At 73.4% G+C, this 57,671-nt stretch carries 44 protein-coding genes, 1 tRNA gene and 1 riboswitch (1 of these 46 cut by a window edge); of the genes, 18 read left to right on the top strand and 27 right to left on the bottom strand.

The features are described from left to right. Positions 1-1,247 carry the 5' portion of a S8 family serine peptidase gene (locus tag E0F75_RS04630; protein ID WP_187621173.1) on the bottom strand. It extends 541 nt beyond the left edge of the window, so only the first 1,247 of its 1,788 coding nucleotides appear in the window; it begins with the start codon at positions 1,245-1,247; its stop codon lies beyond the left edge, outside the window. Positions 1,248-1,511: 264 nt separating this feature from the next. Between E0F75_RS04630 and E0F75_RS04625 the strand changes: the two genes are divergently transcribed. Further along, positions 1,512-1,874 (top strand): DUF1304 domain-containing protein, encoded by a 363-nt coding sequence (locus tag E0F75_RS04625; protein ID WP_187621577.1) that lies wholly within the window; start codon positions 1,512-1,514, stop codon positions 1,872-1,874. Between the two features lie 7 nt (positions 1,875-1,881). After that, positions 1,882-2,448, top strand: coding sequence for a TetR/AcrR family transcriptional regulator (locus E0F75_RS04620; protein WP_187621172.1), 567 nt, complete (start codon positions 1,882-1,884; stop codon positions 2,446-2,448). Positions 2,449-2,477: 29 nt separating this feature from the next. Here E0F75_RS04620 and E0F75_RS04615 read toward each other — a convergent pair whose 3' ends face one another. After that, positions 2,478-2,864, bottom strand: a complete 387-nt coding sequence (locus E0F75_RS04615) for a hypothetical protein (protein ID WP_187621171.1) — start codon at positions 2,862-2,864, stop codon at positions 2,478-2,480. 47 nt (positions 2,865-2,911) lie between these two features. Then, the gene (locus tag E0F75_RS04610) at positions 2,912-5,932 is read right to left on the bottom strand and encodes a carbohydrate binding domain-containing protein (RefSeq protein ID WP_187621170.1); all 3,021 of its coding nucleotides are present in this window, start codon (positions 5,930-5,932) and stop codon (positions 2,912-2,914) included. Positions 5,933-6,168: 236 nt separating this feature from the next. Between E0F75_RS04610 and E0F75_RS04605 the strand changes: the two genes are divergently transcribed. Next, on the top strand, positions 6,169-6,531 hold the full coding sequence (locus tag E0F75_RS04605; protein WP_187621169.1) for a YrdB family protein: 363 nt from the start codon (positions 6,169-6,171) through the stop codon (positions 6,529-6,531). Positions 6,532-6,604: 73 nt separating this feature from the next. Here E0F75_RS04605 and E0F75_RS04600 read toward each other — a convergent pair whose 3' ends face one another. Beyond that, on the bottom strand, positions 6,605-7,072 hold the full coding sequence (locus tag E0F75_RS04600; protein ID WP_187621168.1) for a MarR family winged helix-turn-helix transcriptional regulator: 468 nt from the start codon (positions 7,070-7,072) through the stop codon (positions 6,605-6,607). Positions 7,073-7,196: 124 nt separating this feature from the next. Here E0F75_RS04600 and E0F75_RS04595 point away from each other — a divergent pair, with 124 nt between their 5' ends. Continuing rightward, a complete protein-coding gene (locus tag E0F75_RS04595) occupies positions 7,197-8,663 on the top strand; it encodes an MFS transporter (protein ID WP_187621167.1) in 1,467 nt (488 codons plus the stop codon). Positions 8,664-8,745: 82 nt separating this feature from the next. On the opposite strand, the gene E0F75_RS04590 is transcribed toward E0F75_RS04595, so the two are convergent. Beyond that, the gene (locus E0F75_RS04590; RefSeq protein WP_229312502.1) at positions 8,746-9,579 is read right to left on the bottom strand and encodes a VOC family protein; all 834 of its coding nucleotides are present in this window, start codon (positions 9,577-9,579) and stop codon (positions 8,746-8,748) included. 142 nt (positions 9,580-9,721) lie between these two features. Between E0F75_RS04590 and E0F75_RS04585 the strand changes: the two genes are divergently transcribed. Further along, a complete protein-coding gene (locus tag E0F75_RS04585; protein WP_187621165.1) occupies positions 9,722-10,330 on the top strand; it encodes a GNAT family N-acetyltransferase in 609 nt (202 codons plus the stop codon). Here the strand turns inward: E0F75_RS04585 and E0F75_RS04580 are convergent. The 7 genes from E0F75_RS04580 to E0F75_RS04550 all read right to left on the bottom strand — a co-directional run bounded on the left by E0F75_RS04580 (position 10,306) and on the right by E0F75_RS04550 (position 18,366). Further along, positions 10,306-13,020 (bottom strand): fumarate reductase/succinate dehydrogenase flavoprotein subunit, encoded by a 2,715-nt coding sequence (locus E0F75_RS04580; protein ID WP_187621576.1) that lies wholly within the window; start codon positions 13,018-13,020, stop codon positions 10,306-10,308. The genes E0F75_RS04585 and E0F75_RS04580 overlap by 25 nt on opposite strands. A gap of 87 nt (positions 13,021-13,107) precedes the next feature. Beyond that, positions 13,108-13,893 carry an ABC transporter ATP-binding protein gene (locus tag E0F75_RS04575; protein WP_187621164.1) on the bottom strand — a complete coding sequence of 262 codons (786 nt, stop codon included), beginning with the start codon at positions 13,891-13,893 and terminating at the stop codon, positions 13,108-13,110. Next, on the bottom strand, positions 13,890-14,798 hold the full coding sequence (locus tag E0F75_RS04570) for an ABC transporter permease (protein ID WP_187621163.1): 909 nt from the start codon (positions 14,796-14,798) through the stop codon (positions 13,890-13,892). The genes E0F75_RS04575 and E0F75_RS04570 overlap by 4 nt, the downstream gene beginning before the upstream one ends. Next, entirely contained in the window at positions 14,795-16,165 is a 1,371-nt protein-coding gene (locus tag E0F75_RS04565; protein ID WP_187621162.1) for an ABC transporter substrate-binding protein, read from the bottom strand. Before E0F75_RS04565 ends, E0F75_RS04570 begins: the two co-directional genes overlap by 4 nt. A 14-nt stretch (positions 16,166-16,179) precedes the next feature. Continuing rightward, entirely contained in the window at positions 16,180-16,407 is a 228-nt protein-coding gene (locus tag E0F75_RS04560; RefSeq protein ID WP_030313017.1) for a ferredoxin family protein, read from the bottom strand. 103 nt (positions 16,408-16,510) lie between these two features. Then, positions 16,511-17,278: a GntR family transcriptional regulator gene (locus E0F75_RS04555; protein ID WP_187621161.1), complete on the bottom strand. Its 768-nt coding sequence runs from the start codon at positions 17,276-17,278 to the stop codon at positions 16,511-16,513. A gap of 167 nt (positions 17,279-17,445) precedes the next feature. Next, complete coding sequence (locus tag E0F75_RS04550) at positions 17,446-18,366, bottom strand: MerR family transcriptional regulator (RefSeq protein WP_187621575.1); 921 nt, start codon at positions 18,364-18,366, stop codon at positions 17,446-17,448. A gap of 168 nt (positions 18,367-18,534) precedes the next feature. On the opposite strand from E0F75_RS04550, the gene E0F75_RS04545 reads away from it, so the two are divergent. Beyond that, on the top strand, positions 18,535-20,121 hold the full coding sequence (locus E0F75_RS04545) for an alpha/beta fold hydrolase (RefSeq protein WP_187621160.1): 1,587 nt from the start codon (positions 18,535-18,537) through the stop codon (positions 20,119-20,121). A gap of 64 nt (positions 20,122-20,185) precedes the next feature. Here the strand turns inward: E0F75_RS04545 and E0F75_RS04540 are convergent, their stop codons facing one another. Beyond that, positions 20,186-21,820 (bottom strand): amidohydrolase, encoded by a 1,635-nt coding sequence (locus E0F75_RS04540; protein WP_187621159.1) that lies wholly within the window; start codon positions 21,818-21,820, stop codon positions 20,186-20,188. 94 nt (positions 21,821-21,914) lie between these two features. Here E0F75_RS04540 and E0F75_RS04535 point away from each other — a divergent pair, with 94 nt between their 5' ends. From E0F75_RS04535 to E0F75_RS04525, 3 genes are all read left to right on the top strand, one after another. Further along, positions 21,915-22,637: a TetR/AcrR family transcriptional regulator gene (locus E0F75_RS04535; protein ID WP_187621158.1), complete on the top strand. Its 723-nt coding sequence runs from the start codon at positions 21,915-21,917 to the stop codon at positions 22,635-22,637. 221 nt (positions 22,638-22,858) lie between these two features. Beyond that, the gene (locus E0F75_RS04530; RefSeq protein WP_187621157.1) at positions 22,859-23,341 is read left to right on the top strand and encodes a MarR family winged helix-turn-helix transcriptional regulator; all 483 of its coding nucleotides are present in this window, start codon (positions 22,859-22,861) and stop codon (positions 23,339-23,341) included. Then, positions 23,338-23,790 (top strand): MarR family winged helix-turn-helix transcriptional regulator, encoded by a 453-nt coding sequence (locus E0F75_RS04525; RefSeq protein ID WP_187621156.1) that lies wholly within the window; start codon positions 23,338-23,340, stop codon positions 23,788-23,790. Before E0F75_RS04530 ends, E0F75_RS04525 begins: the two co-directional genes overlap by 4 nt. A 211-nt stretch (positions 23,791-24,001) precedes the next feature. On the opposite strand, the gene E0F75_RS04520 is transcribed toward E0F75_RS04525, so the two are convergent. Next, complete coding sequence (locus E0F75_RS04520; RefSeq protein WP_229312500.1) at positions 24,002-24,496, bottom strand: hypothetical protein; 495 nt, start codon at positions 24,494-24,496, stop codon at positions 24,002-24,004. 167 nt (positions 24,497-24,663) lie between these two features. Between E0F75_RS04520 and E0F75_RS04515 the strand changes: the two genes are divergently transcribed. Continuing rightward, positions 24,664-25,569: a DUF4232 domain-containing protein gene (locus E0F75_RS04515; protein WP_229312499.1), complete on the top strand. Its 906-nt coding sequence runs from the start codon at positions 24,664-24,666 to the stop codon at positions 25,567-25,569. Positions 25,570-25,629: 60 nt separating this feature from the next. On the opposite strand, the gene E0F75_RS04510 is transcribed toward E0F75_RS04515, so the two are convergent. Both E0F75_RS04510 and E0F75_RS04505 read right to left on the bottom strand, forming a co-directional pair. After that, a complete protein-coding gene (locus E0F75_RS04510; protein ID WP_187621154.1) occupies positions 25,630-26,967 on the bottom strand; it encodes a hypothetical protein in 1,338 nt (445 codons plus the stop codon). Positions 26,968-27,271: 304 nt separating this feature from the next. Next, positions 27,272-27,937 (bottom strand): GPP34 family phosphoprotein, encoded by a 666-nt coding sequence (locus E0F75_RS04505; protein ID WP_187621153.1) that lies wholly within the window; start codon positions 27,935-27,937, stop codon positions 27,272-27,274. A 230-nt stretch (positions 27,938-28,167) separates the two neighbouring features. Between E0F75_RS04505 and E0F75_RS04500 the strand changes: the two genes are divergently transcribed. From E0F75_RS04500 to E0F75_RS04490, 3 genes are all read left to right on the top strand, one after another. Beyond that, entirely contained in the window at positions 28,168-29,106 is a 939-nt protein-coding gene (locus tag E0F75_RS04500; protein ID WP_187621152.1) for a LysR family transcriptional regulator, read from the top strand. 135 nt (positions 29,107-29,241) lie between these two features. Beyond that, positions 29,242-30,612 carry a carbohydrate-binding protein gene (locus E0F75_RS04495; RefSeq protein WP_187621151.1) on the top strand — a complete coding sequence of 457 codons (1,371 nt, stop codon included), beginning with the start codon at positions 29,242-29,244 and terminating at the stop codon, positions 30,610-30,612. Positions 30,613-30,785: 173 nt separating this feature from the next. Further along, the gene (locus tag E0F75_RS04490) at positions 30,786-31,568 is read left to right on the top strand and encodes a hypothetical protein (protein ID WP_187621150.1); all 783 of its coding nucleotides are present in this window, start codon (positions 30,786-30,788) and stop codon (positions 31,566-31,568) included. 27 nt (positions 31,569-31,595) lie between these two features. Here the strand turns inward: E0F75_RS04490 and E0F75_RS04485 are convergent, their stop codons facing one another. The 4 genes from E0F75_RS04485 to E0F75_RS04470 all read right to left on the bottom strand — a co-directional run bounded on the left by E0F75_RS04485 (position 31,596) and on the right by E0F75_RS04470 (position 36,341). Then, the gene (locus tag E0F75_RS04485) at positions 31,596-32,999 is read right to left on the bottom strand and encodes a GH1 family beta-glucosidase (protein ID WP_187621149.1); all 1,404 of its coding nucleotides are present in this window, start codon (positions 32,997-32,999) and stop codon (positions 31,596-31,598) included. 90 nt (positions 33,000-33,089) lie between these two features. Further along, the gene (locus tag E0F75_RS04480; RefSeq protein ID WP_229312498.1) at positions 33,090-34,001 is read right to left on the bottom strand and encodes a carbohydrate ABC transporter permease; all 912 of its coding nucleotides are present in this window, start codon (positions 33,999-34,001) and stop codon (positions 33,090-33,092) included. Next, complete coding sequence (locus E0F75_RS04475) at positions 33,998-34,963, bottom strand: ABC transporter permease subunit (RefSeq protein WP_187621148.1); 966 nt, start codon at positions 34,961-34,963, stop codon at positions 33,998-34,000. The genes E0F75_RS04480 and E0F75_RS04475 overlap by 4 nt, the downstream gene beginning before the upstream one ends. Before the next feature lie 58 nt (positions 34,964-35,021). Further along, entirely contained in the window at positions 35,022-36,341 is a 1,320-nt protein-coding gene (locus tag E0F75_RS04470; RefSeq protein WP_187621147.1) for an extracellular solute-binding protein, read from the bottom strand. A 363-nt stretch (positions 36,342-36,704) separates the two neighbouring features. Between E0F75_RS04470 and E0F75_RS04465 the strand changes: the two genes are divergently transcribed. Continuing rightward, a complete protein-coding gene (locus tag E0F75_RS04465; protein ID WP_187621146.1) occupies positions 36,705-39,482 on the top strand; it encodes a glycosyl hydrolase in 2,778 nt (925 codons plus the stop codon). 95 nt (positions 39,483-39,577) lie between these two features. On the opposite strand, the gene E0F75_RS04460 is transcribed toward E0F75_RS04465, so the two are convergent. Continuing rightward, positions 39,578-40,603: a LacI family DNA-binding transcriptional regulator gene (locus E0F75_RS04460; protein WP_187621145.1), complete on the bottom strand. Its 1,026-nt coding sequence runs from the start codon at positions 40,601-40,603 to the stop codon at positions 39,578-39,580. 217 nt (positions 40,604-40,820) lie between these two features. Here E0F75_RS04460 and E0F75_RS04455 point away from each other — a divergent pair. From E0F75_RS04455 to E0F75_RS04445, 3 genes are all read left to right on the top strand, one after another. Next, positions 40,821-40,892, top strand: a tRNA-Pro gene (locus E0F75_RS04455). A 3-nt stretch (positions 40,893-40,895) separates the two neighbouring features. Then, the gene (locus E0F75_RS04450) at positions 40,896-43,220 is read left to right on the top strand and encodes a hypothetical protein (RefSeq protein ID WP_187621144.1); all 2,325 of its coding nucleotides are present in this window, start codon (positions 40,896-40,898) and stop codon (positions 43,218-43,220) included. Positions 43,221-43,360: 140 nt separating this feature from the next. Beyond that, positions 43,361-48,259, top strand: a complete 4,899-nt coding sequence (locus E0F75_RS04445; RefSeq protein ID WP_187621143.1) for a hypothetical protein — start codon at positions 43,361-43,363, stop codon at positions 48,257-48,259. A gap of 87 nt (positions 48,260-48,346) precedes the next feature. Here the strand turns inward: E0F75_RS04445 and E0F75_RS04440 are convergent, their stop codons facing one another. From E0F75_RS04440 to E0F75_RS04425, 4 genes are all read right to left on the bottom strand, one after another. Further along, a complete protein-coding gene (locus E0F75_RS04440) occupies positions 48,347-49,051 on the bottom strand; it encodes a hypothetical protein (RefSeq protein ID WP_187621142.1) in 705 nt (234 codons plus the stop codon). Beyond that, positions 49,048-53,373, bottom strand: a complete 4,326-nt coding sequence (locus E0F75_RS04435) for a DEAD/DEAH box helicase (protein WP_187621141.1) — start codon at positions 53,371-53,373, stop codon at positions 49,048-49,050. Before E0F75_RS04435 ends, E0F75_RS04440 begins: the two co-directional genes overlap by 4 nt. A gap of 181 nt (positions 53,374-53,554) precedes the next feature. Further along, positions 53,555-54,382: a CbtA family protein gene (locus tag E0F75_RS04430; RefSeq protein WP_187621140.1), complete on the bottom strand. Its 828-nt coding sequence runs from the start codon at positions 54,380-54,382 to the stop codon at positions 53,555-53,557. A gap of 14 nt (positions 54,383-54,396) precedes the next feature. Next, positions 54,397-54,624 carry a CbtB-domain containing protein gene (locus E0F75_RS04425; RefSeq protein ID WP_187621139.1) on the bottom strand — a complete coding sequence of 76 codons (228 nt, stop codon included), beginning with the start codon at positions 54,622-54,624 and terminating at the stop codon, positions 54,397-54,399. 60 nt (positions 54,625-54,684) lie between these two features. Beyond that, positions 54,685-54,768: riboswitch (cobalamin riboswitch) on the bottom strand. A gap of 193 nt (positions 54,769-54,961) precedes the next feature. Between E0F75_RS04425 and E0F75_RS04420 the strand changes: the two genes are divergently transcribed. Then, the gene (locus tag E0F75_RS04420; RefSeq protein ID WP_187621138.1) at positions 54,962-55,534 is read left to right on the top strand and encodes a histidine phosphatase family protein; all 573 of its coding nucleotides are present in this window, start codon (positions 54,962-54,964) and stop codon (positions 55,532-55,534) included. A 24-nt stretch (positions 55,535-55,558) separates the two neighbouring features. Here the strand turns inward: E0F75_RS04420 and E0F75_RS04415 are convergent, their stop codons facing one another. Further along, positions 55,559-56,659 carry an iron chelate uptake ABC transporter family permease subunit gene (locus E0F75_RS04415; RefSeq protein ID WP_229312497.1) on the bottom strand — a complete coding sequence of 367 codons (1,101 nt, stop codon included), beginning with the start codon at positions 56,657-56,659 and terminating at the stop codon, positions 55,559-55,561. Continuing rightward, a complete protein-coding gene (locus tag E0F75_RS04410; RefSeq protein ID WP_194480178.1) occupies positions 56,656-57,624 on the bottom strand; it encodes an iron ABC transporter permease in 969 nt (322 codons plus the stop codon). The genes E0F75_RS04415 and E0F75_RS04410 overlap by 4 nt, the downstream gene beginning before the upstream one ends. Positions 57,625-57,671: the final 47 nt, after the last annotated feature.

The following is a 57,671-nucleotide window of genomic DNA, read 5'->3' as shown; positions in this document are numbered from 1 at the left end:
ACGTGCGGGGAGGCCATCGAGGTGCCGCTCATGTTGCCGTACTTGCCGCCCGGCAGCGTCGAGTACACCTGGGTGGAACCGTCACCGCCCGGCGCGGCGATGTCGATCACGCCGTTGCCGAAGTTCGAGTACGAGGCCTTGGCGCCGCCGCTGGCCTGCGAGGCGACCGTCACGACGCCCGGCAGCTCCGTCGGGATGTCGATGCAGGCGTTGGTGATGGTGCGGGTGACCGGGGTCGAGTCGTTGGGGCTCTCGGAGTCGGTCGTCTTGTTCGCCAGGTCGTAGTTGGAGTTGCCGGCGGCGGCCACCTGGAGCGAACCCTTGCCCTCGGCGTACACCTGCGCCCGGCGGACACCCTCGATGATGGCGGCCTGGTCCAGGTTGTCCGGGCAGTTGAACTGCCACGGGTCCGTGTAGTAGCTGTTGTTGGTGACCTTGAAGCCGTGGTCACCGGCCCACATGAAGCCGCAGATCGTGTTCTCCGCGAAGAACAGGCTGCTGGTCGGCTCCGCGATGCGGACGGAGGAGACCTTCACGCCCGGCGCGACGCCGATGACGCCCTTGCCGTTCTTGGCGGCCGCGATCGTGCCCGCGACGTGCGTGCCGTGGGTGCCGACGTCACGCCAGGCACCCGCGCGCGTGTCCGCCTTGCCGTAGGCGCAGGAGGCCGAGTCGGCGGCGTTGAAGTTGGGCGCGATGTCCTGGTGCTGGTCGTCGACGCCGGTGTCGAGGACACCGACCTTCACCGTCGCCGAGCCGGTGGTGACCGCCCAGGCCTGCTCGGCCTTGATCTGCGTCATGTCCCAGCGGTTCGACTCCGTGAGCGTGGTCGTCGACTGCGACGGGTTGGCCGGGAGCGCCGGGTTGTAGGCGTCGGCCGGGACGTCCGAGGTGCGGGTCGCCCCGACCTGCTGGACTCCGCCGACGGTGCGCATCGCCGAGGCGAACGACGCGGACGTCGAGTGCGCCACGATCACGCCGATCGCGTCATAGGCGGCGAAGACCGAACCGCCGTTGCTCGTGACCGCGCCGCTGACCGCCGAGGTGCCGCCGGGGGCGGTGATCACCAGGTACGCGCGGGTGCCCGCGGCCCAGGCGGCCGGAGCCGCTGCCGGTGTCGTCGTGGCGGTGCTCTGCGTCGCCCCCGCCGAACGGGCCGCGACGGGCTCCGTGTCGGTCGGTGCTGCCTGGGCGAATCCCGCGGGAGCGGCGAGCGCCACGGTCGTACCGAGCGCCGCGGCGGCCATGGCCGACGTTCTCAACCGGCTGGATATGAGGGAAAACAATGCGTCCTCCGATGACCCGGTGGCGCGGGTGGCGCCCGCCGGGCCCTGTGATGTGTGGGGTGGACGCAAGATCCCAGAGTCGCGAGGCGGAAGGAAGCGTTCAGTCCGAGAAGCCCGTTCGTGTTACGCACTGTTGACCGATCGAGGGGACTTACTGGACAGCTGTCCATGTATAGTGGACATCTGTCCAGGAAATCCGGGCAGGTGAACGCGGAGGAGACGACGGTGGAGACGACGGCGAACGTGCTGGTGGGCCTGGTGGCCGCCCTGCACACGTACATCCTGGTTCTGGAGATGTTCCTGTGGGAGAAGAAGCCGGGGCGCGGCCTCTCCGGCTTCGACGCCGAGATGGCCCGCGCCACCGCGCCGCTCGCCGCGAACCAGGGCCTCTACAACGGCTTCCTCGCCGCCGGACTCGTCTGGGGCCTGATCGCCGACGACCCGACCGGCTTCCGGGTCCAGGTCTTCTTCCTCGGCTGCGTCGTCATCGCCGGTCTGTACGGCGGTGTCACCGCCAACCGCCGCATCCTGGTCGCCCAGGCGCTCCCGGGAGCGCTCGCCCTCGGCGCCGTCCTGCTGAGCCGGTGACCCGGGCGTGACCGCGACAGCGGGAGACCCCCGGGCGGCCAGGACCCGGGCCAAGCTGCGCCGGGCCCTCTTCGACGAGTGCGCCGAGCGCCCGCTGGCCGATGTCGCCATCGCCACGCTCGTACGCCGGGCCGGTGTCGGCCGTGCCACCTTCTACGTCCACTACGGCGATCTGGAGGCGCTCGCCGTCGACGCCTGCGCCGACGTGGTCCGCGACGCGGTGGACGCCCTGCACGCCTGGCGGGGCACCCCCGACCCGGCGTCCCCGCCGCCCGCGCTGCTCGCCTTCCTCGCCGAACTCGCCCCGCACGCGGGCCTCTACCGCGCCCTGCTGCGGCCGGGCGGCGGCGGACCGCTCGGCCTCGTGCTCCACGCGGACCTGCGGGCCCGCAGCCTCCACGAGCGCAGCCTGGCCGGGGCCCCCGAACCGGAACTGATCGCCTCGGCCGTGGCCGCGACCTTCGCCGGTGTGCTCGCCGACTGGCTGCACGGCCTCGTGGAGGGCGACTCCGACCGGATCGCCCACCAGATCTGGCGCCTGCTCGTCACCCTGCACCGCACGCCGCTGGGGTAGAACGGGCCGGCCGCGGGGAAGACGCCGGCTCAGATGGGGTGGTGGCGTCCCCAGAGCCGGTTGGCGACCGGGGACGCGATCCCGACCGCCGCCATGACCGCGACGGCGACCCAGTACCGCGTCCCCTGCCCCAGGGTCAGCACCGTGATGATGCCGATCCCGGTGCCGAAGCTCAGGCTCAGCGAGGGCCACCAGGCCGTGCGGCGCAGCAGCCCGGGTGCGGAGTAGATCGTCACGATGAACCCGACGAACCAGGCGAACTCGTACCAGCCACCGCCCTCGGGCAGCCCCCAGCTGTTCCCGCCTCGGGCGCGGCTGTGCATTTCGAGACCCAGATGGACTCCGCCCGCCACGCCCCAGCAGAACGCGCTCGCCCCCACGGAGCCGATCGCGGCCCGCCACCCCTCGCTGATCATGTGCCGGATGCTACAGCCCGGACTCGTTCAGACGTTCGGACGCCGGGCTACTTCAGGTACGGCCCCGCCAGGCCGATCCTTCCGGGACCGTTCAGGACGTACACCCGCAGGTTGCCCTTGCCCGGTGCGCCGACCGAGAGCGTGCCGTTGGAGACGGTCTTCACGTCGCCGGTGACCGCGTCGGTGTACGTGCCGTTCGGGATGCCCGTGTACGTGGCGCCGCCCGAGACGGTGACCAGGGCGAAGCTGTCCGTACTCCCGCTGGTGTAGCGGCGCTTGAACGCCATGCCCCCCGAGATGCCCTCCGTGGAGTACTGGCCCGTCTGGAGCGCGGGGATCGCCCGGCGGATCTGGTTCAGCCGCTGCACGTGCTTCACCAGGGGCTGTTCGAGCGTCGTGGCGACCGCTCCGGAGGCCGCGGAGACCTGGGAGAAGTCCGAGGCCGTGACGGAGCCGGCGACATGGTCGCCGAAGTACGCGCGGCCGGTGGTGGCCAGCGGGCAGGAAGGCCCGCAGTCGATCTTCCTGCCCTTCTGGAACTCGATCTCGGATCCGTAGTACAGCGTCGGGATGCCGCGGAAGGTCCACATCAGGGACATGTTCTCGGCCCAGGCGTCGGTGCCGCCGGTGTACCGCTCGCTCGACTTGTTGGGGCCGTAGTCGTGGCTGTCGACATAGACGACGTTGTAGGTGGCGTCGTTGTAACTGTCGTCCGAGTCCTTGCCGTTGGAGAACGCGTTGTACGCGTCACCGAAGTTCATGTGCATGCGCATGTCGATGACGTTCATGCCCGAGAAGCGGCTGTGGTCGGGGGTGTGGTAGCTGTTCCCGTTCAGGAAGGCGTTGGTGGAGGTGGGCTGGCTGCCCGTGCCCTGCTGCTGCTCGTAGTCGTACATCTCCAGCGCGGCCTTCGTGTCGTCCGCGTCGTACTCCTTGCGCTCCTTCCAGGTGAAGAACTGCGCCGAGTGGTTCACCGAGCCGCGGTTCCACTTGTCGTTCACGAAGGCGGCGACCTCACCGAAGACGAAGAAGTTCTTCGCGGCCTCGGCGCCGTGGCTCCGTGTCACCCGCTCCTGGATGGCGGGCAGGAAGCGGCGGTTCCAGGTGGTGCGCGGGATGTGCACGGCCGTGTCGACGCGGAAGCCGTCGACGCCCATGTCGATGTACTTGTTGTACGCGCCGATCAGATGATTCTGGACAACCGGGTTCTCGGTGTTGAAGTCGGCCAGGTCCTCGTGCAGCCAGCACGAACGGGAGTCCTCGCCCTCCCAGTTGCCTATCCAGCACTGGTGGAAGAGCGCCTTCGGGAACATCCCCGACGTCGGGCTCGGCCACTGGCAGTTGTAGACCGTGTAGCCCTCGGCACTCTTGCCGCCGGTGGGCCTGCCCCAGTTGAGGCAGGTGTTGCCGGTCGGCTCGGCCGTCGACCACAGGTCACCGTTGTAGTACGACTTGCCGGTCTTCGCGTCGATCGTCAGGCCGTCGTACTCGAAGCCGGGCTGCTTCTCGTCGTAGTACCAGCTCCACTGGCTGTCCCGCACGCCGTACACGGTGGGCGTGAACAGACCCTTGGCGCCCCAGCGCGACGAGTGGTTGTAGACGACGTCCTGGTAGATCTTCATGCCCTTGGCGTGGGCGGCGTCGATCAGGTCCTGGTAGGAGGCGCCGGCCGACTCCAGACGGGGGTCGACCTTGTAGAAGTCGTAGCCGTGGTACCCGTGGTAGTCGTAGTCGGACCGGTTGAGGACCACCGGGGTCACCCAGATCGCCGAGAAGCCGAGGCCCTTGACGTAGTCCAGCTTCTGGATGAGGCCCTTGAAGTCGCCCCGGAACATGGGGTCGTCGTTGGCCGCGTTGCCCGACTTGACGTGCTGGCTGCCGCCGCGGTTGTTCGACGGATCGCCGTCGTTGAAGCGGGCCGTGAGCACGAAGTAGATCGGGTCCTTGCGCGGGTCGGTGCCGAGCGGCTTCCCGGTGGCGGGGTCGGCCGGCCTGTCCCCGGTGGTGGCCGTCGCGGGCGCCGACGCGGCGGACACGTTCCCCGCCGCGTCCACGGCCTTCACCGTGTAGGTGTACGCGGTCCGTTCGGCGAGGCCCGTGTCGGAGAACACGGTGGAGCCGACATCGGTGACGACCGTCCCGCCGCTGCCGCCGGCCCGCGTGACCTGGTACTTCGTCACGCCCTTGTCGTCGGTGGCGGGGTCCCAGGCGAGCAGGACCGAGATGCCGTCCGCGGCGGCGGTGACCTTCGTGGGGACGGTCGGGGCCTGGGTGTCGGGGACCTCGGCGGCGCACGGGTCGGCCGCGTTCGCCGTCACCGCGTTGTTCCGTACGGTGCTGACGCCCGTGCCGATCGTGTAGTCGGCACCGCCGTTGTTGTCCCAGGTGCCGTTGCCGTTGTTGAAGGCGGCCTTGAGGGCGGTGGCCGTGCCGAGGTCGACCTCCCGCTTCCACCAGCCGGCGCAGGCGGACTGCATGCCGACCCCGGGGACCGTGGTCCAGGCGCCACCGGCAGGCTGGTAGTGGATGTTGGCGGTCGACCAGCCCAGTGCCTCGGTCGAGTAGTACACGGTGGCCTTCGCGCCCGGCGTCGGGGTCGGCTCGGGCTCGGTTCCGGCGCAGGGGTCGGAGTGGGCGATCACCCCGTCCTTGACGGTGACGGCACCGGTGCCGAGGGCGTAGTTCCTGCCGCCGTTGTTGTCCCAGGTGCCGCTGCCGTTGTTGAAGGTCGCCTGGAGGCCGGTGGCCGTACCGAGGGCGACGGTCTTCTTCACCCAGTCCGTGCAGGCCGCCTCCATGGCCATGCCGGGGACGGTGGTCCAGGAGCCGCCGTCCGGGGCCCAATGGAGGTTGTACAGCGCCCAGTTCCTGGTCTTCGTCCAGTAGAAGACCGTCGCGGTGTTCTCGGCGGTGGCGGCGACCGGGGCCGTGCGCGGTCCGGCGCCGGGGGAGGGCTCGCCGGACGGCGCGGCCACCAGGCCGAGGACGCCGGCGGCGACCGCCAGGGCGGCCGTCGGCCTGAGGGGCAGGCGTCTGTGCGTACGTGTCAGTCCGCGGGTGCGTGTCATCCGGATCTCCAGGCAGGACCGCGCGTCACCGGGCAGAGCTCTGGCCCGGACGGGGGTCGAAGCCCTCTGGAAACGCTGTCGGAAACTTGCAGAAACATCTTGCGTGGCCGGAACGTATCGCCACCCGTCTGTCTCGTAAAGGTTTCTGACGGAAGAACAGGGTGCGGAAGTGTGGAAGTCTGGGCGCCTCTGTTGATCGCGCCCGTGCCGGTACGGGCGAGGGAGGAAGGACCCCGATGAAGCTCCCCGGACCCCTGTACGTGGTCAACGAGGGGCTGGCGTTCCTCCTGGAGGTCGCAGCCCTCGCCGTCCTCGCGTGGTGGGGATGGGAGAGCGCGGAGTCGATCGCTCCGCGCCTCCTGCTCGCTGTCGCGGCGCCCACGGCGGCCGCCGTCCTGTGGGGGCTCTTCGCCGCCCCGAAGGCCCGATTCCGGGTGCCGTTGGCGGCTGTTCTGGCCGTGAAGGCCCTGGTGTTCGGTGCCGCGGCGGCGGCCCTCCTTGCCCTGGAGCGCCCCGGCTGGGCGACCGCCTTCGCCGTTGTCGTCGTGGTCAACACGGCCCTCGCGACGCTCGATCGCCGGGCGCGCGCGGCGCTCTGACGGGGAGTCACGGACGGTCCGTCAGGGGTGCGGCCGGCGTCGCCCCGTCAGGATGACGGCCAGGGCCGGCCCGTCAGGGGCGCGGCCAGGGGCGTCCCTCCAGTCGCTCGATGTCTCGGTTGAAGCGTTCGAGGAACGCCGCGAAGCGGGCCACGTCCTCCGGCGACCAGTTCTCCATGACCCGGTCGAGCCCCTCGATGTTCGAGTTCCGGTCGGCCTCCAGGCGCCGTTCGCCCTCCTCCGTGATGCGGAACTTGCGGGCGATCCCGCCGTCCGGGTCGGGGATGCGCTCCACGACCCCGGCGCGCAGCATCGCCGCGGTCTGCCGGTTGAGCGTGGAGGCGTCGAGCCCGAAGGCCTCGCTGAGCTGCCCGATGGACATCGGCCCGTGCATGCGGATGCGGCTCAGCAGGACGTATGCGCTGCGGTCCAGATGGCCGCCGGCGGCCCGGGAGCGGGGCGCGTACAGATGGGCGTGCCGACCGAGCAGCATGGTCTCGAACTCGACCAGGTGAAGGGGTTTGTCCTCGGGCTTGTCCATGAGGCCATTGTCTCTCGCCGTGATCGAATGTGCATCATGCATGACTTGTGTAGGACACCATTAATGTGCACTATGCATATTGAGCCATGGTGGACGACCGCCGTGGACGATCGAGGGAGAACACGTGGACGGCACCAAGCCCGACGCCCGACCCGGAGGCGTCGTCGGCGTCCTCGCGCTCGCGGGCATCGTGGCCGCACTCATGCAGACCCTGGTGGTGCCGCTCATCGGCGACCTCCCCAAGCTGCTCGACACCAGCGCGTCCAACGCCTCCTGGGTGATCACCGCCACTCTGCTCGCGGGTGCCGTCGCCACCCCGGTGGCCGGCCGGCTCGGCGACACCCTCGGCAAGCGCCGGGTCCTCCTCGTCTCCGTGATCCCGCTGATCGTCGGCTCGGTGGTCTGCGCGCTCGCCTCCTCCGTCGTCCCGATGATCGTCGGACGCGGTCTCCAGGGCCTCGGCATGGGTGTCGTCCCGCTCGGCATCAGCCTGCTGCGCGACATCCTCCCGCCCGAGAGGCTGGGCGGCTCCATCGCCCTGATGAGCGCCTCCATGGGCGTCGGCGGCGCCCTCGGCCTGCCGTTCTCCGCGGCCGTCGCCGAGAACGCCAGCTGGCGTGTCCTCTTCTGGGTCGCCGCCGCACTCAGCGTCGTGGTCGGCCTCCTGATCTGGCGCGTCGCCCCCGCGGGACGCCGCGCCGCCGCACCCGGCCGTTTCGACGTACCCGGAGCGCTCGGCCTCGGCGTCGGGCTCGTCGCCCTGCTGCTCGCCGTCTCCAAGGGCGCGACCTGGGGCTGGGGCAGCGGCACCACCCTCGGCCTCTTCGCCGTCGCCGTGGTCGTCCTGCTCGCCTGGGGCCGGTGGGAGCTGCGGACCCGTGATCCCCTCGTCGACCTGCGGGTCACCGCCCGCCCGGTCGTCCTGATGACCAACCTGGCGTCGATCCTGGTCGGATTCGCGATGTACGCGCAGTCCCTGGTCGTTCCGCAGCTCTTCCAGTTGCCCGAGGCGACCGGTTACGGTCTGGGCCAGTCGATGATGGCCATGGGCCTCTGGATGGCCCCGGCGGGCCTGATGATGATGGTCCTCGCACCCCTCGGCGCCAAGCTCTCGGCCGCCCGCGGCCCCAAGGTCACGCTCTCCGTCGGCGCCCTCGTCATCGCCGCCGGATACGGATCCTCACCGGCCCTGATGGGCACCACGGTCGGCCTGCTCGTCGTGACCCTCATCTGCAACACCGGTGTGGGACTCGCCTACGGGGCCATGCCGGCGCTCATCATGGGCGCCGTCCCGCAGGAGGAGACCGCCTCCGCCAACAGCTTCAACACCCTGATGCGGTCCATCGGCACCTCCGTCTCCGCCGCCGTGATCGCTGTCGTCCTCGCCCAGCTGACCACCACCCTGGGTGGCCACGCGCTGCCGTCCGAGGACGGCTTCCGCGTCGCCATGCTCATCGGCTGCGGTGTCGGCCTGGTGGCCGCGGTCGTCGCCGCGCTCATCCCGAGCAGGCCCGCCGCCGCGCCGGCCGGCGACCCGGCGGGTACGGAACCGGGGGCCGCGCCGCGCGCCGCCACCGAGGCCGCCGCCTGAGCCACCCGACCGGACAGCGGGCGGTGCGGGCCCGGGAAGCGACCCGGGCCCGCACCGCCCACCGGTCTCGGCGGACCACCGGTCAGCCCTTGTCGTCCCCCGCCGCCTCCAGGCCGAAGAGCGCGCCCTCCGGGTCGCGGACCACCACCACCCGGCGCCCGTCGGCCTCCTCGGGACCGCGCACCCCGCCCCAGTCGCCGCCGGGCACGACGGTCCCGCCGTAGGCCACCACCGCCACCGCGGCCGCCTCCGGATCCGGCACCCGGAACCGCACCAGCCAGCGCGGACGCAGCTGCGGCCGCGGCGAGCCGGACTCGACCGGCCCGCTGTTCAGCCGGGCCACCGCCTCGCCGTCCCGGCGCAGCACCACCTTGTCCTGCTCGTACGAGACCTCGAAACCGGCGGGTGCCTCGTCCGCCCAGCGCAGTACCTCCCCGTAGAACACCGCCGCCTCGAACGCGTCCCGGGTGTGCAGTTCCAGCCAGGCCGGCGCCGAGTGCATGCCGATGTGCAGACGGTTCTCCGTCCGCCCCTCCCAGACACCGAACGCCGCACCCTCACGGTCGGCGGCGAGCGCCGCCCGACCGTGCGGCGGGTAGCCGACCGGCCCCACGCCGACCGTGCCGCCACGCTCCCGGATCCGCGCCACCGCCTGGTCCACGTCGTCCACCGTGAAGAACGCCGTCCAGGCCACCCGCACGGACAGCTCGGCCGCCACCGCGGCGATCACGGCGACGGGCTGGTCGCCGAGCCGGCCCACCGCGTACTCCCGGCCTCCGCCGTCGTCCCGCCGGAACGTCCAGCCCAGCACGGCACCGTAGAAGCGCTCCGCCGCGTCGAGATCCCGCGCGGTCAGACTCAGCCAGCACGGCGCTCCCACCACCTCTCCGGTCGTCGGCCCCGACACCGGCACCACCTCCTGTTCCGTCCTGCTCCCTGCGTGCGTCGTGCGCCCCTTCCCCGGTCCACTGCCCCGCATGCGCGCACTCACCCGAGTGCCGCCGAACATCACACGCCCGGGTGCGCCGACCGCAGACAGCGGGGGATACCGTCCGGTCATGAGCAGCCCGCAGCCCTCACTCCGTGAGACCCCCGGGAACGGAACGGCCCCGTCCGCCCCATCGCTCCTGCTGCGTCCCTGGACGTACGAGGACACCGCGCCGCTCGTACGCCATCACCGTGACCCGCAGCTGCGCGCCTGGCTCGCCACCCACCTGGACACCACCCGGCAGGCACGCGCGTGGGTGGACGCCCAGAACGCGGGCTGGGCCGCCGGGACCCGGGCGGCCTTCGCGATCGTCGAGGACACGGCGGCGGGCGGCACGGCGCCGCTCGGCCACATCGCCGTCACCGGTGAGGGCACGGCAGCCGTACGCGTCGGCTACTGGACCGCGCCGCGGGCACGCGGGCGCGGGATCGCCTCCCGGGCGCTGACCCGCGTCGTCCGCTGGGTCACGGACGAGGACAGCCCCTTCGCCGGACGCACCCCGGAACTCGTGCACGCCGTCGGCAACGAGGGATCGTGCCGGACCGCCCTCGCCTGCGGCTTTCCCCTCACCGCAACGCTTCCCGCCTCCCCGCCCGCCCGGCCCGCCGCCCAGCACCTCCACACGGCGGCCGTCCCCCGGACCCCGCCCGGGGCTCAGCGCGCCGCGCGGGCCGCGTAGGCGCGTACGTCCGCGTCGGCGTCGTCCGACGCCCCGGCGAGTGCCGTACGCGCCTCGGGATCGGCCCGGTGGACGAGGAGCGAGAGGACGGCGGCCTTCCGGACGTCCGCGTTCGCGTCGGCGAGCGCCTTCGCGAGCACGGGGACGGCCGGGTCGGCCGGGGCGGCCCGCAGCGCGGTCGCGGCGCCCGAGCGGACCTGCCAGGCCGGATCGCCGAGAGCGGCTTCGACGCGTGCGGCGTAGTCGGCCGGGCAGCCGGTTCCGGCCAGGGCGGCGAGCGCCGCGCCCCGGACCAGCGGGTCGGGGTCGTCGAGCAGCGGCCCGAGCGGCTCCGGGGCCGGATTCCGCACGGCTGCCAGACCCCGGGCCACCGCGACCCGGACCTCACGGGCCGGATCGGCGGCCGCCGCCGTCAGTTCCGCGACGGCGTCCACCGAGACCAGGGCCCGGACCGCCTGAACGCGTACCTCGACGGTCGCGTCGGCGAGCGCCCCGCCGTACAGGCCGGCGTCCCCGAGCCGCAGGGCCCGCAGGACCTCCAGCGCGGCGGACCGCACGGCCGTGTCCGGCACGGCGAGCGCCTCCCGCAGACCGGCGCCGAGTTCCGGCTCGGCGGGCAGCACCTCGACCAGCTCGCGCAGGGCGGCCGAGGCGGCCGCCCGGACGAGCGGCGAGTCGTCCCGCAGCCGGGCGGCGAGCACGGGGCCCGTACCGGTCGGCGCGGTCTCACCGAGAGCCGTGACGGCGGCAGCCCGTACGGCCGGATCCCGGTCGTCCAGGTAGGGGCCGAGCGCGTCGAGATCGGGCGACTCCTCGACGAGGGAGAGGAGCTGAAGCAGCCGGGGGTGAGGTGACGCGACCGCCGGGACCTCGACCGGGGCCGGGGCGTCCGTGTGCGTACGGGCCGCCGGAGCCGTGTCCCGGGGACCGGCCGTGGCGACCGGGACCAGCTCCACCTCGCCGAGGTGCCGCTCGGGACCACCCGGCGGCGCGAACTCGGGCACCGGCACCAGGTACGGCTCCACCGGCCGCGCCGTGAACTCCATCGCCCCCGAGCGGGACTTGCGCAGATCGAGGTGGTGCAGCCAGCCGGCGTCGTCCCGCTCCGGGTGGTCGAGCCGCTCGTGGTAGAGACCCCAGCGCGACTCGGTGCGGGCGAGCGAGGCCCGCGCGGCCATCTCGGCGCAGTCCCGGATGAACGACACCTCCGCGCACCGCATCAGCTCATGGGCCGTACGCGCCCCCATCCCGGCGATCTCCTCCGACATCCGGTCGAACGCCTCGACGGCCAGGGAGAGTTTCGCGCCCGTCTTCGGCGGCGCCACGTAGTCGTTGACGAACCGCCGCAGCTTGTACTCGACCTGGGGCTGCGGCGGACCCTCCGGATGACGCAGCGGCCGGTAGACGAGCTCATGCGCGGCCGTGAGCTGATCGCGGTCCAACTCACCCTCGTACGCCGCGTACCGGGAGGCGTCCTCACCCGCCAGATCACCGAAGACGAACGCGCCGATCATGTAGTTGTGCGGTACGGAGGCCAGGTCGCCGGCCGCGTACAGGCGCGGCACGGTCGTCCGGGCGTGGGAGTCCACCCGTACCCCCGACGCCGAATGACCGCCGCACAGGCCGATCTCCGAGATGTGCATCTCGATGTCGTGGGTCCGGTAGTCGTGCCCGCGGCCCTCGTGGAAGGTGCCGCGGGTGGGCCGCTCCGTGGTGTGCAGGATCGACTCGACGGCGCCGATGGTCTCCTCGGGGAGATGGCTCAGCTTCAGGTACACCGGGGCCCGGTCCGAGGCGAGTTCGGCCGCGAACTCGGCCATCATCTGCCCCGACCAGTAGTCGGACTCCACGAACCGCTCGCCGTGCCGGTTCACCTGGTAGCCGCCGAAGGGATTGGCGACGTAGGCGCAGGCGGGGCCGTTGTAGTCCTTGATCAGGGGGTTGATCTGGAAGCACTCGATCCCGGTCAGCGCCGCACCCGCGTGGTACGCCATGGCGTACCCGTCACCGGCGTTCGTCGGGTTCTCGTACGTGCCGTACAGATAGCCGGAGGCGGGCAGGCCGAGGCGACCGCAGGGGCCGGTGGCGAGGATCACGGCTCCCGCCCGGACGACCACGAACTCGCCCGTGCGGGTGTTGAACCCGGCCGCTCCGACCGCCCGGCCGTCCTCGGGGTGGGTGAGGACACGCACCGGCATGACCCGGTTCTCGATCCGGATCCGCTCCCGCATCTCGCGCCGCCGCAACTGCCGGTAGAGGACCTTCTTGACGTCCTTGCCCTCGGGCATCGGCAGCACGTACGAACCGGACCGGTGCACCTGCCGGACCGCGTACTCGCCGTGCTCGTCCTTCTCGAACTTCACCCCGTACGACTCGAGGCGCTGGACCATGCCGAAGCCCCGGGTCGCCGTCTGCCGGACCGTCGACTGGTCCACCAGACCGTCGTTGGCGCGGGTGATCTCGGCGACGTAGTCGTCGGGCTCGGCGCGGCCCGGCACGACCGCGTTGTTGACGCCGTCCATGCCCATGGCGAGGGCGCCGGAGTGCCGGACGTGCGCCTTCTCCAGGAGCAGGACGTTCGCCCCGCGCTCGGCGGCGGTCAGCGCGGCCATCGTGCCGGCGGTGCCGCCGCCGATGACGAGCACGTCGCAGGACAGCTCGGTCGCGTCGGCGAGATCGGGCACGGTCAGGGGGATGACGGGGCTGTCTGTACTGGCCACGGGGCGCCTTTCGAGGATTCGGGGGTGCGCGGGGGCGCGGGTTCGCGGGCGCGCGCGTCAGAGGGAGTCGAGGACGCGGCGGCGCAGCGCGGCCGTGTCCGGCGCCCGCCGGGCGTCACGTGCACGCGGATGCGGCACGTCCAGGACGTCGCCGGTCGCGAACAGGGCGACCCGGTCGCCGAGATGGATCGCCTCGTCGACGTCATGGGTGACGAAGACGACGGTCGCGCCCGTGCCGCGCAGGATCTCCACCAGGAGGTCCTGCATCCCGGCGCGGGTGTGGGCGTCGAGCGCGCCGAACGGCTCGTCCATCAGGACGGCCCGGGGGCGGGCCGCGAGGGCGCGGGCCAGTTGGACGCGCTGCCGCTGCCCGCCGGACAGCTGGTGCGGGAGCTTGCGCGCGTGCCCGCCGAGACCGACCCGCTCCAGCCACTCCTCGGCCGAACGGCGCCGCTCGGCACGGGGCACCCGCCGGATGGCGAGGGGCAGTTCGACATTGGCGCGGACCGAACGCCAGGGCAGCAGCGCGTCGTGCTGGAAGACCAGGGCACGGTCCGCGCCCGGCCGGCGGATCGGCTCCCCGTCCTGGGTGACCCGCCCCTCCAGCGGCGGCAGCAGACCGGCGAGCGTGCGCAGGAGGGTGGTCTTGCCGCAGCCCGACGGGCCGACCACGGTCAGCAGTTCGCCGGGGGCGATCCGCAGGTCCACGGGGCCGGGGACGGCGACCCCGTCGGGGTGGCCGAGACGGACGCCGTGCAGGGAGAGTTCCGCACCGGCGGAGGCCGACGGTGCCGTCGGTGCGGACGGCTTCGCGGACACGGCGGACGGGCTCACGGTGCTCATGGAACCGGCTCCTTCTCGGGGCGACGGACGGCGGAATCGGACGCGGCAGCGGGAGCGAGGGGTGCGGACGTGCTCGCCGCACGGGCGGGGCCGCCCGCCGGGACCCGGGCGGTCGGGCGCGGCAGCCACGCCGTGACCCGGCGGCCCAGCGTCTCGACCGCGGTGGAGGTGAGCCAGCCCAGCGCGCCGATCGTGGCCATGCCGACGAAGACCCCCGGGTAGTCGACGACCGTGTAGTCCTGCCAGGTGCGGTAGCCCACCCCGTACTCGCCGGAGATCATCTCCGCCGAGATCACGCAGATCCACGAGACGCCGATGCCCACCGACAGACCGCCGAAGATCCCCGGCAGGGCGCCCGGCAGGACCACCGAGAACAGCACCCGCGCCCGGCTCCCGCCGAGGGTGAGCACCGCCTCCTCCCACACCGGGTTCAGGGCCCGTACGGCGTGCCGGGTCGACACGAGGACGGGGAAGAGGGCCGCGGCGCAGGTGATGAAGACGATGCCCTGCTCGTTGGTGGGGAGCAGCAGGATCGCGACCGGCACCAGGGCGATGGCCGGGATCGGCCGCACCACCTCGACCAGCGGGCCCAGGATGTCGGCGGCCCACCGGGACCGGGCGACGGCCGTCCCGGCCGCCACCCCGAGGACGGCGGCGAGGAGGAATCCGACCGCGATCCGGCGCAGACTGTGGCCGAGATCCTGCCAGTACGCCTCGGTGCCGATCCGGTCCCCGAGGGCGGAGGCGACCTCGACGACCGTGGGGAACTGTTCGAACCGCAGCCACAGATCCACGTCGTAGGAGGTCAGCAGCTGCCAGAGCCCGAGGGCCGCGAGCGGGGAGGCCACCCGGACCAGCCGGCGACCGGCGCTCGTGGCGCCGGTCCTGCGGCTTCCCGCGCTCATGACGCGAGCCTCACGGCGTCCGCGTAGGGGACGATGCGTGCGCCGGCGTGCCCGGAGACGTACCGCTCGGCGCCCGAGCGGGTGACGAAGGCCCGCCACGCGGCGCCGTCCGCGACCCACACCGCCCGGTCCGCGAACCACAGCGTCCCCGTCACCGCGTCCGGCACGTAGGCGGCTCGCACGGAGGCACCCTTGACCGCCCTGAGGAGTGCGGTGGGGCTGTCGAAGGTACGGATCGTGCTCTGGCCCTTCAGCCACAGCTCGGACTTCGGCCCTGACGCCTTCGGATACGCGAGGTCCGGCACCGCCCGGCGCAGCGGTGCCGGGTCGACGAACGCGTCCACGTCGACGTCCTTCACCAGACCGGCCTCCTTGAGGACCGGCACGTCCTCCTTGAGCGCGGCGATCAGCTCCGGGCGCAGCGCCGGGTCGAAGGTCGCGATGCCCTGGGCGCCGTTGTAGAGGTAGACCACCTCGGCGGGCAGCCCGGTCTCCTTCGCGACCGATTCTGCGGCGGCGACCGGCTGCTTCCGCAGATGGTCCGTGGCGCGGTTCTGCGCCCGCAGGAAGGCGTCGAGGACGGCGGGACGCCGCTGGGCGAACTCCTCGCGGACGGTGACCCCGTGGAAGGTCGGCAGGTTCAGCTCGGCGCCGTCGTACAGCGCCGTCGCCTTGCCCTGGAAGGCGAGCAGACCCGGCCAGGCGACGAACTGGGACAGGGCGTCGACGCTTCCGGCCGCCAGGGCCGAAGCCCCCACGCTCGGCTGCTGGTTGAGCTTGCGGATGTCCTTCGCGGGGTCGACCCCGGCCCGCCGCAGCGCCCGTACGAGCGTCCCGTCGGCGGCCGAACCGACACTGGTGGACACCTTGCGGCCCTTCAGGTCCGCGAGCGAACCGAGCGGTGAACCGGGCGCGGTGACCACGGTGTTGAGGCCGCCACGCAGGTTGTAACCGGTGACCGCGACAAGCCGCGTCGGCTCCTTGAGCTCCTTCCCGCGAGCAGCGTTGATCAGCAGCGGGAAGTCGCCCATCGAGCCGATGTCGATCTTCCCCGCCGTCATCTGCGCCGTGATCGGCGCGCCGGTCGCGTAGTCCTGCCAGACCACCCGATAGGTGAGACCGTCCTTCTGCCCACGGCTCGCGAGCTCCTCCTCGAAATATCCGAGGGACCGCAGCAGAGTGCCGGCGGTGACGGTGTTGATGGTCTTCGACTGGTAGCCGACGGTCACCGTGACCGTCTTCCCGTCGGACGAGCCTCCGGCCTCGGCCCCGCCGCAGGCGGTGGCGAGGGGCAGGAGAAGAGCGAGGGGGAGGGCGAGCCGGGCGGCTCCCCGGTGGTGGAGCAGCGGAAGTCTTCCTCGGGACATGGGTGTTCGGCCTTTCACCGGAGCAGATAGGGCATGTTGACGGTGACCGCGCCCGTGGGGCAGCGGGCGGCGCAGGGGCCGCAGTACCAGCACTCGTCCACGTGCATGTACGCCTTGCCGTCCTCCTCGCGGATCGCGAGCGAGTCCAGCGGACACATGTCGACACAGAGCGTGCATCCGTCGATGCACTTCGACTCGTCGATGGTCACGGGCACGTCGGCACGCTGGGGGACCAGAGGCATGGCTGTCTCCAGGAAAGGGGTCGGCGGGAAGGGGAGGAGCGGGAGAGGCAGAAGGAGCCGGGGGGAGCGGGAGAGGCAGAAGGAGCCGGGGGAGGGGCGGCGATCAGAGGGAGCGGCGCAGGATGCCGCCCATGGTGATGCGGTCGCCGCGGAACCGGATGAACTCCAGATCCACCGGCCGCCCGTCGGGCAGACAGGTCAGCCGCTCCAGCATCAGGACGGCGGCCCCGCGCGGGGCCTGGAGCACGGCGGCGGAGTGCGCGTCGGCGTTGACGGCCTCCAGGGTGATCTCCGCGTGCCCGAGCGGGCCGCCGGTCAGCTGCTCAAGGAGCCGGAACACATCCGTGTTCTCCAGGTCGCAGCCGAGGAGTTCGCCGCCGATGTCCATCGGGAGGTACGACAGGTCGAGGGAGAGGGGCAGCCCGTTGAGCCGGCGGAGCCGCTCGATGCAGAGCACGTCGGAGTGCTCCGGCAGCCCGAGGCGGTGGGCCACCGGCCCCGGCGCGCCGACCGGCCCCACCGTGCGGACCTCGTTGGTGACCTGCCCGTGCTCGCGCAGGGTCTCGGCGAGCCCCTGGAGCCGGTCCAGGCCGTGCGGGTACTTCTCGCACACCACCACCGTGCCGACCCCCGGCTGCCGTTCGACGATCTGCTCGCCGCGCAGCAGGTCGAGCGCCTGCCGGACGGTGTTCCGGCTGGCCCGGTAGTCGGCCGCGATCACGTCCTCCAGCGGAAGGATCCCGCCGGGGAAGCCACCCGCCAGGATCTGATGGCGCAGCAGGTCGGCGAGCTGCCGCGCCCGGTCCGCACGCAGCCGCAGACGGCGGGCGGCGGCGACGGGACGGGCGGCGGAAGCGGGTTCGGCGGGCATGGCAAGGAACGTAGCGGCGGGCCGTGCCGGATGGTGTTGCGGCAGTATTGCGCCACCTGACATCCTGTACGCACCGCTCTGACCTGCGACGATTCGGGGCGAGGGCGGACATCCGCCACCCCGCCGCCCATCACGTGGACGCCCGGCCGCCCACCATGCGGGAAGGGTCAGCAGGACCCGGCCTCGACCTGGACGTGCAGGGCGACGGAGAGACGGTGGTGGAGCGCGCCGAGCACCGGCTCGCCCGGGGCGAACAAGCCGGTCGCGAGCTTCCAGTACCGGGTGATCACGGGCCCTTCGCTCCGGGCGAGCAGCGGGAGCAGCCCGCGCCGGAAGCCGGGGGAGTCCACCGTCCCGCGCGCGTGGGCGTAGGCGGCGACGAAACAGTCGAGGGCGCCGCCCTCCCGCAGGGCGCGCCCGGCCGCCGACTCCGCAGAGGCGAGGGCGTACGCCTCCGCCAGACCCTCGTACAGCACGGCCGGCCGGTACTCCCCGTCCGGCAGCGGCGGCGCCGGCCGCGATCCGGGCAGGTGGACTCGCGGATCGGACACCAGCGCGTGCAGCCGGGCGAAGTCGAGGACCTGCCCGGGGCTCGGCTCCTCCGGAAGCCTCGGCACCACCGAGTCGAGCACCGTGGACACCACCCGCGCCGGCAGCCGTACGGGCAGGATCCGACGCCAGAACCGGGCCGGCGCCGCCGTGTCGGGCGGCACCGGCACCGCACCGATCAGCCGCAGCCGCTCGGCCCGTTCCCCGGGCGGGCAGTCCTGGAGCAGCCGCAACGAGGCCTCGCGCCAGCGCAGCGCGGCCAGTCGGGACCCCAGCTCCCGCAACTGACCCGAGACGACCTCCTCCAGGGCCTCGTCACGTTCGAGGACCCGCTCGACCTCCGGGACGGACAGGTCGAGGCCGCGCAGGGACCGGATCAGCAGGAGCCGGTCGAGCGCCCCCGCCCCGTACCGACGATGCCCGCCGGAGCTGCGCCCCGCCTCGGGCAGCAGGCCCCGGTCGGAGTAGTACCGCACGGTCTTCACGCTGACGCCGGCCCGCCGGGCGAGCTCCCCGATGCTCCACAGCACTTCGGACACCACGAAGTGAGCCTCCCTGGAGGGCCCCTCGGCAGGTGCCCTTCGACATGGTCGGCTCCAGTGTGATGCACGGCCCTTTCTGAGTGCCCTCCTCGGCTTGAATCTCCCCCAGGGGGAGTTCCTAGCGTGGCGGCGAGGCAACCGCCGAGAAGCCGCGAGGAGACGATCATGACCGTGTACGTGCTGGTGTCGGGCCCCTTCACCGGTGGCTGGGTCTGGGAGGAGACCGCGTCCCGGCTCCGGGCGGCGGGCTCGGAGGCGTATCCGGTGACCCTCCCGGGAATCGGGGACCGACGGGCCGACACCGGAACGGGCATCGACCTGGAGACGCACATCCAGGACCTGGTGCGGCTGATCGACGGCATCCGGACGCCCCGGGTCGTGCTCGTCGGGCACGGCTACGGGCTCCACCCCGTGTTCGGCGCCGCCGACCGGCGTCCCGAGCGCGTCGCCCGGATCGTCTCCCTCGACACGGGCCTGCCCGAGGACGGCGAGACCGCCGCGCGCTCCGTGCCCGACCCCGGGGCACGGGCACGACTGGCCGACGGGGCCGGGAGCGACCGGGCCGGGGCGGACGGGTCCGGGACCGGCGGGGACCGCGGGTGGCTCGCGCCGCCGGCGCCGGGCACCTGGTCCCGCTGGGGCAGCACCGAGGGCGTCCCGGCCGGGGCGCTCGAACGGCTCGACCGCCTCGCCACACCGCAGCCGGTCCGCACGCTCACCCAGCCGCTCCGGCTGACCGGTGCGGCCGCCGGCCTGCCGACCACCGGCGTGCTGTGCACCGCCAACGGCGCGGGCGTCGACCTGGTGCAGATGCTGGTGGACTCGGGGCCGCCCCGGTTCCGGGCGCTCGCCGACGACAGGATCCGGTTCATCGACCTCGGCACCGGCCACTGGCCGATGCTCTCCGCCCCCGAGGAGCTGGCCGAGGTACTGGGCCGGGCGGCGGCCGGGGAGGGACACCGGGTGACCGCGTCCGAGCGGACGCACGAGCAGCCGACGCACCTACTGCCCTTCCTCCTCGACGTACCCGAGGTGCCCCGCGAGCGGCGGGGACGGGTCGATCTCCACCTGCCGGGCGGACCCGGGTCGCCGACCGAGGGCGACCCGCACCGTCCCGACGCCGATCGGCCGCGGCCGGCCGTCGTCTTCGTCCACGGCGGTCCGGTCGCCCCCGACCAGCGGCCCACCCCGCGGGACACCCCGTTCCTCCTCGGGTACGCCCGCTACGCGGCCGGCCTCGGCGCGATCGGCGTGACCCTGGATCATCGGCTGCACGGACTCGCCGACTTCCCCCTCGCGGCCGAGGACCTCGCCGAAGCCGTCGCGCTCGTCCGCGCCGACCCGCGCGTGGACGGGGACCGGATCGCGCTCTGGTTCTTCTCCGCGGGCGGGCTCCTCGCGGCGGACTGGCTGGCCGCGCCCCCGCCGTGGCTGCGCTGCCTGGCGGCGAGCTACCCCGCCCTGGCACCGCTCCCCGGCTGGGGCGCCGTGGAGTCCCGCTTCCGGCCCGCCGACGTCATGGGTACGGCGGACGGCCCGCCGATCGTCCTGACACGGGCCGGACAGGAGCACCCGGCCTTCGCGGCGACGGTCGAGGAGTTCCTGACCGCCGCGGGGAAGAACGGTGCGGACGTCGAGATCGTCGACGTCCCGCACGGCCACCACGGCTTCGAACTGGTCGACCCCACCGAGGAGTCCCGCGCGTGCGTGGAGCGGGCGATGCGCTCCGTGCTCGCGCATCTGCGGGACTGACCGGCGACCGGCCAGGGCACCGCCCCGATCAGCGCGGCGGCGACCGACCCGGGCACCGCCCCACTCAGCGCGCGTACACGAGACGGCCGCCCACGTACGTGCGCTCCACCCGGGCCCCGGCGATCTCCTCCGGCGGCCCGGCCAGGATGTCGCGGTCCAGGACCACGAGGTCGGCGAGGTTCCCGGGGCGCAGGCTGCCCGCGTCGTCGTGGCCGTTCGCATGGGCGGAGCCGGCGGTGTACGCGGCGAGGGCCGTGGGCAGATCGAGGCGCTGCTCCGGCAGGAAGACGCGGTCGTCGGTGGTGCCGGGCTCCCGGCGGTTGACGGCGACATGGATGCCCGCGAGCGGGTCGGGGCTGCTCACCGGCCAGTCGCTGCCCGCGACGAGGGTGGCTCCGGCCCGCACCAGATCGCCGAACGGGTACTGCCAGGCGGTGCGTTCGGGCCCCAGGAACGGGATGGTGAGTTCGTCCATCTGCGGCTCGTGGGCCGCCCAGAGCGGCTGGATGTTGGCGAGGGCGCCGAGCGAGGCGAACCGGGGGAGGTCGTCCGGGTGGACGACCTGGAGATGGGCGAGGTGGTGGCGGTTGCCGCGGCGCCCGTTGGCGGCGACCGCGGCCTCCAGCGCGTCGAGGGCCTCGCGGACGGCCCGGTCGCCGAGGGCGTGGAAGTGGACCTGGAAGTCGAGGGCGTCGAGCTCCGCCACGTATCCGCGCAGCGCCCCGGGGTCGACGAAACTGAGTCCGCTGTTGGCGGTGGCGCAGCCGCAGCCGTCCAGGTAGGGGGAGGTCATGGCGGCGGTGAAGTTCTCCGCGATGCCGTCCTGCATGATCTTCACCGAGGTCGCCCGGAAGCGGCCGTGGCTCAACTCCTCGCGCAGCGCGACCAGTTCGGCGATCTGCTCGGACCCGCGCTGCCGGTCCCACCAGAGTGCCCCGGTCACGCGGGCGGTGAGCGAGCCGTCGCGGGCGGCGGTCGCGTAGGCGTCCGAGGGGTCGGCCCGGCCGCTGAACGCACCGAGGAGCGCGTCCTGCCAGCCGGTGATGCCGAGGGAGTGCAGCAGCTCCTGGGCGCGCAGGAGCCCCGCGAGGCGGTCCGCCGGAGTGCCGGCCGGCACGAGGCGGGACACCAGAGTCGTGGCGCCCTCCTGGAGCATGCCGCCGGGCGTACCGTCCGGCTCGCGCTCGATGCGCCCGTCCGCGGGGTCCGGGGTGTCGGCGGTGACCCCGGCGAGTGCGAGGGCCTTCGTGTTGGCCCAGGCGCCGTGGTGGTCCCGGTTGGACAGCAGCACCGGACGGTCCGGGACGACGGAGTCGAGCAGCTGCCGGGTGGGCAGTCCGCCCGCGAAGCTCTCCATCGACCAGCCGCCGCCGGTGATCCACGCGTGCCCCGGGTGCGCGTCGGCGTACGCCCGGACCCGGCCGAGGTACTCCGGGACGCCGACGGTGCCCGTCAGATCGCACTCGGCCAGTTCCGAACCGCCGAACACCGCGTGGACATGGGCGTCCTGGAACCCCGGGAGCAGCAGCTTCCCGGTCAGGTCGACGATCTCGGTCCGGGGGCCGACGAGCTCCCGCACCTCGTCGTGGCCGACGGCGACGACGCGGTCGCCGAGGACCGCGAGCGAACTCGCCCGGGTGCGGGCCGGGTCGGCCGTGAAGACGGGTCCGCCGGTGAAGACCAGATCGGCCGAGGTCATGGGGGTACTCCTGGGGACGTGCGACGACGGGTGCCGGCACCATGCAATCCGTACCGCCGTTTACACGTCAATGGTGTTGACATAAGGTCCGGGCATGGTCGAACGCGTGGTTCCCGAAGGCCGCCGACAGCGCCGCCGCCCTACCAGACAGGGTGCCGTCCTCTCGGAACGCCTCATCGTCGAGACCGCCCTGCGGCTGGTCGAGCAGCACGGCGCGGCGGCACTCTCCGTGCGGAGGCTCGGCGCCGCCCTCGGTGCCGACCCCACCGCCCTCTACCGGTACTTCCGCAACACCGACGCCCTGCTCCTCGCCCTCGCCGACGAGCTCATCGGCCGGGCCCAGGAGGGCTGGACGGCCACCGGTGACTGGCGCGCGGACCTCCGCGCGATAGGGCTCCGCCTCCACGCCCGATACCAGGCCCATCCGCAGGCCGCGCTCCTCGCGGCGCACCGGACCACGGGGCGCACCCACGAGACCCGGGTGGTCGAGAGGATCCTCGGGGTGCTGCGTACGGCCGGCTTCCCGGACGACCTCGCGGTCCGGATCTACCACGCCTTCGTCGATCAGGCCCTCGCCTTCGCCGCCCAGGACGCGGCGGCACTCGCCCTGCCGCCCGCCGCGCGGGAGAAGGAGGCGGAGGTCTGGCACGCGGTCTACGGCAGGCTGCCGCCCGACACCCACCCGGGCATCGCGGCCACGTATCCCCTGCTGGCCGCCGACATGCGCGACAGCGGCTACCCGTTCGCCCTTGAACTCCTGCTCGCCGGGGCGGCGGCGCTTCACCCCCGCGCGCAGGCCGCGCCCGTCGGCGAGTAGGCCCGCGGGCCCTGCCATGCGGCCCGGCCTTCGGCCCTGCCATGCGGCCCGGCCTTCGGCCCTGCCATGCGGCCCTGCCATGCGGCCCGGCCTTCGGCCCTGCCATGCGGCCCGGCCTTCGGCCCGGCATTCGGTCGGCGTTCGGTCCGGCATTCGGCATCGTCGGTCGGCATCGGCGAAAATAGTAGCCATGTACATAGTAGCCATGTACTGTATCCAGTGTGAGTTCAGCAACCAATGGCGCCTCGGCCGGATTTCTCGTCTGGCGCCTGTCGATGAAGTGGCGCGTGGCCGTCGACCGGGCGGTCGCACCGCTGGGCCTGACCCATGCCCAGTACGTGGTGATGGCGTCGTTGTACGGCATGTCGCGCTCCGGGCTGCGGCCCAGTCAGCGCGGGCTCGCCGACCGGACGGGGATGGAGCCGTTGTACGTCTCCAAGCTCGCCCGAGCCCTGGAGGCGTCCGGACTCGTGGATCGCACCCGCGACCCGAACGACCCGCGCGCCATGCAGCTGTCGCTCACCGAGCAGGGGCTCGACGTCACTCGCCGGGCGATCACGGTCGTCCAGGGCCTCCTGGACCAGTTGCTCGCGCCGCTCGGGGGCCGGACCGCCCCGCGTACCCGGGAGTTCACCCGCGAGCTGGCGATCCTGCTCGATGCACCTCTTGATCCGCTCACCGAGAACGACGAGGAGCCATCATGACCACCACCACCGCCCCCCGCGCCAACGGCCGGGTCCTGGCCCTGGCGCACCACGCGGCACGAGCCCGCCTGGAGGGCGTCCTGACCCGTCACGGCATCACGTTCCACCAGAGTGTCACCCTCCGGGCCGTCGTGGCCGCGGGCGAGTCCCTCGGCCGCGACGAGCTCGTCGGCGACGTCACCGGTTCCCTGAAGATCGACGCGTCGGTCGTGTCCGGCGTGATCGAGGAGCTGACGGCCGCGAAGCTGCTGGAGACGGACCCGGCGGGGCCGACCCGGGTGCGACTCACGGACACCGGACGGGAGTTGTACGAGATCACCTCGGCCGAATCCGCCGAGGTCTCCGCCCGACTGTACGCCGGCATCACGGACGAGGACCTGGTGATCACGGGCCGAGTGCTGACCCTGATCACGGAGCGCGCCAACGCCGAGTCGGCCGCCGGCGCCTGAGACTCCGCACGGCCACGGCCTGCCCGGCCCGCCGCCGGGTGCTCGGCCGTGCGGAGCTGAAGACCGAGCGCCACCACGTCCCCGTCGCGGACGCAGTGGGCAGGAGCAGGGCGGCCGGGCGGCCGAAGCCGGGGCGAGACGTCGACTCCGGCTTCTGGACCGAGACATGGGCCGTGCGGACGTCCGGGCGGCAGGGGCATCGACCGGGAGGCTATCCCGGCATCCCGCCGGTTCGCCGGTTCGCGTCCAGGGCCTCGCCGAGACTCAGGACGGGGCATCCCAGCCGTACCGTCAGTGTGCGTCGCTGCAGTTCCGTCAGAGGGGTGACGAAAACCGTCGCGTCGGCACGGGCCTCCTCGCACGCCGCGGCCACCTCGCGGACCTTGCCGGAACGCAGCAGGGTCCGCGACGAGAACGGCAGGGTCATCTTGGCAACCCCGCCGTCCGAGACCCCGCGCCGCTGGACTAACCGGCCCACGATCCGCGCCCCGCGCGCGGCCAGTTCCCAGGCGGCCGAGTCCATGAGCGCGCCGAAGTCCTTCTCCTTCGCGGAGAAGTAGCCGACGAGCACGACACGAGCACCGTCGACCGACGGCGGGCTCGACGACGACGACGGCGGCGGCTTGACCGGGGCCGATCCCGGGGTACTGCGGGCCGGACGCCGGCCGCGTCCTCGGGGCCGGTGCCGGTTCTCGTGCTGGCGCATGGCTCGGAGGCTAGAGGAGCGACCACCGGCGGCGACACGCCTTTTCACGTGCCCGATACGGGCAGGGCCGGGCCGAGGTGACGTCCGCCATGGCCGGAGGGCGCCGGTTCTGATCAACTCTCCCCATGCGCCGCACTCGCCCCAACCGCCTTACCCGACTCAGAGGCTTGACCCTCCCCGCCGTCGCCGGGCTTCTCCTGCTCACCGCCTGCGGAACCGAGCAGCGCGGGGCCGAGGCCTCCGGCACCCCCTCACCACCCGCGTGCGGGCCTGGATCGGACCCCTCGGCGCGCGCCGGCGTACCCACGGCATCCGTCGCACCGGACCAGGACGGAGTCAGCATCATCGGGACCGGCGGAGGGGCCGACTCCGGCAGCTCCGCCCGTCCCTGCGCGGCGTACTCCCTCACCAACCGGGAGACCCGGCCCTTCATGTACGTCGTCACGGTCGGCTTCCAGTCGGAATCGGGCCAGGCGCTGAGCAACGTCGAGGACACCGTCGAGACCGTCGCCCCCGGCCGCACGGTCCGGCGTACCGTCACCGCCTCCGACCTTCCCCCGGACGCCGTCGGCAGGGCGAACGCGAAGATCGTGAAGGTGCGCGGCTTCCCGGCCGCCGAGGCACCGAGCGAGGGCGGGACCTGCCCGCCCGCCGGCGTTCGCGTGTATGCCGACGACGGCGACGCCGCCATGGGGCTGCGGGTCGTCGGCCTTCACCTGGAGAACTGCGGCACCCGGCCGTACCGGCTCAACGGCTACCCCCGTATCGAGATCCGCGACGAGGACCATGACCGCGTCGGAAGCGTGGCGATCGTCCAGGGCGGCGAAGCCATCGCCGGAGGCACCGGCGCGGACGGGCCGCCGCGGCAGCTCGAACTGCGGCCGGGCGAGCGGGCCCACGCCGGACTTGTCTGGCGCAACACCGTCGAAGGGGGAGTCGACGGCCCCGTGAACGCCCCCTACGCGCGCGTGTGGGCGAAGCCCGGCGCCGCCCCGGTGACCGTGATCCCCGAGCTCGACCTCGGCACGACGGGGAAGCTCGGCGTCGGTCCCTGGAAGAAGGACGGGGAGTAGAGACGGGGACCGGAGGGGAGGCGGGCCGGTCTCGCGAACTGGCCGGACCCCCTCCGCGCGTCACGGGTGGGAGAACACTCCCACCATCCGGGTGTCGGGGTTGCTGCTCATCCCGACGATCGCGCCCCCGTCGGCGCGGTTGGCACGCGCGTGCGTGCCCGCGTACCCCTCGTCGGTGAGGAAGATGCCGAGCGCCGCGATCCAGTCGTCGACGTCGCCGGTCGCGGGGTCGTACACCGGCTCCGGGCGCGGTACGACCCGCTCCTGCGCCACGTAACCGCCCCGCTCGACGGCGACGCGCACCGCCTTGTCCCACTCCGCTTCCGTGCACTCCCAGCCGACGAAGGTGTCAAGACCGCCGTACCCGGCGCCCGGCTTGAGGATGAGCTGCTCCCGCCGCTCCCGGCAGAGGTCGACGAGGCCGGCGGGAACGGAGGCGTGGAGCGTACGGCTCCACGGCAGGACCCGGTCGACGAGGGCCCGCTCCTCGGCGTCGAAGGCGCCGCGCCGGCGCGGGTCGGTGAGCAGCGCGAGGACGCTCTTGTGCGAGTAGAAGCCGCTCTCCAGCGACGTGAACAGGATGGTCCGGCCCGCCTGGTGGGCGCGGAAGAACGGTTCCGCCACGTCGGGGCCCGCCGGGTCGTCGAGCAGTTGACTCGCCGCGAAGTTCCGCAGGACCAGGTCCAGCGGGGTGCCGTCCAGGGTGAGTTTGCCGTCGGACCGGGTGCGTACCTCGTCGATCTCCCCGATCCGCACGTCGATGCCCTGCTCGGCCATCGCCTCGACCGTGGCCCGCATCAGCCTCCCGTACGGGCCGGTGCCGCCGCGCCCCTCGATCAGCCCGACCACCGGGTCCCCGCCCCCGGACAGCGCCGGCTTGGCGCGGTCGCGCAGGACGGCGGCCGTCCGCGCGGCGATGTCCACGTGGGCGAGCCGGTGCACGCGCGCGAAGTCCGCGAATGCGGGCACCCGCAGCAGCCCCTGGTTGAACACGGCCATGTCCACACCGCCGACCTCGCTGCCGAGGTTGAACTCCAGGAGCTTGTACGCGCTGCCGTCGTGATAGGCGTCGGCGCGGCCGAACTTGACCGGGACACCGGAGCCGCCCCGGCGGAGCAGCGCGGCGAGCGGGGGGTCGATCCCGACCTCCGCCGCGTACCGGTCGACGTCCCCGTCGAAGAGCCGGAGCGGCAGTGACACGAGCAGCTCGAAGAGCCCCTCCAGGTCCCGCGCGAAGGCGGCCGTCTCCGGGGCCCGTACGAACCAGGGCCGGGGCAGCAGATGCGCGCGCCACGCCTCCTCGAAGGCCGGCGGCAGCTCGGCCCGCGCCACGGCTTCGGCCAGCCCGCGGTTCCCGCGCAGGCACTCGTCCACGTATGTCCGGCTCAGATCGGTCATCTGCGTCGCTCGCTTCCCTGAAGGAATCGGGTACGTGATCGGAAAGGCGAGCAGACTACCGCGCGGCACACGGCGGACCACGCACGGCACCGCGCACCACGCACGGCACCGCGCACCACGCACCACGCACCACGTACGGCACTGCGCACCGCGCATGGCGGACCGCACCCGCCTCGCCCGCGTTAGCGGAACGTGAGTGAGACGTGAGTGGTGGGAGGGAGAGTGGTGGCGGACCGGGGCGGGCCGTGGGGGCCTGCCCCGGTCCGCTCCCCGCACCGCGTCGAACAGCGTCCCCCGCGCCCGTTCAGCTGGTGACCGCCACCACCGTGGCCGTCGTGACCACGAGCATCGCGGCCTGCATGTCCCGGATCGCCCGGCGCACGCTCTCCGCGGCCCACTGGCCGGCCGTCAGCTCCTCCAGGCGGGCCGCGACCTCCTTGCGGGGTATGTCGGGGAACGCGAGGCGGTGGAGCTTGGCGCCGTGGATCAGGGCGAGGAGGCCCGTGGTGCGGGCGCTGTGGGTCGGGCCGGTGGCGAGGACCGTGTGAAGCCTGGCCCTCAGCTCGCGTTCGACGGAGCCGTCCGCCTCCGGGTAGCGGGCGACGGGGAAGAGGCCCATCACCCGCTGTCGCTCCTCACGCACCAGGCCGCGCTCACGGAGGCTCTCGATGGTGGCCTTCACGGCCTTGGTGTGGTCCTTCGTCAGCCACTCGGTGACCTTCGGGGCCTTGCCCTTCTTCGTGCACCACGCGCCGACCTGCCGCAGCCGCTCGTCGAGCAAAGGCACATCGGTGGGCGTCGCGTCCGTCACCCGCAGCCGCCCGTCGTCGACCGACAGCCGCCCCGCCAGCACGAGATCGAGCAGGATGCCGCCTGAGACCGCCCACGCGGCGGTCTGCCGCTCCTTCGCGACCCCGGACACATCGTCCAGGGACAGCAGCATGATCTCCTCCGCGAGCGTGACCGCCACCCCGTACCCCTTACCTTCCGCATGCGACCGTCCGCATGCGCGCGTGTGCGGCGCCACGAGACGGTCGATCGTCCCCCGGCACCCTTCCCCCCTGAGGACGAGCGGAGCACCGGCGCGGTTCCCGCCGACGGGCCGCCGCCCGCTGTGACCTGCGTCGTTCCGTGTACATGGCGAAATTCGGGTCGCGCTTTGGTCTGGACCGCAGCGGGTCGGCGCGTCAAGCTCTCGCTATGGACTTGGAGCTGAGGCACCTCAAGACGATCCGGGCCATCGCCGACGCGGGGAGCCTCACACGCGCCGCGACCGCGCTCGGGCTCGCCCAGCCGGCGCTCAGTGCTCAGCTCAAGCGGATCGAACGGGCCCTGGGCGGTGCCCTGTTCGAGCGGGGACGGGAGGGCGTACGGGCCACGGCGCTCGGTGACCTGGTGCTCGAACGCGCACGGGTGGTGCTGCCCGCCGTCTGCGAGCTGCAGGAGGAGGCGGTGCGCTTCGCCCGGGGCGGGGCGGCGGGCTACCGACTCGGCGGCACCCACGGGCCGCTGCTCGGCGGCCTGGTCGACCGGATCGCGCGCGACGACCCCGGCGCCTCCGTCACCACGTACATCTCGTGGTCGGAGCGCGAGATCGCCGGCGGGGTCGCGGACGGCCGCCTCGACTTCGCCCTCGTCGGGGTCTGCGGCGAGAGCGGTCCGCCCGAGGCGGGACGACTGGCCTGGACGGAGGTCGCCCGCGACCCGGTGTACGTGATGCTGGCAGCCGACCATCCGCTGGCGCCCCGCGCCGAGATCGACCTGGCCGAACTGGCGGCGGAGGCCTGGACCGACGTACCGGGTGACGGCTGCTTCGGCGACTGCTTCGCGGCCGCCTGTGTACGGGCCGGCTTCACCCCGGCCTGTGTGTACGAGACGGACACCGCCTCCTGTGTCCATCTGGTGCAGGTCGGCCGGGCCGTCGGACTGTGCCGGGCCACCTTCCCCGTCACCCCGGGCCTCGTCACCCGTCCCCTCGCCGGCGCCCCGCTCATGTGGCGGCACCTGCTCGGCTGGCACCCCGAGGGGCGCGCGGCCTCCCGGTCCGCCACCGTCCTCGGCCACACCCGGGCCGCCCACGCCGAGGCACTGGCGACCAGCGCGGGCCGGGCGCACACGGGAGTGGCACCCCCGGCATAACACCATGGCAGGGGCCAACCGACAACTGCCGTCTCCTCGTTGAGATCCCTACGGTTCCAGCAGATCCCCCACCGCGATCCGGCATCCGGGATCCGAGATCCCCGAACCGCGATCCGAGAACCGAGGAGACTCCCCATGCTCCGACGACACGCCCGCGCGGCGTGTACCGCCCTCGTCGCCGCCGGAATGGCGCTGGCCGGGCTCCAGGCCGGTTCCGCCGCCGCGGCCCCGGACGCCCGGGACCCGCACCGCGCCCCGACCGTCAGGACCGCCGCCCAGGCGCTCGGCGCCGGCTCCGCCCGGCCCGAGCTGCTCGACGCCATGCGGCGCGACCTGGGACTCACCCACTCCCAGGCCCTGACCCGCCTCGCCAACGAGGCCGAGGCAGGCGCCACCGCCGCCCGGCTCCGGCTGGGCCTCGGCGGTGCCTTCGCCGGTGCGTGGGTGGACGGCGCCGAGGCCGGCACCCTGACCGTGGCCACCACCCGCGCCGCCGACACCACCGCGATACGGGCCACCGGTGCCCGGGCCCGGCTCGTGACGCACAGTCTGACCGCCCTGGAACGCGCCAAGCAGCGTCTCGACCGGTCCGCGGGCACCGACGCGCCCGTCCGCTACGTCGACGTCCGCGCCAACGTCCTGGTCGTCGAGGAGACCAGGGCGGGTGCCGGGGCGCGGCTCGTGAAGGCCACCGGCGTGCCGCGCGAGCTGGTGCGCGTCGTCCGCACCGGCCAGGCGCCCCGCCCGCTGTACGACATCCGGGGCGGCGACGCGTACTACATGGGCGGCGGCGGCCGCTGCTCGGTCGGCTTCGCGGTGACGCGGGGCACCACCCAGGGCTTCGCCACCGCCGGTCACTGCGGCCGGGCGGGCACCACCACCAGCGGGTTCAACCAGGTGGCGCAGGGCAGTTTCCAGGGCTCGGTCTTCCCGGGCAACGACATGGCCTGGGTCGCCGCCAACACCAACTGGACCTCCACCCCGTACGTCAAGGGCTCCGGGGGCGCGAACGTCCAGGTGACCGGCTCGGTGCTGCAGCCCGTCGGCTCCTCCGTGTGCCGCTCCGGCTCGACCACCGGCTGGCACTGCGGCACCGTGCAGCAGCACAACACGAGCGTCACCTACCCCGAGGGCACCATCTCCGGGGTGACCCGTACGACTGTCTGCGCCGAGCCCGGAGACTCCGGAGGCTCGTACATCTCCGGCAGCCAGGCCCAGGGCGTCACGTCCGGCGGTTCCGGGAACTGCTCCAGTGGCGGCACCACCTTCTTCCAGCCACTGAATCCGCTGCTCCAGAACTACGGGCTCACGCTGAAGACCACCGGCACGGACCCGGGCCCCGGTCCCGGCGAGCCGGAGCCGGGCGGCACCTGGGCGGCCGGAAAGGTCTACGCGGCCGGGGACGTCGTCACGTACGGCGGCGCGAGCTACCGCTGCCTCCAGGGCCACCAGGCCCAGGCGGGCTGGCAGCCGCCGAACGTCCCGGCGCTGTGGCAGCGCCTGTGACCCTGGCCGAATAGTGACCGGGGGTGCCGCGTACCCGAGGGGGGTGTCGCGGCACCTCCTCGCGTACGCCGTAGGATCACCGCGATCTTGATCGACGACCTGGTCGACGATCTCGGTCGACTACAGGGTGCCGTCGTCGGAACGGCACGTGCGCCTCGCGGGGGAGTCGGCACATGAGCAGGTTTCGGGCAGTCGTGGCTTCGGTCGTTCTCGCCTCGTCCGTGGCGGGGACGCTGACGGGCTGCGGCTCCGCCGAGCCCTCGGGCACCAAGGGGTCGCCGGAGCGGCCCTCGGACGCGAAGGCGTCGGCGGGACAGACCTCTGGCGGCGGTTCGACCACCGGGGGCGGCTCGACCTCCGGCGGCGGAGAGGCCGGTACCTCCCCGGCCGCCGAGAAGCTCGCCGCCGATCCCGGCACCCGCTACACGGCCATCGCCGTCCCGCAGCTGGAGGGCCTCGTCTGCGACGAGGGCGACGGCGGCTTCCACTACGGCAGCGGCCTCGACATGCGCATCACCGGCGACGACGACCTCAAGGAGATCAAGGGCGACAGCAACGACGTCGCCGACGAGGTGTCCTGCTTCGGCAGCCCGCGGAACATCCTCCGCAAGGGCACGATGTCGGCCTCGGCGCCCATGTTCACGGCCAGGACCCATCTGTACGAGAAGCTGCCGGACCCCGCCGCCGCGCTGAACCGGATCTTCGCCGCGTCCACGGACAACGCGACGAGCGACGGCCGCGACTTCATCGGCGAGGCCGAGACCGTCACGGACAGCGCCCTCGTCGTCACGTGCCGGCAGAACGTCACCGACACCTTCCCCATGACCACCTGCTTCTGGGCGAACTACGGGGCGGCGGGGGTCGTCGACTTCTTCCCGGCGGACGACCAGTACGTCCCCGTCGAATCGGCCGTCCCGTGGACCCGGGCCTTCGTCGCCGGCGCGCTGCGGAAGTAGCCGGCCCGGCCCTGGCCGGGCCGCCCGTCAGGCCTCGGCCAGGCCCCCGCGCGCGATGACCTCCGCGTACCAGCGGGCGCTGTCCTTCAGCGTCCGCCGCTGCGTCGCGAAGTCCACGTGCACGATGCCGAACCGCTTGCTGTAGCCGTACGCCCACTCGAAGTTGTCCAGGAGCGACCACAGGAAGTACCCCCGGACGTCCGCCCCGTCCGCGAGCGCGCGGTGCACCGCCGCCAGATGCGCGTGGAGGTACGCCACCCGCTCCGGGTCCTTCACGTTGCCCGAGGGATCGGCGTAGTCGTCGTACGCCGCACCGTTCTCGGTGATCACCAGCGGTACGTCCGGCAGCTCGTCCCGCAGCCGGATCAGCAGCTCGTACAGCCCGTTCGCGTCCACCGGCCAGTCCATCGCCGTACGCGGCCCCGGGGCCGGCTCGAACCGGACGTGCCGCTCCGCGCCCGCCCACGGCGAGGGCGACTCCGAGCTGCCCGCCCCGACGACCGAGGGGGAGTAGTAGTTGATGCCGAGCGAGTCGATCGGCGCGGCCGCCGCCGCCAGATCGCCGTCCTGGACGAACGACCAGTCCGTGACCGACGCGGTGTCGCGGACCAGGTCCTCCGGGAGCCGGCCGTGGAAGACGGGGTCGAGGAAGACGCGGTTGCCGACCGCGTCGATCCGGCGCGCCGCGTCCAGATCCTCCGGCGCCTGCGAACAGGACCGAACAGCGTGGAGGTTGAGAGTCAGCGACACCTCGGACGCGCCGGGCAGCGCCCCGCGCAAGGTGCGCGCCGCGAGCCCGTGCGCCAGGTTCAGGTGGTGGGCGGCGCGGAGTGAGGCGAGGGCGCTGGTGCGGCCCGGGGCGTGCACGCCGTTGCCGTAGCCGAGGAAGGCGGCGCACCAGGGCTCGTTGAGCGTGGTCCAGGTCGCCACCCGGTCGCCGAGGGCGTCCGCCATGATGGCCGCGTACTCGGCGAACCGGTACGAGGTGTCCCGCTGCGGCCAGCCGCCGGCGTCCTCCAACTCCTGGGGGAGGTCCCAGTGGTAGAGCGTCGCCACCGGGCGGATCCCGGCGTCGAGGAGGCGGTCGACGAGCCGCCGGTAGAAGTCCAGGCCCTTGCGCACGGCGGGGCCGCGCCCGGTGGGCTGCACCCGGGGCCAGGCGATCGAGAAGCGGTAGTCGGTCACGCCGAGCCGCCGCATCAACGCGACGTCCTCGTCGACCCGGTGGTAGTGGTCGGCGGCGATGTCACCGGTGTCGCCGTTGCGCACCTTGCCGGGCGTACGGCTGAAGGTGTCCCAGATGGAAGGCGTGCGGCCGTCCTCTCCCGCCGCCCCCTCGATCTGGTAGGCGGCCGTGGCGGTGCCCCAGCGGAAGCCCTCGGGGAAGCGGAGGACGGTCGTCGTGTCGGTACGGGCGTCGAGCGCGGTCATGGGATGGGAACTCCCTGGAGTGAGAGGTCTGGGGGATGGGGAAGCGGTGCCGTCGCGACGGTGCGGCGTAGGGCGGCGCGGGCGGAGGGGTCAGCCCTTGACCGCGCCCTGCATGATGCCGCCGACGATCTGCCGGCCCAGCAGGCCGAAGACCAGGAGCACCGGCAGGGTGCCGAGCAGCGTGCCCGCCATGATCACGGACTGGTCGTGGACGTATCCGCCGCCGAGCTGGCGCAGGGCGACCTGGACCGTGGGCTCGGAGGAGGTGAGGGCGACGACCGGCCAGAAGAAGTCGTTCCAGGCGGCCATGAACGTCAGCAGGCCCAGGACGGCCATGCCGGGCCGGGCGATCGGCACCACGATCGACCAGAAGATGCGGGCGGTGGACGCGCCGTCGACCCGCGCCGCCTCGATCAGCTCGTCCGGCAGCGTCTGCACCAGGTACTGGCGCATGAAGAACACCCCGAACGCGGACACCAGGCCCGGCAGGATCACCGCCTGGAGCTGGTTCACCCAGCCCAGCTCGGCGATCAGCATGAACAGCGGGATCACACCCAGCTGCGGCGGGATCATCATGGTGCCGATCGTGATCGCCAGGAGTGCGCCGCGGCCCCGGAAGCGGAGCTTGGCGAAGGCGAAACCGGCGAGCGTGCAGCACAGCACGGTGCCGAGGGTGATCGAACCGGACACGATGAGGGAGTTGAGCAGGGCCTTGCCGATGTCCGCCTCTTCGAGGACCGCCTCGAAGTTGCGGATCAGGTTCGGGCCCGGCAGCAGTGTCGGCGACACCTTCGCCAGGTCGGCGTTGGAGCGGCTCGCCGCGACGATCGTCCAGTAGAAGGGGAACGCGGAGAACAGCACGGCGACGACGAGGATCCCGTACGCGAGCGGGCCCGCGTGCAGGGTGCGGCCGGCCCGGGAGGGGCCTCGCGGCACGGTGGAACCGGGCGTGCGGCCGGCTCGGGAGGGGTCTCGCGTCACGGTGGAACCGGGCGCGGTCATCGGCCGGCCTCCTTGCGGGAACGGCGGCGCGCGATCAGGGCGTTGGCCCCGACGAGCACCACGATGAGCAGGAACATCACCCAGGCGATGGCGGCGGCCCGGCCCAGATGGAAGAAGCCCCAGCCCTGCTCGTACATGTACAGGCCGAGCGTCTGGTACTGGTGCGAGATGCCGCCCGAGATGGACCCTTCGAGCAGCAGCGGCTCGCCGAACAGCTGGGTCGCGCCGATCGTCGAGACGATGACGGTGAACAGGATCGTGGGACGTAGCCCCGGCAGCGTGACGTGGAAGAACTGGCGCCACCGCGAGGCCCCGTCCATCGCGGCGGCCTCGTACAACTCATGGGGGATCGACTGCATGCCGGCCAGGTAGATCAGCGCGTTGTAGCCGGTCCAGCGCCAGATGACGACCGTCGACACGGCGACCTGCGAGGCGACCGTGCCGTTCTGCCAGTCGACGGGGTCGATGCCGACCAGGCCGAGCGCGTAGTTGATCAGACCGAAGTCCCGCCCGAAGAGCTGGGCGAAGACGAGGGTGGCGGCGGCCACCGACGTCGCGTACGGCAGCAGGACCGCGGTCCGCAGGAAGGTGCGGCCGCGCATCTTGTAGTTCAGCAGATGCGCGAGCCCGAGGGCCATGACGAGCTGCGGCACGGTGGAGAGCACACCGATGGTGAACGTGTTGCGCAGCGAGAGCCAGAAGTACTCGTCGCCGAACAGCGCGGTGTAGTTGCCGAGGCCGCGCCACTCCATGTCGCCGGGTGTCTGGAGCTCCACCCGGTAGAGCGAGACGAAGGCCGTGTAGAGCAGCGGGAAGAGACCGAAGGCGACGAACAGGGTGAAGAACGGGGCGAGGTAGGCGTACGGCGAGAACGACTGCCAGGCCCGCCGGGCGGACCCCCGCCGCGCGGGCGGCGGGACCGGCTTCGGCGGGGCCGGCGTCTCGGATGCGGTGAGGGTCACGGCGCGGCCCTTCGGAGGAGTGGAGGAGACGTGGAGAGGAGGGATCCGGCGGCGGAGGTCAGCCGACGGTGTTCGCGACGCCCTTCTTCGCGTTCGACCAGGCCTTCTCCGGCGAGGTCCCCTTCCGCTCGACCTCGCTCAGCGCGTTCGTGATCTGCTGCGCGATGTTCTGGTCGTGCACGCCGAGCACCTGCACCGGGGCCGCCTTCGCCGCGTCACCGAAGATCTGCCCGATGGGGGCGCCGGAGAAGAACGGGTCCGTCGCGCCGGCGACCTTCTCGATCGCGCCCGTGGCGGAGGGGAAGTTGCCCTGCTTCTGGAAGACCTTCGTCTGCTGCTCGGGGGCCGTGAGCCACTTCGCCAGCTCGTACGCCTCCTTCTTGTGCTTCGCCGCCTTCGGCACCGCCAGGTAGGCGCCGCCCCAGTTGCCGGCGCCGCCGGGGAGCGTGGCGACGTCCCACTTGCCCTTGCCGGCCTCACCGGCCTGGCCCTTGATGTAGCCGAGCATCCAGGCGGGGCACGGGATGGTGGCGAAGGAACCGGCCGCGAAGGCCTGGTTCCACTGCGGGGACCACTGGTCGAGCTTGGCGCTCAGCCCGTCCTGGGCCGCCTGGACCGAGTGGTCCCAGGCGGTGCGCAGTGCGGGGTTCTCCTCCCAGATCAGCTTTCCGGAGGCGTCGTAGTACCGCTCCTTCTCCTGCCCGATCATGATCGAGTAGAGGCTGCCGACGCTGTCGAGCCAGGCGCTCTTGCCGGGCGCCTTCGCCTTGTACTGCTTCCCGAGGGCCAGGTAGCCGTCCCAGGTGGACCACTTCTTGGCGAGCTCCGCGCGGTCGGTGGGGAGTCCGGCCTGCTTGAAGAGGTCGGTGCGGTAGCACATCGCCTCGGGGCCGATGTCGGTGCCGAGGCCGAGGACCTCGCCGCCCTTGCCGCCCGCAGCGGCCCACTTCGCCGGGGCGAACTGGTCCTTGAGGGAGTCCGCGCCGTACTTCCTGAGGTCCTCGAACCGGTCGGCCTGCTGCTGGGTGACGGAGGCGATCCGGCCCACCTCGATGCCCTGCACGTCGGCGAGGCCGGCGCCGCCGGCGAGCCGGGTCTGGAGGGACTTCCAGTAGTCGGCCTCGTCCTCGGTGTCCGTCTGCTTGATGGTGACACCGGGGTGGAGCTTCTCGTACTCGGCGTAGAGCCCGGCCTCCTTGTAGCCGAAGGAGCCGAACAGGTCGACGGTGATGGTGACCTCGCCTCCCGCGCCATCGGTGGACGTGTCGTCGGACGTACCTCCGCAGGCGGCGAGCAGGGCCCCGGTGAGTGCGACCGCCCCCAGACGGACGACGGCTCTCCTGGCGGTGGTCGTGACGGCGGCTCGGGCGATGGGCATGGGAAGCCTCCCTTGGCTCCGGAACGAACGAGAGCGACTGAGAGCGCTCTCAAGCATGCGGGGGGAGCGTGCCTGGGGTGGAGCCCATCCGTCAAGGCTCGAAGGCGTAACGGACGGGAAGGGCCGTCAAGTCCGGCCTGTGTTCAATCTCTTGACACACGTGTTTCGGCGGTTTTACGTTTCCGGCGTCTTGAGAGCGCTCTCTCGCATCCCTCTCCATCTCTCTCCATCCCTCTGCATTCCTCCGCATCTCTCGCGGCGTTCGCCCGGCGTCCGCTGCGAGCTCGACCCCTCTCCTCGCGCATCCCGCCCCGCGCATCCCCTCCGTGCCCCACTCGTCGCGAACGACATGAGGTGCCGTACATGCCAGCCCCCCGCACAAGGCCGGCCGCCGCGCTGGTCCTGGTCTCCGCCCTCGCCGTCCTGGGACTCGGCCCCGCCGCCGCCCCCGCGGCAGCGGCGACCGTCCCCACGGGCGCCGGAAGCTACTCCGACACCCGTCCCGCCGGAACCTCCGGCCCCACCACCAACACCGGCGCCCCGGTCACCCCCAAGGTCACCGCCGCCGCCCAGGGCAAGCCGGTCCCCACCAACGACTGGTGGTCCTCCCTCGCCTTCCAGCGCTACGGGGACAACCCGTACTCCACTCCCATGTACGGCCATCCGCTCACCTATCAGGCCGTCGCCGGCGGCCTCGAACTCGGCTACCCGACCACCCCCGCCATCGTCGGCGACGGGCGTCAGTACGAGTTCGCCCACAAGGCCGACCTCACCCTGGGCCTCACGGGGCTCAACTCGCCCGACACCAAGGCCGACGCCTGGTCCGACTGGACCGTCACCCCCTACTGGTCCGACGGCGCCCGCACCCTGCGCACCACCATCGGCCACGGCATGCCCTTCGTGTACGCCAAGGGCACCGGCGGCGACGCCCGGATCACCACCGCCGGCGCGCCCGCCGTCTTCGCCGACCAGGGCAACGTGCTCGGCATCACCGTCGCGGGCCACCACTACGCCCTCTTCGCGCCCAGCGGCACCGACTGGACCGTCTCCGGCTCCAGCATCACCGCCGGGCTCGGCGGCAAGGACTACTTCTCCGTCGCCGTCCTGCCCTCCCCGGACGCGCTCGCCACCTACCGCAAGTACGCCTACAGCTTCGTCACCGGATCCACCGTGAACTGGAGCTACGACGCCGGCGCCGTCCGCGCCACCTACGCCCTCACCACCGAGGCGAAGGAGGGCACCGAGCGCGGCACCCTCCAGGCGCTCTACCGCCACCAGTGGCTGAACACCACCGACCCGCTCACCCCGTACACCTACGTCTCGCCCCGCGGCACCATGAAGGTCCGGGAGTCGGCCTCCTTCACCACCAGTCAGAAGGCGGCCGCCACCCTGCCCGGACTGCCGGGCGGCAGCGGCGTCGACACCGCCCGTCTGCGCAACTATCTGAACGAGGTCGCGAACTCCGCCGACCCGTTCTCCGGGGCCGTCGACACCTACTGGACCGGCAAGGCCCTCGGCAAGCTCGCCCAACTGGTCCCGCTCGCCGACCAGATCGGCGAGACCGCGCTCCGCGACAAGCTCCTCGGCCAGATCAAGGGCCGGCTCCAGGACTGGTTCACGGCCGGTGGCGCCAACGAGTTCTCGTACGACACGGCCTGGAAGACCCTCACCGGCTACCCGGCCTCGTACGGCAGCGACACCGAACTCAACGACCACCACTTCCACTACGGCTACTACGTGTACGCCGCCGCGATCGTCGCCCAGTACGACGCGGGCTGGGCGGCGGACTCCGCCTGGGGCGCGATGGTGAAGACCCTGGTCCGCGACACCGCGAACCCCAGCCGCACCGACACCGCCTTCCCGTTCCTCCGCGGCTTCGACGTCTACGCCGGACACAGCTGGGCCAGCGGACACCAGGGCTTCGCCGCCGGCAACAACCAGGAGTCCTCCTCCGAGTCGACCAACCTCAGCGCCGCCCTCGTCCTCTGGGGCTCGGCCACCGGCAACACCCAACTCCGCGACCTCGGAACGTACTTGCTCACCACCGAGGGCGAGGCCATCGCCCAGTACTGGTTCGACGCCGACCAGCAGGTCTTCCCCGGCGCCTTCCAGCACGACACCGCAGGCATGGTCTGGGGCAGCGGAGCCGCCTACGCCACCTGGTGGACCGCCAACCCCGAGGAGATCCACGGCATCAACGTCCTCCCGGTGACCGGCGGTTCGCTCCACCTCGGTGGCCACAAGGACGCCGTCCGCCGCAACATCGCCGAGATGGAACGGGAGAACCCCGGCCCCGCCGTCGAATGGCGCGACATCCTCTGGGAGTTCCAGTCCTTCGCCGACCCGGCCGCGGCCAAGGCCAAGTGGGACGCGGGCAACGCCGGTTACACCCCGGAGGCGGGCGAGTCCAGGGCCCACACCTACCACTGGCTCACCGCACTCGACACACTCGGCGCCCCCGACGCGACGGTCACCGGATCCCTCCCCACCTCCGCCGTCTTCAGCAAGGGCGGCACTCGGACGTACGTCGCCCACAACCACGGTGCCACCGCCCGTACCGTCACCTTCTCCGACGGCAAGTCCCTCTCCGTCCCCGCACGTTCCACCGCCACCGGCACGGGGACGGGCGGCACCGATCCCGACCCGGACCCGGAGCCGTCCACGGGCAACACCTTCCAGCTCCGCACGGGCGGCGCGCTCACCACGGCCACCGGCGCCACGGCGGGCAGCGACACCGTCCTCTCCGCGCAGGGCGGCAACCACGACGGCACCCCCAGCCGGCCCGTCGTCTACGAGGCCAGGGGAGTGAACGGCACGCTGAAGGCGGGCGGTTCCACCGCCTTCCGCCTCCAGGTCGACGCCGGCACGGCCGTCGGCCTCGGCCAGCAGGCCCGGATCAGCTACGACCTCACCGGTGACGGCACCTTCGAACGGACGGAGACGTACCACTACTTCGCCACCGACCCGGTGACCGGCTGGGAGGAGTACGCCCAGTCCCGCGGCCTCAAGTCCGCCACCGGAACACTCGGCAACCTGACGGGCGGCACGGTGCGCCTGGAGGTCTGGAGCGCGATCGGCAACGGCGACTCGCGCGTCCAGACGGGCACGGACCGGTCGGTGGTGGTCATCCCGTACGACTGACCGTCCGAGCCCCTCGGGGAACGGAGCGGCGGGCCGGGTTCCTCCTCACCCGGCCCGCCGTCCCGTGTGCTCTCCCGCCCTCCCCGTCCGCCGACTCAGGCCGAGTCGCGGAGCACGAGCGACGTCGGAGTGATGACGGACGCGGGGGTCGCGGGGCCGGTCCCGTCGAGCAGCCGCATCAGCAGCTTCACCATCAGCCGGCCCATGTCCTCGATGTCCTGGTGCACGGTGGTCAGGGGCGGGGACGTCCTGCGCACCACCGAGGCCATGTCGTCGAATCCGACGACCGCCACGTCCTCCGGCACCCGCACACCACGCTCGCGCAGCGTCAGCAACGCACCCGACGCCATCAGGTCGTTGGCCACGAACACGGCGTCGAGGTCGGGCCGCCGGTCGAGCAGGTCCGCCATCGCGCGAGCGCCGCTCTCCTCGGTGAAGTCGCCCCGGGACAGCAGGGTGGGATCGGCGTCGACCAGAACGTCGCGATAGCCGTGGAGCCGGTCGAGCGCGGACGTCTGATCGTCCGGCCCGGAGATGTGGGCGATGTTCCGGCGGCCGAGATCCACCAGATGCCGCACCGCCTCACGGGCGCCCCCGCGGTTGTCGCAGTCGACGAACGGCACGGTCGGACTCGTACCGGGAGCCGGCCGCCCGCCGTACACCACCGGGATACGGGTCCGGTCGATGACCGCCGGCAGGGCGTCGTCGTTGTGCAGCGAGAAGGCCAGCGCGCCGTCGACGTGCCCGCCCCCGAGATAGCGGGCGATCCGGTCGTGATCCCCCGGACCCTCCACCCACAGCAGCACCAGCTGGGCGTCGTGCGCGGTCAGCTCCCGGCTGATGCCCCGTACCTGCTGCTCGAAGAACGGGTCCGAGAAGATCCGGAACTCGGGCTCCGCGATGATCACCGCCACGGCGCCGTTGCGCCGGGTGACCAGGGTGCGGGCCGCGTGATTCGGCACGTAACCGAGCTCGTCGACCGCCCTGCGCACCTTCTCGACCAGCGGAGGCCGTACGCCGGCGCCCCCGTTGACGACCCGCGAGGCCGTGGCGCGGGACACGCCGGCGCGAGCGGCGACGGCTTCCAGCGTGGGGCGGGGCCCCGTGGTCTGCTCGGGCAAGGCGTGCGCTCCTCGGCTGCGTGGGTGGGGCTGGGGCGTGTGGCGTGCGGTGTGCGGTGACGCGCGGTGTGCGTTGTCGTGTGGTGTGCGTTGTCGTGCGGATCAGGATATCTGTAGCCCCCACCCTCTGAGAGCGCTCCCAGAGGGAACGTCTCTCACCTCCCCGGCGAAACCCCGTTGCCGCCCCTCCGGCGGGCTGACTAGCGTCAGGGCCCTACGACGTGTAGCTCAGCAGCAGAGCGCCGGGCTCGGGACCCGGAGGGCGCGGGGGCGGAACCCGCCACGTCGGCTTATGGACACACACGCTGACAAGCAGCTTCCGATCGCGTCGCGCTCCTACGCGGAGGGGCGGCTGGCCCGTGCCTTCGTCACCGCGCTCCGCCACACGGACCCCGCCACGCGGGCGCGTGCCGAGGAGAAGGCCGGCGGCTGGCACAGCGTGCTCGCGGGCATGGCCGACGGCACGCTGCGGATCGGCTCGCGGACACCGGTGCGCGGACTGCCCGCCTGGGTGACCCCCGAGGTGCTGCACGGGGGCTTCGCCACGGGCGCGGCCCGCGCCGGCGGCCCTCTCCTGCCGTACGAGGCCGAGGCGGCCCGGAAGGCCGGCGTACCGGAGGACAGGGAAGCCCTCTTCGCCCACTGCCTCACCGAGGAGGGCCTCGCGGAGCTGTGGACCCTCCTCGACAGCACCTGCTATGAGGTGATCGTCCCCGAGGAGGCCGCGCTGCTCACCGTGGCCTGGCTCGTACGGGCCGGGGAACCCGACGCGGCCCTCGAACTCGTACGGGAGATCGGCGCGTTCGCGGCCACGCTGCGGTTCACCCCGCGCCCGACCGCCTCCCCGGCGCCCGACACCGACGCCGTACACCGCCGTACGGTCGCGGAGGCCGGAGCCACGCTGGCCGCCCGCGGCCCCCATCTCGCCGTCGAGACCCAGCGCGAGGCGCACGGCGTCTGGCGGCCCTTCGAGGACGAGCTGCTCGGGCACTGGCTGGAGACGGCCGGCCCCGACCACCGGGTCCTCGACCGCGCACCCGGCACCGGATGGCACGAGCGCGGCGCCGCCCTCCTCGACCGCTACCGGGCCCTGGCCCGGGAGCACACCCTGTGCGGCCGACACCGCGACCCCAAGGGCAACCCCGGCATCCTGCGCGGGGCCTTGGAGGAGACGACGGCCGGGCGCCCGCTCGACGCGCGGCGACTCGGGCTGCTGCGGCACGCCGTCACTTCGATGGTCCGCAAGAGGGGCCTGCCCGGCTCGGAACGGCACACGGCGGTGCGGAGCGCCCAGGCGGCCCAGGCCGCCCTGCCCTCCCACCAGGACATCGCACACCTCGTCGCCCACCGGATGTCCGGGCTCCCGCAGCAGACCGGCGCGGTCGACGTGACCTCACTCGTCGCCCCGGTGACCGAGGCCGAGCAGCGGGGGGCGCGCCTGCCCGCCGGGACCGCCGTGCCGCCCGCGATCCGCCGCGTGGTCGGGACGGCGCGGAGCGCGCCGCTCCCCACCCTGGTGGAGCTCGGCGTGGTGCCCTCCGCCGAGGTGATGGCCGAGCTGGTTCCCCAGCTCGTCGCCGCCGAGACCGCCGCGGCCTACCGGGACGCGCCGCTGCGCGCGCTGACGGCCGCGAACTACCGGGCGTTCCGGAACCGCCGCTCGCTCCTGATGCTCAACCTGGAGCGGCAGATCAAGCCCGAGGAACTGCCCTGGGTCCGCGCGGTGTCGGCACAGCGGGCCTCGGACACGCGCGTGCGTGCCTCCGCGCACACGACGCTGCGCCGGCTCGCGGAGGTCGCCGTGGGCGGCTTCCCCGGCACCCTGCTGCCCAACCCGCTCGTCCGTGAACTCGCCGTCCTCGCCCGCCGGACCGACCTGGACGCCCCGCTGGTCGAAGAACTGGCCGCGGACATCTTCATGGGCACCTTCAGCCCGAAGTTCCAGGCCGCAGCGGTGGTGGCCGGGGAGCTTCTCGGCGGCGGATCGCTGTACGAGCGGTACTACGGCATCGACTACGCGGCCGTACGTGCCCTCGCCGACGGCGGTCCCGGACGCGGGGCGACCCGGCACAAGGCCGCGGTGGACGCACCGGAGTTCGCCGCACTGTGCCGGGAGCGGGCCGGCGCGGGAGTCTTCGGGAGCGTCGCGGAGAACGGCACGGTCATCGAGCAAGCCCAGATCCTGACGACCCACAACCTCGCCACCCTGGTCCACCGCGTCGGCATCGCGCCCGCCACCGGCTGGGCGGACCTGGCCCGGCGTTGCTTCGTCACGGTGTGCCGTCTGACGGGACGGGCACACCACGAGCAGCGCCCGCTCGGCACGGTCAAGGACGGGGCGTACGCCTGGCGGCAGATGCTGTTCCACCTGTCCCTGTGCGACGAGGGAGAGGCGGCCGCGGTCCTGGCCTGGACGCGTGAGGAGGCGGCGGGCCACCCCGCGCACGTGGCCGCCCGGCTGGCACCGGCCCTGGTGGGGCTGCGGTTGGTCGCCGACGGCGGGTCCTTCGCCGCCGACGGTACGGCGGACGCGGGACGAGCCCGCAGACTGACCGGCTGGACCACCACGGGCAGCCACTGGCTGTGCGGCGGGCCGTCGGAGCCGGGCGATCGGTGACCCCGGGCTCCGGCGGGAGCCCGTTCGGTGGTGAGCCCGGCCGGACGAGGACGTGCGGAGGCGTGCCCCGTCTCGACGGCGTCTCGGCGGTGAACACCCGCTGTTTCGGGCGTGTCAGTGGTGCGTGCGACGATCCAGACATGATCGCCTCGCTCGAAGCCCTGGTGCCCGCCAAGGGCAGCACGCACATCTCGACCACGTACGCCGAATGGGTCGCCGCCCATGATCCGGACGCCGCCGCGGCGGCCCGTGACCTCAACGAGGCCATGGGGGCCGAGCTCAACCGGTGCTGGACGAAGCCCGGCGCGTTCGTCGACGCCATGGCGTGGCGGGCGCGGCAGTTGCCCACCGCGCACCTGCCGTGGTTCTGGGACACCGTCGGGCATCGGCTGATCGGTTACGGGAGCCGCCCCGGCGGTCGGGCCTATGTGGCCGCGCGGGCCGCCGAGGCCGAGCACGGGCTGGCCGTGGATCCGGCCTACCGCCGGGTCAACGGGCTGTTGTTCGCCCGGGGCGGGGCCATGCCCGCCAAGGAGTTCGGGGCCCATCAGAAGTTCCTCGCCGAGTCGCTCGAACCCGTCGAGGCGTACGCCGCGCTCGGGGCGTTCCTGACCGCCTGGGCCGGCTCGAAGGCCGATCTCCCGGCCGACCTCGTGCGCCGCGTCCGGGCCTCCGCCAAGGCCGCCGGGCACGGGGACGAGGAGGTCGCGCGCGTGGTGGGCGAGATTCTGTCGGTCACCCGGAAGAAGTCCGTGCCGGACGCCCTGCTCGTCGGCGCCGAGCCGGTCCTGACGGCTCACCCGCCGACGGACGAGATCGCCGCCGGACTCCTCGACGTCTTCCCCGAGAGCGTCACCGACGGCGGGGCCTGGCTGCGGGTCCTCATCGGCTGCGGCGCCACGGAGGTGATGGAGGCCGGACGGATCGTGCCCGAGGGCGGACTGCACCGCTGGGTCGGCCACTTCGTCCACATGTACCAGTACACGCGCGCGTCCGGCGGCGGAGTCACGCGCCAGCAACTGCCGCCCGAGTTCCTCGACCTCGTGGGCAGGCTCGGGCCGCGGCTGCGGGCCGCGGGCGAGGCCGTGACCGTGCACACCACCCGCCACCACTACCAGGGCTTCGACGCCGACGTCCTGGACGCCTGCCTGGCCGCCGGGGTCACCGTGGTCGACCCCGGCCCGGAGACCCGGATGCGCTTCTGGGGCGAGCGGTCCCGGCGGGATCTCTCCGCCCTCGCCGCCGACCCCGTCTTCGGCCCGCGCCTCGAAGGCACCGTGCACGCCGGCCTGAAGCCCCACTGGTACGGCGCCCCCGCCCGCAAGCCCGGATCGGCCGTGACGCTGCTCCCCGGCAACGAGGGCATCGCCCACGAGGTGGCCGTGCGGGTCGGCAGGCTCGTCGACGCCGTCGGGGGCGGCGGCATGGCGGGCGCCGAGGAGTCCGTCGCCGAGTTGGAGACCCTCCTCGACCGGCCCACGGTGACGGCGCTCGGCGGGATCGGCGACGCCCTCGCGGACGCGTCCGCCGGCGGTGCGCTGCGGCGCTCGCTCGCGGCCGGTCTGCCGGAGGAACTCGCCTGGCCCGCGCTGGAGGCCGTGTACGAGGAGTTCGCGGCGGACGCCGTCGCAGCGGCCGACGCCGCCGGAGCGGCCGACGCCGCCGGAGCGGCCGACGCCGCCGGAGCGACCGACGCCGCCGGCACGGCCGCGGAGCCGGACGCGGACGGTGCGGCCGCCACGGACACCGCGGCGGACACGCGACTGGCCGTCGACGGGCTCGGTGCCGCCGGACTTCCCGGCGTGGCCGGGGTGACCAGCACCTGGCCCGTGCTGACCGTCTTCGGGCGCGACCGCGCCGTCGCCGTCGCCCCGGACGGAGTGCGCGGCTCCTGCCGGTTCACGGTGCCGGCGGACTCGACCATGTTCGCCGTCCACTACGTCGGCGGTTCGTTCCTCGTCAGCTGGAGCCTCAAGCCGAGCCCGTACTACTGCGACACCGCCGTCTGGGCCGACCGCCCCGATGAGCCGTTCACCCCGGAGGAGCTGGGCGGCCTTGTGCCCTTCGGCGGCAGCCTGGACGGGGCGTACGGCTTCCAGTTCGAGACCGCCGACGGAGGCGGGCGGCACGGCGGACTCCGGGTGACCCGGCCCGGCGGCACGGAGGGGATCGACCGGGAGGAGCTGCAGCTCGGCGACGGCACCCGGATCTGGACCAACGCCGTCTACGGGCGACGGCCGTGGGAGACCGTCGACCCGGTCACCGGCGAGCGGCAGGGCGCGACCCCGCTGCCCGACTTCCCGGGCCGCCCCGCGAGCACCGACGCGGCCCCGGAGCCGTCCGAGGCGGACAAGACCCTTGCCCGCGAGGCACTGCAACTCGCGCCCCTGCCCGCCGGCATGACCGGCTCCCCGCTGGGCAGCCGGGACGGACTCGTCGGCACCCGGGTGCTGTTCCGCACCCGCTACCGCGACAACGCGCCGGACCACTACCTCCTGGAGAGCATCGACGGCCGCAAGGCCCGCTTCGACATCGACCGGCCCGGACAGGAGCCCTGGGGACTCATGGCGGCGCCTGAGGGCGCCGTGGAGGACGTCGTCCTCGCCGAGGCGCAGACCCGCACGGGCGTGCGCGCGTACGCCGCCGACGGCGTCCTGTTGTGGGAGCTGGACGGCCACCACTCGCCCGCCCACCCGCGCGTGAATCCGCCGCGCCGCGCCACCGTCTCCCACGGTGTGGCCCTGCCGCCCGCCTTCTGGTACCTGCTGCGAACCCGGGACGCGGCCGGTTCCAAGGCGCTGCGGACCGCGGAACGGGCGACGGCCGACACCCTCCTGGCCGCCGCTCTCGACGGCACGGAGGAGCTGCGCGCCGCCGTGGCACGGGAGTTGCCCGAGGTCACCGCCCCGGTCCTGGTCGAGGCCGTCGTCGCGGTGGCCGAGCGTGCCGCCCGCGTGGAGGAGCGACGACGTGCCCTGCACCGGCGCGTCACCCTGCTCGCCGAGGCACCGCCCGTCCTGCCGAGCCGCGCGGTGCCGGACACCGAGCTGATGCCCGCGCTGTGCGGCCTCGTCGTGGACGGGCAGGACGACACCTGGCGGCGGAGCCGGGACGTCGCCCAGGCCGCGACCCTGAGCGCGCTCGCCGCCGACGGCGCCTGCCTGGCCGGGACGATCGTGGAGGAGGTCCGGCGGCTCTCCCCGCCCGCCCTGCCGCACGACTGGTCGCAGCTGCTCGGCGCGATCGACTCCGTCGCCTGGCGCACGGCGGTCGCACCGACCCCGGACCCGGAGCGGGCCGCCCTGCGCGCGCTCCTGGAGACCTGGGCCGACCAGCCGTTCGCCCGTGAGGGCGGCCGGTGGTGGGTGGGCCGCACGCCCGGGGCCGGAACCCTGGACGGACTGAGGGAGGGCGGGACCGTCGTGGCGTCCGCCGCGCGGTGGGACGCCGGGAAGGCCTGCTGGTTCGTCGCCCCCGCCACCGGCCCGACGGAAGACGACCCCGTGCCGGCGGCGGTCCCCGACGCCCGGCTCGTCCGGGTGGACCGGGACGACGCGGCCCGGCTGCGGGCCCTCCTCGCGGCGATCGACGCCCACGGCCCGCTCCCCGTGCCGGAGTCGGCCGCAGCTCGGTTCGCCGAACTGACGGGCGTACGCCGGCCCGTGGCCCGGCTCGTGGTCGCCGGTCTCGTCGGCCGCGCCGACCGGGACGAGGACCGTTCCCTCGCCCGTAAGGCGCCGTACAAGGCCAGTCCGATGACGGCCGAGGCCTACGAGCAGCTCCGCGCGCGCCTCGGCGGCGCAGGCCGGAGGGCCGTTCTCGCGGCCGCGCTGCCCGAGGACCCGGCCGAGCTGTGGCGGCCCGGCGGCGTCGACGCGGCCGTGGAGCGGATGGCGGGCGTGTGGCGGGAGCGGATCGGCGGGCTGTCCGCCGTGCACGACGAGGCGGCCGACACCCTGGAGGCCGACCTCGGCCTCTCCGAGGTGTGGGCACGACGCCTCGCGGGCGGCTACGAGGCCGCAGAGGACACGACCGTGCCCGCGGTCGGCTGGGACCTCGCGGCACCCCGGTACGGCCTGGGCGTGGAGGTGAGGGCCCTGCCGCCGGCGGGACCCGAGCTGCCCTACGGCACCCCCGTCGGCCTGTCGATCGAGCGGATCGCGAGCGCACTGGTCTGGGCGTGGACCGACCGGCCCGTCGGCGACCCGGCGATGGTCGGCGCGACGGCCCTGTACGAGCGGCTGCGGGCCGAGCTGTCCCGTCCGGAGCTTCTCGTCGAGCTGCCCGGCGGACGGGTCCAGGACACCTCGGCGCGGATCGCCGAGCGGTTCGGGCCCGCGACGCTGCCCGTGTCGATGGACCGTCGTAAGGAGGAGGGCGAGATGCCGTCCATGACGGCGTACGACTCCGGCCCCCTGGTGGTGTGCGCACCCGGCGGCAACGCCTTCCTGCGGCCCGCCGAGGTCGCCGACCCGGAGGCGTGGCGCCGGGTCCGCGAGATCACCGACCTCGCGGAGGAACTGGACCGGGTGGCACCGCTGCTCGCCGGCGGCGGACTCGAACGGATGATGCGGCGGGCCGGCTCCGGAGCCGTACCGGACGGGGCGTACGAGGCGGATCCCCGGCAGTCCTGCCCGGAGCTGGTCGCGCGCGTGGCCGACGAGCTCGGCGCCGGGACGGACGCGGCCGCCCTGTACCTCCAGCTCGCGACGCTGGCCGAACCCACCGACCGGAACGTACGCAGGTGGAACGGCTGGACGACCAAGCGGCACGCGGAGGTGCGGGCGGAACTCCTCGCCACCGGCGCGGTCCTCGATGCCAAGCGGGCACGGGCGGGCCGGACCCTGTTCCTGCCCGGCGAGTGGACCGAGCTGAAGTCCCCGCACCTCCCCCTGGAGAAGGTGAAGCTGGCGAGCCACCGGGTGCGCCCGCTGTGGAGCAACCAACTCCGCTCCCCGTTCGTACGGTTGCTGCCGACGGCCCCACTGCACGAGATGTTCGCGGAGGCGTGGGAGCGAGAGCGGGAGCAGCGGGCCTGACCCGGGAGGCAGGGGCCCGGCTCAGTCGTCGTCGAGTCCCGGCGGGGCGCGCGGGACGGCGTACCGCTCGGCGGAACGCCCCCGCCGTCACGTGCGGGTCGCCCCGCGGAGCGCCGTACGGGCGGCCCGGTACGCCGTCGCCGCGTCGGGGGCCGGCGCGGCAGCCGGCTGCCAGCTGCCGTAACGCTCCACGTACGGGTGCCAGAGACCGTCGGGGCCGTACCGCAGCTGGACCCGTGCGGGCGCGTCGGTGAGGTGGTTGTGGTGGCGCTCCACGGGGGCGGTGGGGGAGGGGCGGAGCGGCTGGACGGCATGCTCGGCGGCGGCCAGGACGTCGGGGTCGGCAGGCAGCGGCGCGAGGCAGGTGGCGACGGCGGGCCGCCCGCCGCACCGGTGGGCCGTGACGAGAAGTCTCATCCGGCCTGCGGAACAGCCGAGTCGGAGCGCGGCGCGTTCCAGATGGGTGTCTCCGTGCTGGGCGACGAAGCGGACGATGTCCGCGGTGACGTCGTCGACGCCATCGGCTGAGGCGCCGTCAGTGGAGGCACCGTCAGCGCCGGCACCCTCAGTGGAGGCGCCCTCAGCGGCGGCACCGTCAGCGGCGGCGCCTCCCGTTGCGGCGCCTCCCCTTGCGTTGCCTTCCGTGAGCGCGCCTCCCGGGCCGTCCAGCAGAGCCGCCGCGCGGAGCGCCGCGTCGGCGACGAGAGCGCGCAGCGCGTCGAGCCCGGGCAGCGGCGCCGGTGGCGGCTCGGTGACGCCGTCCAGTACGGATGTGGGCTCGGTCGAGGTCACGACGGGTCTCCCAGGCTGACGAGGTCGACGAGTTCCCGGTCGGAGAGCCGGGCGATTCCGGCGTCCCCCGTCCCCAACACGGCCTCCTGCAACGCCCGTTTGTGGGACAGGAGTTGGTCGATCCGGTCCTCGATCGTGCCGCGGGTGACGAGGCGGTGAACGGTGACGGTCCGCCGTTGCCCGATCCGGTGCGCCCGGTCGGACGCCTGGTCCTCCACGGCGGCGTTCCAGCTGCGGTCGAAGTGCACGACGTGACTGGCCCGGGTCAGCGTGAGGCCGGTGCCGCCCGCCTTGAGGGACAGCACGAACAGCGGTGAGCGGCCCGCCTGGAAGGCGTCGACGAGCTCCTGTCGCCGCCGGGTGTCCAGGCCGCCGTGGAGGAACAGCGGGCGATGGCCGAGGTGCGTGAGGTGCTCGGTGAGCAGCCGGCCCATCGTCACGTAGCTGGTGAAGACGAGCGCCGCCTCCCCGCGCGCGGTGATCGCCTCGACGAGCTCCCCGAGCGCTTCCAGCTTGGCCGACCGCGCGGTGAACTCCCCGGCCCCGGAGGGGCCGGGATGGTCCTCGCCCCAGTAGTGCGCGGGATGGTTGGTGATCTGTTTCAGGGCGGTGATCAGCTTGAACACCAGACCGGAGCGGGCGAGGGAGGGGGAGTGGGCGAGCTGCTCCATCGTCTCGCGGACGACGGCCTCGTAGAGGGCGACCTGCTCCGCCGTGAGTTCGACGATCCGCCGTGTCTCCACCTTCGCTGGCAGTTCGGGGGCGACCCCCGGGTCGGTCTTCCGCCGGCGCAGGAGGAACGGCGCGATCAGCCGGGCCAGGGCACGCGCGGCCGGGCCGTCCGGGTCGCGCTCGGCGGCGGCCGCGTACCGGGACCGGAAGGTCTTCAGCGGGCCGAAGAGGCCGGGATTGGCCCAGTCGAGCAGGGTCCACAGCTCGGAGAGGTTGTTCTCGACCGGGGTGCCGCTCAGCGCCAGCCGGGTGGTGGACGTGAGCGCGTGCAGGCGGCGGGCGGTGGAGGAGGCGTGGTTCTTGGCGTGCTGCGCCTCGTCCGCGATCACCATGTCCCAGCCGCGGGTGGTCAGGTCGTCGTCGCGGCGCAGTACTCCGTACGTCGTGAGGACGACGGTCCGCTCCCCGGCGACGTCCAGGCTGCGCCGGGTGCCGTGGTAGACGGTGACGTCGAGCTGCGGGGCGAACCGGCGGAACTCCCGCTCCCAGTTGGTCACGAGCGACGACGGGCACACCACCAGGACCGGGCCGCGCCGCCCGTTCTCGTACCGGTGCAGGGTGTACGCGATGGCCGTCAGGGTCTTGCCGAGTCCCATGTCGTCGGCGAGGACCGCGCCGAACCCGGTGCCGCCGGTGTGCGCGAGCCAGGCCAGCGCCCTCTCCTGATAGGCGCGGAGAGTCGCCGCGAGCCCGGCGGGCGCGGGCACCGGGGGCGCGTGCTCGCCCCGGCGCAGGATGTCGACGACGGCGGCGAGGCCGCCGCCCGCCCGGCACGGCACCGTCCGGCCGTCGACGTGCACGGTGCCGGTGAGGGCCGCGGTGAGCGCGTCGATACCGGCGAGCGGGCCGATCTCCCGGCGGCGTACGCGCGCGAGGGTGAGGGGATCGAGCAGCACCCAGCGGCCCCGGACCCGGACGAGGGGCCGGGCGGCCTCCGCGAGCGCGTCCATCTCGGCCTCGCTCAGCACGTCGTCACCGAGGGCGAACCGCCAGCGGAAGTCGAGCAGCGCCTGGAGACTGAAGCGGGGCGCGCCGCCCGTGGGGCGGGAGCCGAGGGCCTCGCCCGTGGTGACGGCGTCCTCCGTCCCGACCACCGTGTGGGCGGAGAGCAGATCGCGCAGTCCGGCCGGCCAGCGCAGCAGCACGCCCTCGGCCGCCAGGTCCGTCTCGGCTTCGAGGAGCCGCGTGATGCCCGTGGCGTCCGCCACCAGCCGCTCGGGCGAGGTGAGCAGCCCGGCCAGGAGCCCGCACCGCCGGGCCGCGCGCCGGAGCCGGAGGCGTACGCGCTCCCGCAGGTGGTACGGCTCGACTCCCGCCACCGGCTCACGCGCGGTCCGGAGACGACTCGCGGGAACCTCCTGGTCCGGGTCCTCGGGGTCGACGGCGACGAGCAGGCGACCGGTCAGCCGTCCGGCGGCGGCCTCCTCCTCGGACGGTGCGGTGAACTCGACGACCAGACCGGGCGGCGGCCCGGAGTGCGTTCGGTCCTCGACGGCGTCCAGCCAAGGCCGGACAAGCGCGGCCTCCGCCTCGGGAAGCGGACCGCCGGCCGACGCGAGGAACGGGCCGGTGCCGAACAGGACCGACGCCGGGGGACGCAGCATCGTGTCGGCCAGCGCGTCGAGGAACGCCGGAACGGCGTCGAGCGCTGCCAGGAACCGTCCCCCGTCGGCGACGGCATGGGCCCGCGGCGACATACGGCGGGCGAGCTCCTCCACGGCCCGCGCGAGCGCGACCGGCAGCGGTCCCATCCGCCACCGGTCCGCTCCGTCCGGGGTGAGCGCCGGATGGACGAGCCCGGCGGCGACGGCCCGGAGCCCGAGCCGGGTCGCCTGCGCCCACTGCACCGCTGTCGGATGCCATCCGGCGTCCCGGTTCCGGCGCAGCAGTACGGGTACCGCCTGGGCGAGCGGAACCCGCCACCCGACCACGGGCACGGGGGCGGTCGCCGGGGGCACGAGGAGCGAACAGCGCGCCGACGACAGCGGCGCCGGGAGGTCGACGTCCGGCAGCGGAGCCCCGTCGGCCCGGTGGAGCAGCAGCGCGGCGGGTGCGCTGCCACCGGGCAGGAAGGAGACGGCGCACCCGGCCGCGAGGGCTTCCGCGAGGACGTCACCGACCGCGATCCGTAACACCGGAGCCGGAGCCGGAGCCGGAGCCGGACTCGGAGCCGTCGCCGGGCCCGGACTCGGACCCGAGCCCCAGCCCGAACCCGGCATCACAGTCCCAGCCGGAACACTCGGCCCGCCATCGGTGGACCGCGGCCCCGGCACGGACGGTCGCCCCGGCGCCCGCGCCGGGGGAGTGGACGTGGCGTCGTGCGCGACCAGTTCCTCCATCAGCGCCGAGGCGGCCGCGCGGCGCGCGTCCGCCCGCGTCTTCGCCCGGCGGGTGACGGACACCTCCGCCCCCGTGCGGACGAGGGTGCAGGTGTAGGTGCAGCTTGCGCTCTTCGGCGCCGTCGCGAACGTGGACTCCGGCTTGGAGATGACCTCCAACTGGGTGTACTTGTTCAGGTACTTCACCGGATCCTGGCCCGCCGGCACCGGCTGGATCCGCACCGACCGGGACGCGCCGGCGCCGTCGGAGGCCCGTTCCTCCTCCGGCTCCGGAAGCCCGGTCAGCTCCGCCAGGAGGGCGACCGCGCCGAGGTGGACGGCCTGCCGGCGGTCGCGTGCGGTGCGTTCCGCGCCGTCGACCGCGCGGCCGTCGCCGCCCCCGCCCTCCCAGCTCCAGCCGCAGGAGAACCCTCCGTCGGACGCGACGACCGTGTGCCGGAGTTCAGCGCCCCGCTCGTCCGCGTGCCAGCGCAGCAGCGTGGCCGCCGAGTTCTGCATCCGCGCCGCGAGCCCCAGGGCCCGTACGCGCGACTCCCGCCACGCCGGGCCCCGCGCACCGAACAGCAGCAGATGGACGTCACGGTGCCGCAGCCGGGCCGAACCCGCCCTGCGGACGATCTCGGCCGCCACCTCCTCGCCCGGCTCGTCCTCCGTCGTCACGCGGGTGCCGAGCAGCGACTCGAAGGCCTCCGTCCCCATGCCCGGCACCGTCAGCCGCCCGCCGCCCGTCTCCCCCGCCGTCTCCCCCGCCGTCTCCCCGACCCCGGCGAGTCGGCGGAGCATCGCGTCGGCGGCGGACCTACGGGCGAGGGCCGCGGTCCGCGCGCTCCGCGCCGGGCCCGTCACCTGGGCGTCGCCGGGGCCGAGTCGTACGGCCGCCGTGTGCAGGACATGTCCGTCGGGAAGGTGCTCGGCGGACTCGTCGTACGTCAGCGGTGGCCAGAACTCGAGCTGCGCGTGCGCCGTGAGGATCTGCTGCGGCACCTCCGGTGTGCCGTGCAGGCCCTCGACCGCGAGGCGGCGCGCGGTCCGCCACGCCGGGTCGTCGTCGGTCACCAGGAGGAGCATCCGCAGGTCTCGCTGTGTCAGTTGCCCCGATCGTGCCAGGCTCTCGGCCTCGGACACGACGTCGGGGTCCGACCGGCCCGTCACGACAGCCCTCTTGGCCCGCTCGTGCCATGCGGCTCGTACCCGGGTCTCCACGGGAGCCGACTGCCGGACGTCGTCGGCCGACGGGGAACGACCAGCCAAGAGGAGATCCTCCGTACACATAACGTGATGAGACGTGCGCACTCAGTATACGGAGAAGTGGGGTTCGCGATCTTCCAACGGCGGCCGGACCGACCGCGGTTGCCCGGGAACGCGGAACCGCCCCGTACGCAGGGGCGTACGGGGCGGTCGGTGCGCGGTCCGCGCGGGGCCGTTCGGCCGGTCAGCCCGGGATCGGCGCCCCGACCGGGGCCGGAGCGTCGGCGGCGGACGTCCGGCCGGCGAGGACCTTCTGGGCGAGGACGCCGAAGACCACGCCGAACACCGCCCACAGCACGGCCTGGACGGCCAGCGAGGCCAGCCTGAACTCCCAGAGCAGCGCGGCGGGGAAGCCCGCCTTGACCGCGTCGTCGTTCGCGGGGAGCAGCACGAAGGCGACACCGGTCACGACGACGAACCCGGCCGCGGCGATCAGGGTCGCGTTCCAGTTGCCCAGTCGCGGTGCAAGGCGCCGCCCCGCGATCACCGCGGCGAGCCCGAGCAGCACACTGAGCAGGATCATCAGGAAGAACAGGGTGGTGCGCTTCCCGATCGTGTCGGGATTGCCGACGGCCGGCGGGGTCGCCGGATACTTCAGGAACGGCACCAGATAGACGGTGGTGAACGCCGCCGCCGCGGTGAGCGCCGCCGTCGCCCGAGGGCTGAACCGGCCGATGCGGCCGAGCGCGAAGGAGAAGGCGAGCGCGGCGATGCCGCCGAGCGCCACCCCGTACACGAGGACACCGGTGGCCAGGCCGAAGGTCGACTGGACGGGACGGCTGACCGCCTCCTCCTCTTCCTCCGGGGCTTCCGCGGCGGCCGTGCCACCGTGGCCGGCGTGGGCCTCGGGAGCGGCGTGCGCCTCCTGGGCGGCCTGGGCCTCCTCGACGGCGATCGCGCCGTCCACGGGAGGCTCACCCACCACGTAGGCGACGGCGAAGGCGAGGAGACCGGCGATCAGGCCCGCGAGCATGCCACGGACCAGCAGGGATCTCACAGTTGAGGCGTGCATGTGCGTATCGCCTCTCAGTGGCAGGGGAAGCCGAGCAGATGACGACCGTCGTGCACCCACTCGTGCACGTCGGAGCCCGCGATCAGGGACGTGGCACCCTGCTCTGCGCCCACGAAGTACAACGCGATCAGCGCGAGAAGGCCGACGAAGAACGCCCAGGGCAGCACGGCCCGGACGGGCAGCGGGGCCGGAACGGCCACGGAAGGGGCGGATGCGGCAGCGGAGACGAGAGCCTCGGCCATGATGGAACCTCCTGCGGGAACTCGCGTCCCGGACGGTGGTGCAGGACGACGGTCCACGGGTCTGACTCACCGTGTCACCGCCTCCGGGATCGGAAGGGCGGCGCGCGGCTCACAGTGGCGCGACCGTCCCGGATTCTCACCGGACTTCCGTCTCGCCGTCGTCACGCTGTTCAAATGTCGCCCGACCGTACCGCGCACCGGGTGCGCCGCCAAGGGCGTGAGGCCTGAATCACGTTCGTGCGCCCCCCGGGGGTGGTGAGCCCGGCTCGGCGCGGTCGGCACGGCGGCCCGGCGCTACCCTGGGCGCCGCCCCAGGACCCGACCGAGAAGGAAGCCGATGACCGTCCGGCTGACGCTGATCTCCCCCGCCACGAGCGGCTCATCGCGCGACGTCGGGTTCGACGACGACAGCCCCCTCGACCCCGAGGGGATCGCCCGGGCCGAGTCCGTCGCCGCCGCCGTCGGCCCGTCCTCGCGCGCGTACTCCTCGCCCTCGGCACGCTGCCGCCGGACCGCGGAGGCCCTCGGTCTCGCGGCGGAGCCGGTGACCGCACTCGCCGGCTGCGCCATGGGGCGGTGGCGGGGGCAGACCCTCGCGGCCGTCGCCGCCGCCGAGGAGGCGGCGCTCGGCGTCTGGCTGTCCGACCCGACGGCGGCACCCCACGGCGGGGAGTCCTCGCGCGAGTTGCGGATACGGGTCGGGGCCTGGCTCGACGGACTGCGGGCCGGCTCGGGGCGCGTCACGGTCGTCGCCGAGCCGGACGTGATCCGCGCCGCCCTCGTCCACGCCCTCGGGGCACCGGACGAGGCGGCCCGGCGGCTGGACGTACGCCCCCTGACCGCCGTGCACCTGAGCGGGCGCGCCGAGCGCTGGAACCTGCGCGTCGGCGACCCGCTCGGGCCCGCGTAGCCCCCTCGCCGGAACTCCTTCCGGTCAGGCGGCGGGACGCCTCCACTCACGCAGCAGCAGATAGCCCAGGTACGCGCCGCCGACCGCCATCGTGTACAGGCCGACGGGCAGGTTGTCGAAGAGCGGCAACTGCTGGGCGGTCAGGTCCGCCAGGACCAGCAGCAGGGCCCCGAGCAGGGTGGACATGACCAGGTGCGGTCCGCCGCCGCGGGTGACCCGCTTGGCGATCTGCGGCGCGGTCAGGGAGATGAACGCGATCGGTCCCGCCACACTGACGGCTCCGGCGGAGAGGACGATCGACAGCGCGACCGCCCAGGTCGCGGTCCGGCCCGGGCGGGCCCCCAGACCGGTGGAGAGGTCGTCGCCCATCTCGCCGATGCTCAGGGGCCGGGCGAGGAGCGCCGCGAACGGCAGGGAGACGAGCAGCACCGTCCAGATGGTCGCCGCGTCGTCCCAGGAGCGGGCGGAGAGGCTGCCGTTGATGTAGGCGGTCAGGGCGCTGGCCTTGTCGCGCTCGACGGCGTACACCACGTACTGGGTCAGCGCGGTCGCCATCGCGGCCACGCCGATACCGGCCACCACGAGCCGTCCCGGGCTGCGGAACCCGGTGCCGGTGGCGAGGAACACGACCGTCATCGCGAGGATCGCGCCGAGCAGCGCGCCGACGGCCACCGGCATGACGTCGGGCAGGAACAGGGCGGCGGCCGCCGCTCCCGCTCCGGCTCCGGCGCCGAGCCCGATGACGTCGGGACTGCCCAGCGGATTGCGGGTGACGGACTGGAACAGGGCCCCGGACAGGCCGAAGGCCGCGCCGGTGGCGATGGCCACCACGAGCCGCGGTCCGCGCAGCCGGTTCAGGACGAAGGCGTTCTTGCCGGTGGCCTCGCCCGCCAGGGCCGACGGCAGATCGGACAGGTCGATGCCGAGCCTGCCCATCGACAGCGTGGCCACGGCGGCGGCACAGAGCAGCAGCAGGGAGACCGCGGCGGCGATCACGGTGGTACGGCGCACGGGTACGGCGACCCAGGGGCCGATCCGCAGGACACCGCGGCCCGCGGGCCGTGCCGCGCGCTGCTTCGTCACCTCCGTGCTGTCCGGAGCGTCGGTCCGGTCGGCGGTCTTCATCCCGCTCCCCTCATACGGCGAACGGCGAAGAGCAGGGCGGGCGCACCGACGAAGGCGGTGACGACCCCGACCATGAGTTCCTGCGGGCGCAGCAGGATCCGGCCGATGACATCGGCGAACAGCAGCAGCGTCGGCCCCGCGAGGGAGGTGAAGAGGATCTGGGCCCGGAAGTCCGCGCCCACGAGCGCCCGGACGACGTGCGGGACGGCGAGGCCGACGAAGGCGATGGGCCCGACGGCAGCCGTCGCGGCCGCGGCGAGCAGCGTCGCCGCGAGCAGTCCGGCGCCCTTGACCCGGGCGGGGCTGATGCCGAGGGAGGCGGCCTTGTCGTCGCCCATGGCCATGGCGTTGAGCCCCGGCGCGAGCAGCAGGGCGAGCAGGAGGCCGACCGCGGCGAACGGCAGGACCGCCCAGAAGGCGTCGAAGCCGCGACCGCCGAGCGCGCCCACCACCCAGTAGCGGTACGTGTCGAAGACCTGCGGCCTGGACAGGGCGACGGCCTGGATGAAGGCGGCGAGGACGGCGGAGAGGACGGCGCCGGCGAGCACCAGCCGGACCGGTCCGCCGCCGCCGCCGGCGGTGCCGACGACATGGACGGCGACACCGGTCAGGAGGGCGCCGGCGAGGGCCCACCAGATCGTCTCCCGCTGCCCGGAGGCACCGAGGAACGCGGTCGCGGCGACGATGCTGGCGGACGCGCCCGCGTTGATGCCGAGAAGTCCCGGCTCGGCGAGCGGATTGCGCGTGATGCCCTGCATCAGGGTGCCGGCGACGGCGAGGCAGAGGCCCGCGAGCACACCGAGGACGGTGCGGGGGTAGCGGCTCTCGATGACGGTACGGGTGTACTCGTCGCCGCCGCCGGTGACGACCCGCAGGACGTCACCGGCGGACGTCGGCCTGCTGCCGAACATCACGCTGGCGAGCAGGGCCAGGGCGAGCAGGGCCAGGCACAGGACGGCGGCCATGACATGCCGGCCAAGGCCCCGCCGTACGACGGCGGGGCCTTGAGCGG

Origin of the sequence: Streptomyces sp. CB02980 (assembly GCF_014451325.2) — a bacterium.
GTDB lineage: Bacteria > Actinomycetota > Actinomycetes > Streptomycetales > Streptomycetaceae > Streptomyces.
This window is presented reverse-complemented; position numbering and strand designations above follow the sequence as displayed.

Coding starts and splice junctions, on each gene's coding strand:
- E0F75_RS04615 (WP_187621171.1), bottom strand. CDS start 2,864: ATGATCAGCGAGGGGTGGCGGGCCGCGATCGGCTCCGTGGGGGCGAGC.
- E0F75_RS04610 (WP_187621170.1), bottom strand. CDS start 5,932: ATGACACGCACCCGCGGACTGACACGTACGCACAGACGCCTGCCCCTC.
- E0F75_RS04605 (WP_187621169.1), top strand. CDS start 6,169: ATGAAGCTCCCCGGACCCCTGTACGTGGTCAACGAGGGGCTGGCGTTC.
- E0F75_RS04600 (WP_187621168.1), bottom strand. CDS start 7,072: ATGGACAAGCCCGAGGACAAACCCCTTCACCTGGTCGAGTTCGAGACC.
- E0F75_RS04585 (WP_187621165.1), top strand. CDS start 9,722: ATGAGCAGCCCGCAGCCCTCACTCCGTGAGACCCCCGGGAACGGAACG.
- E0F75_RS04575 (WP_187621164.1), bottom strand. CDS start 13,893: ATGAGCACCGTGAGCCCGTCCGCCGTGTCCGCGAAGCCGTCCGCACCG.
- E0F75_RS04570 (WP_187621163.1), bottom strand. CDS start 14,798: ATGAGCGCGGGAAGCCGCAGGACCGGCGCCACGAGCGCCGGTCGCCGG.
- E0F75_RS04565 (WP_187621162.1), bottom strand. CDS start 16,165: ATGTCCCGAGGAAGACTTCCGCTGCTCCACCACCGGGGAGCCGCCCGG.
- E0F75_RS04560 (WP_030313017.1), bottom strand. CDS start 16,407: ATGCCTCTGGTCCCCCAGCGTGCCGACGTGCCCGTGACCATCGACGAG.
- E0F75_RS04555 (WP_187621161.1), bottom strand. CDS start 17,278: ATGCCCGCCGAACCCGCTTCCGCCGCCCGTCCCGTCGCCGCCGCCCGC.
- E0F75_RS04545 (WP_187621160.1), top strand. CDS start 18,535: ATGACCGTGTACGTGCTGGTGTCGGGCCCCTTCACCGGTGGCTGGGTC.
- E0F75_RS04540 (WP_187621159.1), bottom strand. CDS start 21,820: ATGACCTCGGCCGATCTGGTCTTCACCGGCGGACCCGTCTTCACGGCC.
- E0F75_RS04535 (WP_187621158.1), top strand. CDS start 21,915: ATGGTCGAACGCGTGGTTCCCGAAGGCCGCCGACAGCGCCGCCGCCCT.
- E0F75_RS04525 (WP_187621156.1), top strand. CDS start 23,338: ATGACCACCACCACCGCCCCCCGCGCCAACGGCCGGGTCCTGGCCCTG.
- E0F75_RS04520 (WP_229312500.1), bottom strand. CDS start 24,496: ATGCGCCAGCACGAGAACCGGCACCGGCCCCGAGGACGCGGCCGGCGT.
- E0F75_RS04510 (WP_187621154.1), bottom strand. CDS start 26,967: ATGACCGATCTGAGCCGGACATACGTGGACGAGTGCCTGCGCGGGAAC.
- E0F75_RS04500 (WP_187621152.1), top strand. CDS start 28,168: ATGGACTTGGAGCTGAGGCACCTCAAGACGATCCGGGCCATCGCCGAC.
- E0F75_RS04495 (WP_187621151.1), top strand. CDS start 29,242: ATGCTCCGACGACACGCCCGCGCGGCGTGTACCGCCCTCGTCGCCGCC.
- E0F75_RS04490 (WP_187621150.1), top strand. CDS start 30,786: ATGAGCAGGTTTCGGGCAGTCGTGGCTTCGGTCGTTCTCGCCTCGTCC.
- E0F75_RS04485 (WP_187621149.1), bottom strand. CDS start 32,999: ATGACCGCGCTCGACGCCCGTACCGACACGACGACCGTCCTCCGCTTC.
- E0F75_RS04480 (WP_229312498.1), bottom strand. CDS start 34,001: ATGACCGCGCCCGGTTCCACCGTGACGCGAGACCCCTCCCGAGCCGGC.
- E0F75_RS04470 (WP_187621147.1), bottom strand. CDS start 36,341: ATGCCCATCGCCCGAGCCGCCGTCACGACCACCGCCAGGAGAGCCGTC.
- E0F75_RS04465 (WP_187621146.1), top strand. CDS start 36,705: ATGCCAGCCCCCCGCACAAGGCCGGCCGCCGCGCTGGTCCTGGTCTCC.
- E0F75_RS04450 (WP_187621144.1), top strand. CDS start 40,896: ATGGACACACACGCTGACAAGCAGCTTCCGATCGCGTCGCGCTCCTAC.
- E0F75_RS04445 (WP_187621143.1), top strand. CDS start 43,361: ATGATCGCCTCGCTCGAAGCCCTGGTGCCCGCCAAGGGCAGCACGCAC.
- E0F75_RS04430 (WP_187621140.1), bottom strand. CDS start 54,382: ATGCACGCCTCAACTGTGAGATCCCTGCTGGTCCGTGGCATGCTCGCG.
- E0F75_RS04425 (WP_187621139.1), bottom strand. CDS start 54,624: ATGGCCGAGGCTCTCGTCTCCGCTGCCGCATCCGCCCCTTCCGTGGCC.
- E0F75_RS04420 (WP_187621138.1), top strand. CDS start 54,962: ATGACCGTCCGGCTGACGCTGATCTCCCCCGCCACGAGCGGCTCATCG.
- E0F75_RS04415 (WP_229312497.1), bottom strand. CDS start 56,659: ATGAAGACCGCCGACCGGACCGACGCTCCGGACAGCACGGAGGTGACG.
- E0F75_RS04410 (WP_194480178.1), bottom strand. CDS start 57,624: ATGGCCGCCGTCCTGTGCCTGGCCCTGCTCGCCCTGGCCCTGCTCGCC.